Origin of the sequence: Alkalicoccus saliphilus (assembly GCF_003044065.1) — a bacterium.
Taxonomy (GTDB): Bacteria; Bacillota; Bacilli; order Bacillales; family Salisediminibacteriaceae; genus Alkalicoccus; species Alkalicoccus saliphilus.
The window spans coordinates 1-55252 of the sequence record NZ_PZJJ01000015.1; the positions used below are offsets into that span (position 1 = coordinate 1).

Consider the following 55252-nt stretch of genomic DNA (forward strand, 5'->3'; position numbering starts at 1 on the left):
CTCTGTGAATGTTTTTTTCGTCATGATCTTCTCCCCGATCTTTACTCATTATCTATTTCTCATTATACAAAAAAGTACCCTATAGGTAGACTTTTTAATGTGTCTACTCTATAGGGTACACTTTAATTTACCTTCAGAGGTTTTTTAGGCTGTTGGTAAAGTATTTTTAATGTATAGATAGACGCTGCCCTGCTTTCGCCTTTCGGGACGCTTTCCGGGCGGGCCGGGCTCAGCTAATTTCTTCCTAAACGGATCTTCGCCTCGTCCTGGATCGCCCAGGAGTCGTCCCTGCGGCTGCTGCAGGGAAATGAAAAAAAGTTTTCTACTCTGAAAAATCTCTCTTTTAAAAGCCATTCTCTTCAATAAAGAGATGGTTTTCCCTCCGGAACGGTGGAGACGCAGCGCAGTCAGGCCACGGCGCAGGCCAAACAGCTGAAGACCTGCCCCACGGCAAGAGAAGAAGCTTATACAACGACAGGAAGACATATTCTGCATCGATCATTCAATCACCAAACTAAAAAAAACCTCTGAAGGAGTTTCCCTTCAGAGGTTTTGTCAATTAACCGGTCACGCCGTACCCGAATACAAACACGAGTACGAGTGCCACTGCAAACTGGATCCACATGGATGTTTTCATCGAACCTGTGAGCGTGCCTTTGCCCATCCGAGTACCGATCATTTCCATTGCGAAAATGAGCCATATAGCAAGAAGCCCTTTAACTACTGTTGCCCAGTAAGGGTTCATAATAATCATGGCAACGCCTGTAGCAATCAGCAGTATGTAAAGCAGACGCAGAACCATATGCAGAATCTTTGCCGGCTTCGCTTTTCCTTTATTGTGGAACACTACAACAAGAATAAAGGAGATCAGCGCAAGCGCAAAAAACAGTGAATGTGAATGAACAAAAATATCATAAATTCCCATTCTTCCCCCTCCTTTCCTAAAAAAATCTCACTGCCATCAAGTATAGCGGATATGGCACGGTGACGCAAAAGGAGAATCTGTGAACAAATAGAGAAGGGGCTTCCCCAGTAAACGAATAATTAATCGTCCAGAAAAATCCCCTGCGGCCTGTCGTTTCTTACCTGGGTTTTCCCTATCAGATCATGAATCCCTTTTTTATCTTTCCGGAGGGATCTTACGAATTTAACTAAGAGAAGTTTGTCTTATAAACTAAAATCTATAAGTTTGGTGGACGAATAAAACCTTCATTACAGACGAATGCTTTCCCGAGGGCTTGTCTTCAGCTAACTTTTGCGAAGAACACCTTCGCAAAAGTGGATCTTCAGACTACGCTTACTCCTCTGGGAGGCATCGTCTTTCACTCCGGTCTTTTTATTGGAAACCTCAATACAAAGTCGTTTGTTTATCTGTTTACAAACGGTATATCCAAAATTGATTCAACTCATAAAGGAACTGATCCAGTAAAGTAAGTTTATGTACAGGCTTCCCGGAAAATAAAAATGAACATCCACTTTCGTTTCCATGGAGAGGCTTTCTGAGCGGACCGCCCTCAGCTGATTCCATCTTTTTCCTGTCGGATGGAGTGGGGGTCGGCCTTCACCGCTCTGGAGTCCCTCTATGTCCACTACAGCTTACTGTAAAAGATCAGATCCTTTAAAATGGAGCTGTAAAACTGACGATAGAAAAGACTGTTTTCACCTATTTTGGTTCAATGATTTTGCATAAATGTCTCTGTTAAAGCTCCGTTTTTTTGAAAGTCGCCTGCGGCTTTTTACACCTGTTGCAGAGAAAACATGCGACTGTACTTCTATCGGGAGGATCTTCGTACCTTCCGCAGGCGTCTCTGCCCTGACTCAGGTTTTATTAAATAAAGAACAAAGAAATGGCTGCAGTTAAAAACGGCATCATGAAAAATGAAACTATTCTACGCTGTGTAACGAAAGCGGGGACACCCGGAGGATCAGCACAGGTCGAGAATCCATTTTGGCGGACGGTTCTTCCGTCAAAATTAGTCGAGACCAAGCCCTCGGGTAAGCCCCGCTGAGAGTGAAGCAGCGTTATTCCCTTCACTTAAACGAGCTGTTTTTTAAGGTAGTACATGCATAGCAGAAGCACTTCTTTTTTCATAAAGAAAAAACGAAGAAGACACCGTCCTGTGGAATAAATATGGGGAGTTGCTTCAAGTATTACGGAGGAATGTTGGCAGTATCACCTCTCTATCTCCGCAGAAAGAAAGCGTAAAAAACCGTCCCGGAAACTTCCCAGGACGGCCTTGCTCTTTTTTTAATTCAAATCAAACCGGCTTCCGTTCACTTCGTAAATGATCCATTCGGCGATGTTCGTGCAGTAGTCACCGATGCGTTCCATGAAACGGCTGATAAAAGCAAGCTGGGCAGCGTCTTCTGTCGACTCTCTGGACTGAAGCAGCTCTTTAACGAGCACTCCGTAAGCCCGGTCAATATCGTCGTCCATGCCGGCAATGTCCTGCGCCTGAAGTACGTCGAGGGTGTCGTAGGCTTTCATTACCCGGCCGATCATAAGGCGCACTTTATCTGCGATGGAAAGCAGTTCTTCCCGCTTTCGGTGGAACATTCCCGGGGAAGCCATATGCAGATAGGCTTTGGCCATATCGACACTTAAGTCCCCCATACGCTCCAGGTCACTGCTTATTTTCAGACAGACGATAATATGACGCAGATCTCCGGCCACCGGCTGCTGTCTGGCGATAACAAGTACCGCCTGCTCGTTAATCGCAAGCTCCGCTTTGTTCACTTCTTCATCGGCATCAATTAAATCTTCGAGTTCCGCTCTATTATCCGTATCCATCGCCTTAACAACAGCCCGGAACGTGTTTTCCACTTTTTTACCGAGTTCTTTGACTTCCTGCTTCAGCGTGTCGAGTTCTGATACAAACGTATTTCTTGTCATCATATGCTCCTATCCGAACCTTCCGGTAATATAGTCTTCTGTCCGCTTGTCGGCGGGCGTGGAGAAAATTTTATCCGTATTATCACATTCCACGACCTCCCCATTTAAAAAGAACGCCGTGCGGTCGGAAATACGGGCCGCCTGCTGCATGTTGTGGGTAACGATCATGATCGAATATTTATCCTTCAGCTCCCGCACGAGGTCCTCCACTTTCAGCGTCGATTTCGGGTCAAGCGCGGACGTCGGCTCGTCCATTAAAATAACGTCCGGTTCCACAGCGAGACAGCGGGCAATGCAGAGCCGCTGCTGCTGGCCGCCGGAAAGTCCAAAGGCGTTTTCCTGCAGCCGGTCTTTTACTTCATCCCAGATCGCTGCCCCGCGGAGGCTTTCCTCCACAATTTCCTCCAGCAGCTTTTTGTCCCGGATGCCGTGGATTTTCGGGCCGTAGGCGACATTTTCAAAGACGGACTTTGGAAACGGATTCGGCTTCTGAAAAACCATCCCGACGCGTGTCCGGAGCTCCTCCACCGGAAAACGCCGGCTGTGAATATCTTCTCCACGGTAGGAAATTCTCCCGGTGATTTTCACTTCCGGATTCATTTCCACCATCCGGTTCAACGCTTTAATGTACGTGGACTTGCCGCAGCCGGACGGGCCGATAACTGCTGTTACTTCTTTTTCTTTCTGCTCCAGATCCACGGAAAAAAGTGCCTGCTTTTTTCCGTACCATAAATTCAGTCCCTCGGTACGGAATACTGCTTCTTTTGCCGGCTCGTGTTCTTCTTCCGGCCGGTTCTTCGGCTGTGCTTCTTTTTTCAATAAGCTGGTCATAAACTATCTCCCCTTTGTCGGCAGCTTTTCGCCTGCTGGCTGCGAATACTAAAAACGCTGCTGAAATTTATTGCGTATGAAAATGGCGGTCGCGTTCAACAAAAACATAATAACGAGCAGGACGACAATCGTTGCTGCGGCCATGTAGGCATACTCTGCTGTCAGTGCGGCGTCAATCGTCCAGTAGTAAATCTGCACCGGGAGCACGGTGAAACTGTCGAACAGGCTGCCCGGAAGCGGAATAAGCAGCGCCGGGATACCAATGGCAATAAGCGGCGCCGTCTCCCCGATGGCCCGGGACATCGCAAGAATCATTCCCGTCAGGATATTTGGAAGGGCTGCCGGAAGGACAACCGTACGTATCGCCTGCCAGCGGGTCGCTCCCATGCCGAACGATGCTTCCCTGAGATACGACGGGACGGCACGCAGCGCTTCCTGCGAAGCGACAATCACGATCGGCAGGACGAGAAGAGACATTGTCAGTCCGCCGGCGAGTACGACAGACCCCATACCGAGCATACGGACGAAAACCGTAAGACCAAGGAGTCCGAAAACAATGGACGGCACCCCGGCAAGATTGGAAATGTTTGTTTCAAAAAACGTCCGTACGCGACCTTCTTTCACGTATTCTTCTAGGTAAACGGCTGTAGCAACACCGAGTATCATCGTCAGCGGACCGACGATCATCATGAGCCAGAGCGTTCCTGAGATGGCTCCGATAATCCCTGCCTGTTCCGGGCTGAAGGACGTGACGCTCGTTAAAAACTGCCAGTCGAGCCAGCCCCAGCTGTCGCGGATCACATCAAAAAGAAGCACCGCAAGAACGATCAGTCCGGAAAGCGTCGACGCGAGAAAAAGTCCGCGCACTGTTTTATTTAAGGCAATCCGCCGCGGGAGCCGTTTATGAACAAGTTCGTGATCAATATATTCTGCCAATTAATACACCTCCCGGTAGCGCTTTGAAATATATTTGGCAAGCATATTCATGGCCAGCGTAAACAGGAACAGGGTGAGTGCCACCGCATACAGACTGTAGTAAGCTGTTGTACCGGCCCCGGCGTCACCGCTTGTTACTTCGACAATGTAGGCGGTCATCGTCTGCATCGACTGGGTCACATCAAACGTAAGGTTTTTGTTGCTGCCGCTCGCAATAGTCACAATCATTGTCTCCCCGATCGCCCGGGAAATTCCGAGCACAAAGGAAGCGACAATACCGGAAAGGGCCGCCGGAATGACAACTCTTATTGTCGCCTCCAGCTTCGTAGCACCAAACGCCATCGCACCTTCCCTCATGGAATTCGGCACCGAACTCAAGGCATCTTCCGACAGTGAAGCAACCATCGGAATAATCATGATGCCCATAACAATTCCCGGGCTGAGTATATTCGTCCGGTCGAGAATCGGAATAATTTCCCGGAGAACCGGGGTGACGAACGTAAAAGCAAAAAATCCGTAGACGATCGTCGGAATACCGGCGAGTACTTCCACCATCGGCTTCAGCACGCGGCGTGCTTTATCGGTCGCATACTCACTTAAATAAACAGCCGTTGTCAGTCCGATCGGAACAGCAACAAGCATAGCGATTCCGGTGGAAAGCAGTGTTGCGGACAAAAGCGGCAGAATACTGAAGGATGGATCGCTCCGGTTCAGCGGCTGCATCGCTGTTGACAGGAAAAATTCCCGGAAGGAGACGTCCGTAAAGAACATCACTGTTTCGACGATCAGTGTCAGAAGAATTCCGACGGTTGTCAGAACCGATACGGATGCTGCAAGAAAAAGCAGCACCGGCACCCCCTTTTCCAGCTTCATCCGTCTGCTCTTATTTCTTTTTTGTTTAATGAGTTCACTGACACTCGTTGTCTGCGCCATACGCTGTTTCCTCCCTGCATCCCCTTTTTCGTGTTACACAGGAAAATAGAGGCGGACTGCCGCCCCTTCTCCTTTAATTTTCGATCGCTTCGATTTCTTCTTTGTACTGCTCCAACTCTTCGTCCGGAAGCGGAGCAAAGCCTGTCTCCGGTGCCATGTCACCTGCTGCTTCAAAAATATAGCGCGCGAAATCTTTTACTGCCGGGTTTTCTCTTGCCGCATCCATGTTCAGGTTCGTAAATACCTGGCGTGTGTATGGAGCGTAGTCGCCTTCCAGGTCAATATTATCGAGGGACGGCGTAACATGGCCTTCACCGAAGTCGATAGAGACGACACCAAGATGATCCGTGTTATTTTCATAGTATCCGAATCCGAAGAAGCCGATCGCGTTTTCGTCGTCATTTACAAGCTCAACGAGTGTCGGATATTCCTGCTGAAGGTTTGTTCCTTCTTTCAGATCCTGCTCATCAATCAGTTCATCGACGAAAAATTCGTACGTTCCGTGGTTTTCATTCGGTCCGTATGTGTTGATTTCTTCTTCCGGCCACTCCGGGTTAATGTCGGACCAGAGCACGTTGTCGTCATCCTTTACCGCACCGGATACAAAAATAGATTCTACTTCTTCGACTGTCATTTCTGTTGCCCAGTCGTTATCCGGGTGGAGCACGATCGTCATGCCGTCTAGTGCCACCGGGAACTCCTGGGATTCGATGCCGTTTGCTTCCATTTCTTCTATTTCTTCGTCACGGACTTCCCGGGACGCGTTTGCAAAATCTGTTTCTCCCTGTACGTAGCGCTGCATGCCGGCACTTGTTCCGGCCCGGCTGACTTCCACGCTCACTTCCTGATTTTCGTTGACCATATATTCTTCGGCAATACGCGACATCAGCGGATACACTGTGCCGGACCCGTCGATGGATACCGCTCCAGAAACTGCTTCTTCCCCGCTGTTCGCATTGTTTTGCCCATTTTCTCCTGCGTTCGTACCTGATGCTTCTTCATTTCCCCCACATGCAGCGAGTACTGCTGCTGATCCAATTGCAAATACGCTGAGCCCCACTTTTTTCACAGTATAACTCCTCCTTGGTTATTACCGATTATGTTTCTCTCACAACTCTTACTATAGTCCTGAATTATTAACCTTATATAAATGCTGTGTGAAGGTTTGTAAATCATTTGTAAACACGTGCTTAACATAAACGACGGCTCTACTCTCCAATGCGCCGGCCGGCTGATTAATAACCGTCCGCTGCTGATTAATCCTCCTATTATGGAAATCTATAATGACAATAAAATTTTTATAATGATTAATTATGCTTATAATGACAAATAACCCGCCTGTAATGATTAATCGACCCCCGCTAAAGTTAAAACGGGCTTCTATAATGATTAATGACCGCCGTCTGGAAGCTGCCGGCATCGCCTGTAAAAACAAAATAAGACTGGCCCATCACTTTCGCGATGGGCCAGTCTCTTTGTCATATCTGTCTTTAGTCGAGTCCGGGGAGCGGGGCGTGACTGGAAACAAGCTGTTCGCTGCGCAGCTCTTTCCAGAAGTCCGCCGGAATTTTTTCGTTTAAGGCCATCAGGTTGTCCTGAATCCGCTGCGGGCGGGTCGCGCCGGGGATAACGGCAGCAACGGCCGGATGAGCTGCGGAAAACTGAATAGCCGCTGCATTGAGATTCACCTGGTGATTCTCTGCAATCTGTTTCATTTTATCGACGCGGTCCACGATTTCCTGAGGAGCTTCCTGATAATCGTAATGGGCTCCGCCGACAAGTACGCCGGATCCGAATGGAGCTCCGACGACGACGTCCATGCCCTGAGCTTCTGCATTCGGCATGAGACGCTGCAGTGCGTGCTCATGGTTAAGCAGATTATAACGCGTTGCCTGAAGTGAAATACCCGGCTGCATTTCCTCCAGTTCCATCGCAATTTCGATCGGCTCTGTCCGGTTGACACCGAGTCCCCAGTCCTGAATGACACCTTCTTTTTTCAGGCGCTCCAGTTCACGGAAAGCACCTGTGCGTGCTTCGTCAAATCGTGCGAGCCATTCATCCCCCTGAAAATCCGGGGAAATGTCGTGGACATACACATAGTCGAGCCGGTCAGTCTGCAGGCGTGCCATGCTTTCTTCAAGAGAGCGGAGCGTGGCGTCACCGCTGTAGTCGTCAATCACTTTGTTTTTGCGTCCGTACCCGAACAAGCCTTCTTTTTCTTCCTTTTCCTCAAGGACAAGGCGCCCTACTTTGGTGCTTAGGACAAAATCATCCCGGTTGTACTGGGAAAGTACTTCACCAAGACGGATTTCACTCAGTCCAGCTCCGTAAAATGGCGCTGTATCAAAATAGCGGATGCCGTGTTTCCATGCGGCTTCCACCGTCTGTTTTGCTTCATCGTCGGGAATGTCCCGGAACATATTTCCGAGCGGTGCTGTACCGAATCCGAGTTTATGTGCTTGTTTTAATTGTGCCATACGATCTCTCCTTTCTTCACGTAAATCAAATTGCCGTTTCTGTTACTTATTAAACATCCTCTTTTTTCGCAGCACTTCCGAAAAGAGCTCAGGTTTTACACTTTTTAAAATACTTTTGTATCCTGCTCTATCTTTTTACGTTCAGGAACTTTTTCCTTTTTCGATGTCCTCAGCAATTTTTCTGCCGAATTGGCCGAGATTTCCGTCCGCATAGGCCCTCACGACTTCCGGAAAGAGGGACCGCATCGCCTCGTTGATATAAACCTTGTCCCATCCTTCTTCTTTCATTTCCAGTTCCATCTTTTTTGCCGCCCGGACAGCGTGGGAAGTGGCCAGCTTATTTACCTGCTCGGCTATTTTTTCCGGTGCGGATTCGATATGTCCGATACTGGAAAATCTGCTTCGTATCTGCTCATCCACTTCCTCCGTAATAAACAGTCCTCTGCCGTCCCGCTTCAGACTTTCCGCATGACCGACAAACTTCACGGAAACCCAGTTCAGCTCCGGAAAAGCTGCCCGGAGCCCGGCTGTCTCCAGTTTCGTTGCCATATTAATCAGTGTAGTTTTTTCAAGCGGGATATTATCCTTCTGAAGACTTTTTATAAAAGGAATCATTTGATCGGCAGGCAGTGCAAGTACGAGGTAATCCAGTTCTCCGAGAGCTTTTCTGCTTAAAACATCCGCCGATAATGCGTTCGCTGCTCTTTCGGCTTTTTCGGCATCCGGATGGTACAGGCCCGTTTTTAACTTTTGGCCAGCCCACTGCGTGAGCAGCGCGGTCCCGAGTTTACCGATCCCGGCTGTTCCCCACATCACTTTTTCAGTCATGCTGCATCCTCCTTTTTATTATCCTCCTCCGAGTACTGCTTTCTTTATTTTATGGCAGCGGCGGCATTGATATATTCTCATCGATCTGTTTTCTTCATCATACCCGGTATGATCGTAGCGGTGGAACCCGAGACGGCACGGTACAGGCCGGTCTTTTTTTGTTTTCATCGCCACTGCAGCTTCCATGAGAGCGCCGGTTACGATCATTCCGATGGAAACGGGAGCCATTGTATCGAAAAATAAAATAAGTGAAATTACCCCGGCCATAATGAGAATCAGGCCCGCTGTTGTCAATTTTTTCATCGTCCCCTCCTGCAAAAAAAAGTCTTAAGATATTAAACAGGCCGTCATCAGCCTTTCACCTTCCACAGAACGTTCAAAAATAACATGATTGTTCCTATTGTTTTTTCCTGTGAAATGTCATATTTTTATATAAGGAATTTACTATTAATGCTTTTAAAATAGAAAGGAAGAAAACCGTATGAATGGAAAAATCATCTCTGTCATCGGCTTTGCTGCTCTTGCAGCCGCTCTTCTCGTGTTTGCCTTCGGTGTAGACGGCGGTGCCGAGGATGTCCGGGAGCTCGTGGAATCGTACAGCGCCGGCACGGCAGAAGCAGAAGCCGCTTCTATCTCCTCACACGATCTGACAGTAACTGCTGCAGACGGATCGGAGACGAGCTATGACACATCGGAAGAAGAATTTTTCGTGTCCATCGCTCCTTACCTTAACGAAACACATCCATGAAGCATTCATAACCTGACAGGTTGTCAGGGAGAGCTTGCGGGTGAAGAGTTCGACGTTCTGATTAAGGACTCGGACGGAAACATCGTCATCGATGAAACAATGACAGCTCCGGACCATGGATTTCTTGACCTGTGGCTGCCGCGCAACGACACGTATCACGTAGCGATCGGCCACGACGGAAAAACAACGGGCGGAGAAATCTCCACGTTTGAGGGGGACGACACGTGCATTACAACGATGCAGCTGTCGTAATCGAAAAGAGCTTTCTGGTCTGACACAGGCCGGAAAGCTCTTTTTTTATCCTTCCCAGGACAGCCCTTCTGCGGCCAGGTGGATTTTTCCTGAAAAATATTTTTCTGCTTCATTTTTTAACTGCTCATGCTCCCCAAAGTGAGGCAGGTGGGAAAGCCACAGCTCCTTCACCCCAGCTGCTTCAGCCATTTCTGCTGCTTCCCGGCTGTTCATATGGCCGAAAGCGGAGGCGTCCTGATTTTCATAAAAGCTGCACTCCGCAATCAGGAGGTCCGCCTTTTCACAGAAAGAAACCAAAGCTTCATCGTAAACGGTATCTGCTGTATATACGACCGTTTTCCCGTCTTTTTCGAGGCGGGCCGCCCAGCACGGAGCAGGATGGGTGGTTTTCTGGAAAGTCACGCGCACTCCCCCGATTAACAAGCGGTCTTCTGTTTCGTACAGCTTCAGCTCAGAAATATTTTCTTTTTCAAACTGCTGAAAAAACGCTTTTTCTCCGGCAGGAGCATGGATAGTGAGCGGACGGTCCGTCTCCTTCAGTCCCATCGCCGTTGCCCGGCTGTACACGAAGGCACCGATATCTGCCGTATGATCGAAATGCCGGTGGCTGATTATCATCTGATCGATATCGTTACGGTCCGCAATCCGTGGGAGCACAGCCATCGCTCCGCTTCCACAGTCGAGCAGAAACGTCTCTCCTTCTGACTTCACGACGTAGCAGCTCGTGGCACTGTTTTCTTCCGGAAACGCCCCCCAGAAACCTGCTGTTGTTAGTTTCATCGCAGTCCCTCCTCTTCCTGTACGTTTCCTTTTAGTTTACCCTTTGAAGGAGAAAACTATTTACGATCTTCCGGATCCTTTTTACTCATTTCCTTTGTCTTTTGATAAAATACGACAAGCAGCGCGAGTACCCCGGCACTCATAAATGAACGGCCAAAGTCAACAGACCCTCCTAAATAATACTGCTGCCCAAGACTGATGATCAGAAACAGGAGCGGCAGAGTAATACGCCAGAACCACTTTTTATTCATTTAATTTCTCCTTTTATCAGCTTCTTTATTTTACACTCTATTGAACATAATTTTACACTCTATTGAACATACGGCTTTTTCAGCCTCCCCCGCCGCCTAAGAAAGCTTTATGTTTTTTCCCGCACCGGGTGCATTCATATATTCTCATTGAGCGGATTTCTTCGTCATAACCGGCAATTTTATAGCGGTGATAACCCGCCCGGCATAAAAGCGGAAGTGATTTTTTTGTTTTCAGCGATACTGCAGTATGTAAGGCAGCCCCTGCTAAAATCATGACTGAAGCATAAGGCCACATCGTTTCAAAGTACATAATAAGTACGATCACACCGGCTGTGATGAGAAACCAGGCGGCGGTTTTCAATTTTTCCATCGGATCTCCTCCACAAACGCCCTGGACTGAGTTGACAGTCTTCCTGTCCGGCTTTCGATCAACCGGTATTCTGCTGCGGTTTATTTCCTGAAAAATATTATTCTAAAAAGGGCCTCCGCCGGCTCTTCCCTGGCCTTTTTGATACTCATTCAGTTTCTTGGCATGTTTAAGCTCTGCATCCGGCTTCGTCCTACTATCGGTTGGAGATTTTCTTTTTTGTCTGGATAATTTACGTTTATCATTAATCATGAAAGCTGCTGCTCCACCTATCATTAATATACCGGTTAAAATCTGCAGCATTTTTTCTCTCCTCCCACTCGTCCGTATTATTTAACATTTCCAGCGTATCACAGAGCTCTTATATTGGAAATGAATCCCTGTTAACTAAATCATCTTCTTGATTAAAGCAGATTTTTTAAGGAATGCAGGCTCCACTCCCGGAAGACGCTTTCTGGACGGCTTGTTCTCAGCTAACCGCTGTCTCCTTACGTCGACAAGCGGTGGATCTTCGAACGTCGCTGATCGTCCCAGAGTCGCTTCCTCCGTTCCGCCGCGGAAGAAAATTAGATATAATTCAATAGAGTAAATGCTTCTCATATTGCTGTTTATGTATTTATCCAGCTGAATTGTGCTTGTAATGTAAAAGCAGTTATTTGAGGAGGAGACCTTATGCTTAAGTCTGAGGAAGGGAACCACCGACCATCTTCCCTTCCTTTTAAAATCGCCGGCTGGCTTCGCTCCTGTCCATTTCGGCTTCCTTGTGGAGGAAATCCTTTTCTCGTTGTCCCTCCTGCCGAAGAAAAAGCAGGTTATAAAAAGCAGTAAGACGTCACTTTCGTGGATACCAGCCTTTCGAATACAGTATTATGCTGTGACAATTGAAGAAAATTCATTACTAATAGAAGAAACCTATGATACACTAATGTTGTCAAAATTTTCAAGTTGGTGATTAGAAATGAAATATTGGTGGCTTATTTTTTTAATTGTATTCATAGCATTTCTCAACAACAATCAATCGTTGTTTTATTGGTACAGAATGGAAGGTGCAGGGATGGGTTCTCCTAGCACAGCACTCCTAGTTTCTTGGTGGGTATATGTTGGCTTACTACTGACTTTGCTGCTCGTTAAATTTTTACATGAAATAAGAGAAAAAAGCAGATTAGGGCTTAATAAAAGAGACTCTTAATTATTACGTCATTTAAATACTACGAAGGGACTTTCTTGATATGAGAGTCCTTTCTCTTTGTCATTAATCAGCATTAACTTTAACAGAGCCTATTGATTAAAGCAGATTTTTTAAGGAATGCAGGCTCCACTCCCGGAAGACGCTTTCTGGACGGCTTGTTCTCAGCTAACCGCTGTCTCCTTACGTCGACAAGCGGTGGATCTTCGAACGTCGCTGATCGTTCCAGAGTCGCTTCCTCCGTTCCGCCGCGGAAGAAAATCAGATATAATTCAATAGAGTAAATGCTTCTCATATTGCTGTTTATGTATTTATCCAGCTGAATTGTGCTTTTAATGTAAAAGCAGTTATTTGAGGAGGAGACCTTATGCTTAAGTCTGAGGAAGATATAATAAAGATAATTGAAAATGACACTGAAATGATGAAAATACTTGAAGCTGCAAGCAGAATGAAGCTTCCGGACTGGTGGATCTGTGCCGGGTTTGTACGAGCTAAAATATGGGATTCATTACACGGATTCGAGTATAAAACTTCTGTACCAGATATAGACGTTATTTATTTTGATAATAAAAACCTTGAAAAAACTGTGGAGAAAAAATTAGAAACAGAATTGAGAAGGATCCTTCCAGCTGTCCCCTGGTCTGTTAAAAATGAAGCGAGAATGCATCTCATAAACGACATTCCTCCCTACTATTCTGCAGAAGATGCTATTTCGAAATTTCCTGAAACAGCAACGGCCCTTGGAGTGAAATTAGATAAAAACAATCATGTTATTCTTACTGCTCCCCATGGCGTAATTGACTTGTTAAATTTAGAAGTAAAGCCTACACCTTATTTTAAAGAAACAATAGAACGAGCTGCAGTTTATGAAGAACGCATAACTAATAAAAATTGGAAAGCAGTCTGGCCTCGTATTAAGATTTATCATGCTTAAATTTTCTTCAACCAGCCTTTTAATAAAATCCTCTGATAAAGCTTTCTTTTTCCGCAGGCGTCTTGAAAAATTGCCTTAATGTTCGTTTTCCAGCATAAAACTTCATTCCTGTAAGCAGAAGCTCCTTCTCTTACCTAGCCGCCGCGGACTGGTCTTCAGTTGTTTGGCCTCGCCTTCGTCTGACTGTGCTGCGCCTCCGACTTTACGGAAAGAAAACCATCTATTTATCGAAGAAAATGGCTTCAATAAGGGGATTTTTCATGGTAGAAAACTTTTCCTATTTTCCTGCTGCAGCCGCAGGGACGACTCCTGGACGATTAAGGACGAGGCGAAGATCCGTTCAGAAAGGAATTAGCTGAGCCCGGCCCGCCCGGAAAGCGTCCCGGAAGGTGAAAGCAGGGCAGCGTCTATCTATATACGCAAAACACACTTTATCGACAATCTGAACTGTTTCCAACATCCCACGGTTATCCACAACCGAAGCCTGTGGACAGTTTTTCTATGCACTTTCTCTATCCACCGCCTGCTTTCTCGTAAAATAAAAGCCGAAAGCGGCTACCATCACAGCACTCGACAGGGAACGGAGAAAATTGACGGACGAACCGAATAAAAACTGCAGTCCGAGACTGATCACAAGGACCATAAAGGGAAGAACAAAACGGTAAAATACTTTTCGATTCATGAAGTTATCCTTTCTGTTTTATACCGTCAATGGTTAAAAGACGCGTATTTATTTTTGTCCAGGCGCCGGAGTAAAGAGAAAACCGGTTTATGGAGAAGTGTGACGATCCAGTAAATCAGCGCCAGATTCAGGAAAAAACCGATCAGGTTATAATTTACACGTACTCCGTCGTAATAGGCCCACGAAGCGGGAAATCCGATTTCATACATGCCGGACCCGGCAGCAGAAGGAAAAAGGAGCCCAAGAAAAAAAGTGTATAAAAAAGCGGTCCACAATTTTTCCACCGTATACGTCTTCGTTTGATACATGCAGCGCCCTCCTCCTGCCGAAGATTTTCAAGTAGTTTCCAGTGTATCATTTCTGTTTTTGATTTCAACTGCTGCCGGAAACATAAAAAAAAATCCCGAAGGCCTGGGCCTCCGGGATATTTACTTATGCTTCCTGTGCTTCCGGATATACGCTTACACGTTTGCGGTCACGTCCGACGCGCTCGAATTTCACTACGCCGTCCACTTTTGCAAATAGTGTGTCGTCTCCGCCGATTCCAACGTTAACACCCGGGTAAACGCGTGTCCCACGCTGACGTACGAGGATAGAACCGCCTGTTACAGCTTGTCCGTCCGAACGCTTGGCTCCAAGACGCTTGGAAATGGAGTCACGGCCGTTCTTCGTACTACCTACACCTTTTTTCTGTGCGAAAAATTGAAGATCCAGCTTCAAGAACATAGTCTTCACCTCCTGAATCATGTGGATTTTACTTGAATAAACTCTCCGTACTGCTCTTCCATCGTAAGGAAGGAAACGAGCAGTCCTTCAAGCAGCAGCTGTACTTGATCGTACACTGCTTCAGCAGTCCCCTCGGGAACCCTGGCAGCGAGCCAGCCGCCTTCACCTTCCATGTCGAGTTCCAGCTTCGTGCCGGTCAATTCATACACAGCGTTCACTGTGCCGAAAGACACGGCAGAAGCACCCGCACAGACGAGATCAAATCCGTAAGGACCTGATTCAGCGTGGCCGCTCATTTCAAACGATGCGATTTCTCCATTATCATTCCGGTCAAAACGGATATGAATCATAGATTAACCTTACGCGTCGATCTTGTCGATCGTTACTTTTGTATAAGGCTGACGATGACCCTGTTTGCGGCGATAGTTCTTCTTCGCCTTGTACTTGAATACCGTCAGTTTCTTGCCGCGGCCGTTCTTTTCGACTTTACCAGTTACTACAGCTCCGTCGATGATAGGAGAACCTACCTTTGTTTCGTCTCCGCCGACAAGCAGAACACGGTCAAACGTTACTGTATCTCCAGCTTCTACGTCCAGCTTTTCTACGTAAACTTCCTGACCTTCTGTTACTTTAACTTGTTTTCCACCAGTTTCAATAATTGCGTACACGTTGCGCACCTCCTCTTTGACTCAGACTCGCCATTGCAGGTGCGTAAAACGCTTAAAACCTGCTCCGTGCGGTTACAGTATTTGGGCGCAGCCAAATAACTAACACAGGAAATCATACCATACGGCTCCTGCACCGGTCAATTGTTTTCTAAAATCCGCTTTCCCTTGTCCTGCAGCTCTTTTTCGGTGCCGGTCTGCGCTATCTGAAAGGAAGATGTCTCTGTCGTTTCCCGGATGAAAATGTGCGGCAGGTCTTGTTTTTGTTCTGCAAGAACGGGCAGTTTTCGGTACAGCTGTGGAGCACAGTCGACCAGCACAGCTTCCACGTTTAATGCTGACAGCGTTTTTGTCATGTCCCGGATCAGCTCTTCTTCCCGTATAACACGTCCGGAGCCGCTGCAGACAGGGCAGGGCCGTGTCATCATTTCCTGAAGCGTGCGGCGGGACTGCTTTCTCGTCATTTCCACGCATCCGAGAGATGTAAACCCGGCAACGTTAGTAATCGTGCGGTCCTTTTTGACCGACTCCTTCAGCACGTGCAGCACTTCTTCCCGCTGCCTGTCTGTTTTCATATCAATGAAATCGATCATGACAATACCGCCGATGTTACGGAGACGGAGCTGCCTGGCAATTTCTGCTGCGGCATTTTTGTTTACTTCAAGCGCCGTACCGGAAAGCTCTCCCCCGCCTCTGCCGGTGAATTTGCCGGAGTTGACGTCAATTACCGTCATTGCCTCCGTCTGTTCAATCAAAAGCGATGACCCGCTTTTTGTCCACACAAACGGCCGGAGGGACTTTTCCATTTCCTTATCGAGGTTTTCCTGTGCAAACAAATCCGGCGTATGGTGCCAGATAACACGCTCCTCGTCTGGAACAATCTTTTTCCACATCCGGGCGAGCCCGGCATCGTTTGTTTCCAGACTCGTTTCCTCCTCAAGCATAAAATCCCTTTCCACCCGGGCATTGATGGAGGACTGGTCAAGATAAATTTTCCCGGGAGCGGAAGGAAAGGCTTGTTGAATGTACTGAAACTTTTCTTTCAGAGCGTCAAATTCCGCTTCAAGTGTTTCCCTTTCCACACCGGCGGCATTCGTCCGCACAATGACGCCTTCTTTGCCTGTCAGCCAGCTTTTCGCTGATGCTCTCAGTTCCGCTCGTGTATCGTCATCCAGCTTTTTGGAAATTGCTGTGTAGCCTCCGTACGGCAGATAAATCAAAAAGCTTCCCGGAAGCGAGAGAAGTCTTGTGAGTGTCGGACCTTTAGATCCGGCTGCTTCTTTTTTAACCTGGACGAGTACGTTCTGGCCCTGCTGCAGCATGGAAGTGACGGCAGGTTCCGTCCCTTCCTGATCAAGCTTCCACTGCTGATGTTCCGGAAGCTCTTTTTTGTGAATGTATCCGTGCTTACCCGTGCCGACATCAATAAAGGCGGCATCCATCGCTTTCATTACCCGGTCGACCTTTCCACTCACAATCATGCCTTCCCGGAGAGGAGCTTCCGGATCGTCGAGGAGCCATTCCTGGACTTTCCCCTCTTCCAGGACGGCGCCGCGGCGGCCGTCCGGTGTCTGTTCTACAATAATTCGGCGCTTCATGCGTATGCCTCCTGCTTCCCTGATTTGTTGTTCCTGCGGTCCCCTGGAGTAAAACCACTGGACAAAAGTTTATTTGAATTTCAGAAAATTGAGCTCTATTCAATAAAACAGCTGTTTCCATATTATATAGTATTTACGAAAAAGAGCACACAGCCCGGCCATTTTCTCTTATGCCGGGTAAGCTCCGGCAGGAAAAAAGGCACAAAAAAACACCGCAGCTCTGAAGTCACGGTGTTTCATCGACTCCTTCGTCGATATCTTTCCGGAACAGCGGCAGCTGTTCGACTCTTTCAACAATGACAGCGCCATTCGTATTTTGAAAAGCTGCTTCAAACATGCCTCCCCACGGGGTCTCTTCGATTTCCTCTTCGGAAAATGTTTTAACGGCCCCGGCAATGTCCAGCTCCTCCGGGTCCATAAACCCGGCACAGATGACCGAACGGCTGTTTCCGCCCGTTCCGGCATAGGCGCTGCCCATCAGGCTGCCCAGGATGTAAATACTGCCGGATGCCCGGAGGACGGCCCCGGGATCCACGTCTCCGAGAAGCAGAACGTCCCCGTCGATTTCGACTGTATCCCCCATCCGGAGAACGCGGTTTAATTTTACAATCCGGACCGCCCGCAACTGCTCGTCCGCTTCCTTTTTCGTGATAAGATTCGACGTAATATCATCCACTTCCAGGTGGAAGGTGTCCAGCAGGAAATCCTTCAGCCGTTTTTCCTGATCTTCCGACAAAAACCGGTTTTTTGTATCCACAATCACGTGAATCGAGGCCGGCTTTCTGCTGGCAAACAGTTCTTCGTTATCCCGGAGCACCTGTTCCATACCGTCAAGCAGCTGCTGAAAAGAGCAGCTGTCATTCAGCACAAGCTTCATGCCCCGCTTTGTTCCAATCAGGCTCACATAGCGGTTCAGTTCCTGTTTCATACCCTTTCACCTCCAGCTATCGTCCATCGTCTCTTCCGTCCACCGTATAAAACCAGTACCGGACAGGACTTACAATCAGCGCCGCTACTATTCCGTTAATAATAAAAGTTGGAAGAAAACGGGTAAGAAAAAGTCCCCCGTGGCCCTCGCCGGTCATACCAAGCAGAGACATCATTCCGTACAAATAATATTCCAGAGCAATTACTGCCCCGAGAATAACGACGGTGAGCATCCGCAGACTCCGTTTAACGGAAGCGGCTGAAATAGAGAATATATAGGCAGTGAGCCCCATTCCGAACGTATAAATACCAAGCACCGATCCGTACACGATATCATACAGCAGCCCGAAAAAAATTCCATAAAACAATCCGTGGCTCCGTCCCCGGAATATTCCGGTCAGGATAACGAGCATCAGCATAAAGTAAGGAATAAAATACCAGGTGTCCTGATGGCTGCTTCCGGAAAAAATCTGGAAAACGGTACCTTCAATAATAAACAGAATAAAAATCGTCAGTGGAAGGAGAAGCCGGCTCATTCCTCCTCCTCCTCTTCCTCCGAATTATCGTCCCCGCCCGGTGCTTCCCGGTCGAGTACTGTCACGTAATCCAGCTGGTGGGAGGCTGCCGCAGGCTCTACTAACGCCGTCTGGCTCAAGCCGTATTCATCCGACTGGACGCTTACTATTTCCCCGATCGTAATTCCTGAAGGAAAAATCCCCCCAAGCCCGGAAGTGGAGACGATGTCCCCTTCTTCGACTTCCAGTTCCATATCGATTTTTGTAAAACGGAGATACCCGCTTTCTTCGTCAATTCCTTCCATAAAACCGAAGGCGGTATCTTCTCCGTCTGACCTGGCAGAAATACGGTTGGCGGCATCCTGATCGCTGAGAAGCTGCACGGTCGAGGTGAACTGTGACACTTCCCGGATTTTACCGACTAGACCGGCGGAGGTGACCACTGCCATGTCTTCGGAGATACCATCCTGGGCTCCGACGTTCAGTCCGATCCGCTCGTTCCACCGGTCCGGCGACCGCTGAATAACCATCGCGTGATGGCTCGTATAGTCCGATAAATCGGATTCCAGCTCCAGAGCTTCTTCAAGCTCTGCATTTCGTTCTTCCAGCTGGTTTCTTTCCACCAGAACGGACGCATGTTCTTCAAGCTGGGCTTTGAGCACCTGGTTTTCCCGGTAAACATCCCGGATATCCCCCACAGCATCCAAAGAACTGGACACCCAGTAAGCCGGGCGTGAAAAGGCCGACTGAACGACTCCCACAGAATCCTGGACAAATTGTTCCGGCCAGGAAAGGGTGCGCTGCTCACTCAATGAATAACCGATAAGACCAACGAGAAAAATGAGGCAGACAAGCAGCACAATCAGCCGTCTGTTTGAAAAAAATGGATTCATTTCATGCACCTTCCTACCTTTTTCGATTCGCCCGGGAAGTTACTCCCGACTTTGACTGAAACATCCGGATGTTGGCGAGTGCTTCTCCTGTTCCGTGCACCACACTGTCGAGCGGATGCTCGGAAACAGTTACCGGGATATTCGTTTCCCGACTGATGACAAGATCGAGGTTTCTTAACAGGGAGCCGCCGCCGGTGATAACGATACCGCGGTCCATAATATCCGACGCGAGTTCCGGCGGTGCTTCTTCCAGCGTGTTTCTGACTGTATCTATAATTGCCCGCACAGTTTCATCGAGTGCCTCCACCATTTCTTCGGAAGAGACAGGGATCGTTTTAGGAAGGCCGCTGACGAGATCCCGTCCGCGTACGTCCATCGTTTCTTCGTCATTTCCTTCTCCGGCGGTGCCGATCGTCCATTTCATTTCTTCTGCGGTCCGCTCTCCGATGAGAAGGTTGTATTTCTTTTTTATGTAGCTGATGATCGCTTCATCCATTTCATCCCCCGCAGTCCGGAGAGAGCGGCTTGTCACGATACCGCCGAGTGAAACGATCGCCACTTCCGTCGTGCCTCCGCCGATATCGACGATCATACTTCCTGTTGCTTCCCAGACAGGCAGACCGGAACCGATCGCTGCAGCAAATGGTTCTTCAATCGTATAAGCTTCTTTTGCTCCTGCCTGCTTCGTCGCGTCTTCCACCGCCCGTTTTTCCACCGGGGTGATCCCGGAAGGAATACAGACCATAACGTTCGGTCTGCCGGTAAAGATGGACCGTTTGCGGAGTGACTGGCGGATAAAATGATTCATCATCGCCGCTGTCGTATCAAAATCGGCGATCACACCGTCTTTCATCGGACGGATAACGGAAATATTGGAAGGAGCTCTTCCGATCATATCTCTTGCGCGGCTCCCGACTGCTTCCACTTCTCCACTGTCCCGATGTACTGCCACTACTGAAGGCTCCCGGAGAATCACTCCCCGGCCTTTTACATATACAAGTGTATTGGCCGTTCCGAGGTCAATACCTACATTCTTCGAAAACCCTGCAAACATCTATGTATCTCCCTTCAACCTTGCATTAACTGCTCTTTTTTTAACCGGTACTATTCATTATACGCAATGTTTTTCCTATTGAGTAGCGTTTTTCCAAGAACAACGTAAAATGCTCTAATTATCCTAACATACCGCTTCCCCGATGTACATTTGCCATAGCCAGGAACGGCGGGGCAGAAAGGCGGGAAACAGAATAATTATTCCAGCAGGATGCTCTCCTCCACAAGCTGAAAAGACACCGGCGGGATTAACCTGCCGGTGTCTTTTGTTGCATCCTCACAGCCAGGGGCACGGCAATGCTGATTTCATACAAATCCTTTTTCTTTCATCGAACAGAAACGACGGTCCCCGATAATAACGTGATCGAGCATTTCAATACCCAGCATTTTCCCGGTTTCCGTAAGCCGTTTTGTCACATCAATATCTTCCTGGCTCGGCTCCGGGTTTCCGCTTGGATGATTATGCAGGCATATAAAAGAAGCGGCCGAATAGCGTAGCGCTTCTTTGTATAGCTCACGCGGGTGGACGATGCTTGCATTCAGACTTCCGATAAACAGCGTTTTTTTGTGCAGCACCGCATTTTTCGTATTCAGGTAAAGCGCGATGAAATGTTCCTGTTTCAAGTGGCGCATTTCTTCCATCATATAATCAGCCACATCCTGCGGGGAGCGCACGATGTGCGTTTCCTCCACGGGAAACTGTTTGATTCTGCGGCCGATTTCCAGCGCTGCGCAGAGCTGGACAGCTTTCGCTTCGCCGATGCCCCGTATTTCCATCAGTTCGACAGCGGTGGCCTCTTTCAGAAGCCGGAGCCCGTCAAAATGCCGGATGACCCGCCCGGAAAGCTCCAGTACCGATTCGGACTTCGTCCCGGAGCCGAGCATCAGGGCAATAAGCTCCTGATTCGACAGGACAGAGGCCCCAGCTCTCAGCAGTCGTTCCCGCGGGCGTTCACTTTTTGGCACATCCCTTATCATCATTGCTTTTGACATGCAGGCCTCCTTGCGGCCCGGCTGCTTTTATCAGCCGGATCCGTGCTTTTTTAATACACGAACCACTCTTGCCACCGGCAGTCCCACGATCGAAAAATAATCTCCTTCGATCCGTTCCACGAGGACAGCACCAAGACCCTGTATCCCGTAGGCACCCGCCTTATCTTCGGGCTCCTTCGATTGTATGTATGTATCAATTTCGCTTTCTGTGAGCGGATAAAACGTCACATGTACCGTTTCGGCAAAAACTGTTTCACCTTGTTCGGAAATGATGGCCGTGCCGGTGTGAACCTGATGGGTTTTTCCGGACAGCTTATGAAGCATCTCCGCTGCCTCCTCTTCACTGCGCGGTTTCCCGAGCACTTCCCCGTCCACGGCGACGAGCGTGTCGGCTCCAAGGACGATGTCCTCCGGATAGTGCGAATAGACATCGGCTGCTTTCTGCCGTGCCAGCTCCTGGACGAGCGCTTCCGGGGTCATTTCTTCCTCCACCTGTTCTTCAATAGTGCTTGGATGAACAGTAAACCGGAGTCCGACCTGTTCCAGCAGTTCACGACGGCGCGGGGACTGCGAGGCAAGTATGAGTGATTTCATGCTTCCATCTCCTTTTCTTCTGCATTCGTGCAGGAAAATATAAAAAGAAGTGGTATGGAAAATCATACCACATAAATTATGTTCAGGGAAGAAAAATACGAAAGTACGTTCCTATTTTGCATTGTTTTTTCTCCCGCCACTTCGCAAAAACGCTATAAGCTGTCTCAGGCAAGGACGAAGCCGATAACCGCTTCGACCATACCGGTGTAAAGATCCACGAGGACCGGACCTGCAAAATACACTACTGCCGCTCCGGCTGCAATAAACGGGCCGAATGGAATTTCTGTGCGCTTTCCAAGTCCTTTATACAAAATCCAGGGAACAGCTGTAAGAAGCCCTGCCGCTGCAGCAAGGAACAGAGATAAAAACATTCCCTGAAGTCCGAGCACCACACCGACTACCCCGTAAAGTTTTATATCTCCTCCTCCGACGCCTCCTTTCGAAAGAACAGCTGCGCCGAATAAAAGCAGGAATCCGCCAGCACCTCCAAGGAGGGCATCCCACCAGGGAGCGAGAGGAGCTTCGGTAAGACGGAGAAAGAAAAGCGGAATAAAAAAGAGCAGGAGCACCCGGTCCGGAATAATTTTCGCTTCGAGATCACTTACAGTAATGATATGTAAAAGCGACATAAACAACAGCGCTGCCAAAAGCTCCCACGTCCACCCAAAAAAGTGCCAGCTGACCGCAAACAGCAGCCCGGTCATTAATTCAAACAGTGGATACACCGGAGAAATCCCGTTCCTGCAGCAAGAGCACTTTCCCTTGAGTAAAACATAGGAAAGCACCGGGATCAATTCCCCGGCGCCGAGTACGTGACCACACCGCGGGCAGTGGGAGCGGGGAACAAGGACGGACTTACCCGCAGGAAGACGCATTCCGGCCACGTTATAAAAAGAGCCGAGGACAAGCCCGGCTGTAAAAAAGTAAATATACAGGATCACGTCCACACTTCCGGCTCCAGACTGCCCCTCACGGCGTTTTTTCTGCTGGCTTTGCTGATAAAATGAATTACATTTATTTCCTATTATACACGTCTGGAAGCATAATGGAACAATTATCCAAAGAAAGTTCTTCCCGCCCCGGACGTTAAGTACGGAGTTATTTCTTTCTCAATTCCATCCTCCGGCAGTTTACCGGCTTTTTCTTCGATATCAGATGCCAGTTCGTCAAAATCGACCGTTTCGTCCTGGAAAGAAAACTGCTGGACGGCATCCCGCAGCTCTGTATCATCAACCGAAACAAGCAGATCTGCTTCTGTCAGTTCCGGATTTCCGAGCGTCTGATCCACCGTCGGTTCCACGAGAATCTGCACCGCTTCTGCCGGCAGCTCCACCATTTCATCTGACCATATCAGTTTATGTGCTGTTTCCTGTTCCCAGTTTTCCACGCTTTCGTTCAGCGCATTGACGGCCTCCACCCGGTTTTTATCCGACACATCCACGCCGGCGATGTGTGTTCCTTCCGCAAACTGATCCTGCTGGAAAGAAATTTGATACATCAGCAGGCCTGTGTACGCAAAAACGAGCATAAACGCCATACTGCCGCCAATGACGAGAAATGACGCTCCAAACCATTGATTTTTTGTCAAACCTGTCTCCTCCTATCCTTCCGACTCGGTTCCTTTGAGTATCTGCTCTGCATCTTCTCCTTCCGGCAGCCTCCCTGCGGTAATCCAGGCCGTCACGAGCGCCAGGGCGAGCAGGGAAAGAACGGCAGCCGCCCAGTGAAGATACGTAAAGGAAAAAACACCGATAAGTGCATACACGTAGGAAAGCGTCACGAGAAGGATCGTCAATTTATAATTAAATACAGATGGTACGAGCAGCATAATGACGAGCAGGAGCAGAAACGCTCCTGTAATAAGCATATAGATCAACTTATCACCGCCTTTCGTTTTTTATTATGTAAGGTGAAGCGGATGCGCCCGTTTCACAGTTTTTTATAAGACTATCCTGAAAATAAAAATGGAAAAGAGGATTCCCTTCCACGGGGAAGCCTTCCAGCAGAAGGGAGTCTTTTCCTGAACAACAACAATAAACTTCATCACAGCTTTCATTTTAGCTCAGGGCTCATCGGAAGAAAAGCATTATTGCGGGTTCTTGATAAAACGGATAAACGCATGCGATCCGGTGACGATGAGGAGCTCCTGGTATTTCAGCTTCCGCTGTTTTTCCCGGATCCAGGCGTGCGGGTCTCCAGTAAAGGGCAGTCCGGGGAATTCTTTTTCCCATTCTTCCTGCGTCATGCCCCGCTCATCCGGCATGGCGGCGGCGGTTACTTCCCCAAGCTGCTGCATCGTTTCCACCATTTGGTGAACCGGTTTATCCCTCATGACAGCGGTAAGAAACGATACGCGTGGATATCTGGCAGCCGTGTCACACAGAGCTTCCACTGCTTCTTTATTATGGGCTGTATCGAGAATAATTCCCGGGCCGAAAGCTTCCCACCGTCCGGGCTGCTCTGCTTTTTCCAGGGAGGAAAGTTTCGGCTTTACGAAAATTTCGGAAGCGGCAAGCGCTGCCCGGGCATTACGCGCCTGATGCTTCCCAGGGATAGGAAGCCAGGCTGTTTCCTCCCGGCACGTAAAAAGATCAGGCTCTGTAAATGTCCAGTCGTCGGGAAGGGGGGTCCATACCGCTCCTATCCGTTCCGCTTCCTGCCGGAGCCATTCGTCCGCTTCTTCATCACACGCAGAGATGCATGGAACTTCGGGGCGCATAATACCCGCTTTTTCCCGGGCGACAGCTTCCCGTGTATGTCCGAGAAATTCGGCATGATCCGTTCCGACAGAAGTTATAATCGTCGCTTCCGGCTTCCGGACAACGTTTGTTGCATCGAGCCGCCCGCCCATTCCGGCCTCTATAATCAGGACGTCCGGCTTAATAAGTTCTGCAGCCGCTGTAAAAACAACTGCTGTAAGCAGTTCAAACGAGCTGATTGTTTCCCCGCGTGTCTCCTCCACTTTTTCCACTGCCGGAAGCACAAGGTTTACGGCCTCCTCGAACAAGCCGGAAGAAACCGGTCTGCCTCCGCTCGTCAGCTGTTCATGACGCTCCCCCGGGGACGGAGTCATAAACGCCGCTGTTTTTCTGCCTTCTTCATGGATAAGCCGGTCGATAAATGTGACGACTGTGCCTTTGCCGTTCGTTCCGGCGACGTGAATGACCGGACAGCGGTTCTGCGGCTGTCCGAGTTCCTCCATCAGCGCTTCCATGCGGTCGAGCGAATACATAATCCCGGCCCCTTCTCTTTTCTCAAACGCCTTATCCGATGCCCCCATTTAAAAGCCCTCCCTTTGCTGGATTGATTTTCTGGACGAAGAATGAAAAAATCATAGTATCTGTATATTATACATAAGGGAGTCTTTACATGACCAGTCACGTTTCCTGGCTCGTTTACAACGGCGGGCTCTACACTGAAAAATTTAAGGATTACCAGCAGCTGATGACCAAAGCGGCGGCACGGCACGGGGTGGAAATGCATCCTGTGGCCAATGATCAGCTGCTTGCAGCCGTGGGGATGGATTCCCCGCTTGTTCTGCCGGACCATCTTCCCGCGCCGGATTTCATTCATTTTGCCGATAAGGATATTCCACTCGCCGACACGCTTGAAGAAAACGGGTTCCGCCTGTTCAACAAGGCAGAAGCGGTCGCTGTATGCGATGATAAACGGCTCATGCACCGTGCTTTTGCCGCTTCCGGTGTCAGGCAGCCGGCAACGATTCTTGCGCCGATGGCATACCCGAATGTCGGCAGAAAAGATATCAGCTACATTGACCGGGTGGAAAAAGCACTCGGCCTTCCGATGGTAGTTAAAGAAGCTTTCGGGTCTTTCGGCGAGCAGGTATACTGGGTGGAAACAAAAGAGGCGCTTTACGATACAGCCGCGCGCCTTCAAGGGGTCCCCCACCTGTACCAGGAAGCCGTAATGGAAAGTTTCGGCCGGGACGTGCGTCTGAATGTGATCGGAGGCAAAGTGGCGGCGTCGATGAAGCGGACGTCGGAGCATGATTTCCGTGCCAACGTGACCGCCGGAGGCAGAACCGTGCCCTACGAACCGACCCGGGAGCAGAAGGAAGCAGCCCTTCACGCCGCGCGGGCTGTCGGAGCCGACTTTGCCGGAGTCGATTTGTTTTTGAATGAAGGATCACCGATCGTCTGTGAAATTAATTCCAACCCCCACGTCCGCAGCATTATTGAATGCACCGGCGTACACGTGGAAGACACTATGATCAGGCATATGATCAGCGAAGGAGGCAGGGTATGAAAGGGTGGCTGATTTATAAAGAAGAAGACAGAAAAAGAAACAAAACCTTTATTTCCTGGCTTCAGGAAGCCGGCTTCCGCCGTGGTATGCAGCTTGATGTAGTGACGTACGAAACGCTCGCTGTCAACCTTTCAGGAGACGGCCCGATGTTCACCGGAAGAACGAAACCGGATTTCCTTATCGTCCGCTCCTCTACACCGTGGCTGAATGAAGCGGCTGAAATGCACGGCCTCCGGGTGTTCAACCCGTCGTGCGTCAGCCGTACAGCCAACGATAAGCGTCTGAGTCATGCGCTTATGAGCAGTATCGGCGTCCCGATGCTGACGAGCACAGCTGTTCACCGCAATAATCTCCAGGATATCGTGCCGGTTTACCCGTTTATTTTAAAAGACCCGAGAGGACGCGGCGGCACCGGTGTGGAGTGGATCTCCCGCCCGCAGCAGATCGGTCCCGCCCTGAAAGAAGAACTGCTCATGCAGCCGGTCGGCGGTCAGCGCGGCAAAGACCTGCGGGTGTACATTGTCGGCGGACGGATCGTCGGCAGCGTCCTCCGGGAGTCGGAAACAAATTTCAAAGCGAATATTTCCATCGGAGGCACCGCCTCCCTGTATGACCTGACGGATACGGAACGGGACGTGGTGGAAAAGATCACTTCCTCCCTCTCCCTCGACTTTGCCGGGATCGACTTTTTGATACACGAAGACGGCACCCTCCTTTTCAATGAAATAGAGGATGCCGTCGGATGCCGCAGTCTGTATATGAACAGCTCCATTGATATTGCGGATGTATTTATCGGTTACGTGGCGGAACAGATGGCTTAAAACAATTTCTGCTTCAGCGCGTAGATCACGGCCTGGGTCCGGTCGTGTACGTCCAGTTTCATTAAAATGCTGCTTACGTGCACTTTCACTGTTTTTAAAGCAATAAAAAGCTCGTCGGCAATTTCCTGATTTGCTTTCCCTTCTGCCATGAGACGGAGGACTTCCAGCTCCCTTGCAGTCAGGGAATCATGTGCCGGCGCTTCTTTCGGGCGGCGCATGCGGTGCATGACTTTTTCTGCGACGGCAGGCTCAAGAACCGTTTTGCCGGCGTATGTATCCCTCACCGCCTGGGCAATATCCGCCGCCCTGGACGTTTTGAGCATATAGCTGAACGCCCCGGCTTCGAGCGCCGGGTACACTTTTTCGTCGTCGAGAAAGCTTGTCATAATGAGTACCCGCGCTTCCGGCCGGGCTTCCATGATCCGGCGCGTCGCTTCGATGCCGTCCATCGGCTCCATTACAAGATCCATAAGCACTACGTCCGGTTCGTGCTCCCTGTCCAGGCGCACTGCCTCTTCCCCGTTTTCCGCCTCTGCTACAACGTCGATGTCCGGCTGGGCTTTTAAATACGCCCCCACTCCAATCCGGACCATTTCATGATCGTCTGCAAAAATTACCCGGATCATTTCTGTCTTCCCCCTCTCTGCTACACAGGAATCTGCACTTCCACCCGTGTTCCTTCACCGGGGACGCTCACGATTTTAAACGTCCCGCCGACTTCCTCCGCCCGTTCTTTCATCGTTGTCATGCCATAGGATCCGTGGGCTTCTTCTTCTACGATAAAACCTCTGCCGTTATCCGACACCTGCAGAATCACTTTGCCGTCCCGGCTGAGAAGCACCACTTTCATTTCTTCTGCTTCGGCGTGGCGGAGACTGTTGGATACAGCTTCCTGCAATATACGGAAAAGATGATCCTCCACTCCTTTATCGAGCTCCACCTCCTCAAGTCTGCTTTCGACGTTTACCGGTACTTTCTGCTGTAATTCGCCGAGCAGCTCCTCCATTCCTTCTTTAAGCGACTTTCCTTTTAGTGCCGCCGGCCTAAGGTGCAGCAGAAGTGCCCGCATTTCCAGCTGGGACTGGTTAATCATTTTTTCCACGAGCTGAAATTGTTCCCTCGCCCGGTTGTCCGTTTCCGTTTCGTTAATCGCTGCTGTAAGCATGGATGCTGCAAACAGCTGCTGACTGACAGAGTCGTGCAGCTCCCGCGCCAGTCTCGTCCGTTCCTGAAGCACGACTTCGTGAAGACTTTTTTCCCGTTCCGCTGCTTTTTCGGTCGTAATCTGCCGGAGCCGCTGTGTCTGCCGGATTGTTTTTTCCTGCAGTTCGTACAGTTTTCTTAAATGTTCCTCGTCTTTATCGGAAGGAGGCTCCAGCTGCATCTGCAGTGCCTGCTCTGTTTTTTCGTCCAAAAAGGTGCGGTAGTGCTTCCACTGGGAATGAATAAGAAGACCGGAGAGCAGGATGACGGAAATTAAAATTCCTGCGGTCAGCAGTACGTACGGCACTCCGAAGAAGCTTTCCTCCAGCAGCACAGCACGCCATACCGGCGGAAAGAGGACGAGTGCAGCAGCTGCTCCGGAGGCTGTCAGAAGACTGACATACAGTGCGGTTCTGCCTGGTACTGTCATACGCGCTTCACCTCCACGTCCCCGGAAAGCATGGAAATGATAATTTTGACGCGTGCTTTCGCTGCTTCGTAGCCTTCTGTTTCGTAACTGATCGTTTCATTCATTAATTTTTCTTTTTCCTCGAAGATCGACGCCGTGCCGTAAAACGTACTGTGATGAAACTGCACTTCCAGATCGTATGGGACGAGAACGGTAATTTTCCCGAAAAGATGTCGTATCGAAACAACCGCTGTATCGTGAATGACCGTATTGCTTAAATCGATTGTCTTGCTTCCGAAGCCTGACTGGACGTGAATATCACGCCACTGGTACGGTCCCTGGGGTGTGACCTGCCGGCCGGCGAACCGGTGTTTAAAAAGCGTGTCTTTTTTCTGGAGACTGCTTTCTTCTGCCATCCGGTCATCCGGACGGATCCACTCCTCCTCTTTATCCTGCTTCCGGTACTCAAGAAAAAGGAGTACAAGCACTGCCACAACAAAAAACTGGAAAGCAAACAGGCTCAGCGTCTGGGCAAGCAAGCCGACGATCCCAATCCAGCAGATAATTTTACCGAATGTTGTATCGTACTGTTTCCAGCCGATATAGGCCATGAGGCCGAGAATGACAATACCGGGAAGCATTTCCCCGCCGCGGCCGAGCAGTTCCAGTACAAAAAAGAGGAAAGTAAGAAAGATGACGGTGTTCAGCCGCTTCGTTGATATATTCCGCATCATTTCACCCTCCCCCTTCCCGCTCGTTTTTTTCAGTGTACCATTTCTTTCCTGTGGAAAGAACGTGCACTTTCCTTATTTTATGTAAGAGATGCCGCCGAAGAATCGCTCTCTGGCGGCCGTGTCTTTTTGTATTCGCTGCCTTGAAAAAAATGAATGTCCGCTGCAGCTTCCGGTAAAACGACCACGTTCGATCATCTTTCGAAACAAAGCAGAAGATGTAAAACGAACGATAGAGAAGGCGGGTTTCATCTACCCTGGTGCAACAATTTTGCATGAGTGTCTCTGTTGAAGCTCTACGTTATTTTTGAAAGCCGGCTGCAGCTCTTTACAACTGCCGTGTAAAAAACATGCGACTGTCCCTGCGTCCGGGAGGATCTGCACGCTTCCGCAGGCGTTTCTGCCCTGACACCGGTTTTATGGTATGAAGAACAGTGCTCATGAAAAGCAGAAACCGGCTCGTGGAAGAAGGAGGTGGGGAGATATCGCAGGGCGTAAGCTGGAGATCTCCTGCGCGGCAGGCCGATTGAAAACGAAATTTTTTTGCCAGAAGCAGCGAAGGCTTTAACAGAGACATGGATGCAGCTGAAAAATTGCCCCAAAACCATTTACGATGTGTAACGAAGGCGGGGACACCCGGAGGATCAGCGCCGTTCGACAATCCATTTTGGCGGACGGTTCTTCCGTCAAAATTAGTCGAGACCAAGCCCTCGGGTAAGCCCCGCTGAGAGTGAAGCGCTATTTACACCTCATAAACGAACGGTTTTCAAGGCAGCCTATTTTTCAAGAAAATCGGCTGGATCTTTTTTCGGTGCATGACGTTTCTCAAGCAGAATCAGCTGGCGTTCCATGTCGTTCATATCTCCCTTTTCTTCCGGTACCTGTTCTGAAGGTTTTTCTTCCGGCCGGGCTTTCATCGCACTCATTTCTCTCCGGAGAGCAGCTGCTTCCTCCCGTCGTTCTGCTTCCAGCTGGTCGAGTTCCATGTCGCGGAGGTCGTGCTTCAGTTCCTGAAAGGAATCCTCCAGTTCCCGCTGCTGTTCTTCCGCGTCCTTAATCATTTTCGCGAGCCGTTCACCGCGCATTTCATACGCTGCAATTTCTTTTTCTGCGTAGCCGGCAAGCACGTCCTCCCCTTCTTCCCGGGCAAGATGAAGCTGCCGGCGGCGGGAGGCAAGCGTGACATCCACCTCATCTTTTTCTTTTTCAAGTGTGCGGATCAGCTGCTTCTGGCCGTGAAGTTTTTTCTCCAGTTTCTCGGTTCTGCTTTTTTTAGCTGTGAACGTATCCGCCACGGCTTTCGATACGGAATTGTCTCCGGTCAGTTTCTCCCAGTCCTGCTTCATCGTTTCTTTCATTCGTTCCCATACGCTGTTCATAATAATTCTGCTCCTTTCGTCTGGTCATCCTGCCAGCTGCGGTACAGTACGTACAAAAAGTACAGGGCAAGCACACCGATAATAGCTGTGACGTTCGAGATCGTCATACTGAGGACAATCAGGCCGGCAAGTACCCAGCCCACTTTTGCGGCGGTCGATTCTGCTTTGGCAAACTGTCTGTAAATCACATACAGCAGCCACGCGCCGACTGCAAACAAAATCATTGGTCCGAGGTTCGCAAGTACAATGATAACCGCGATGATGATACCGAGAAATAATAGAAATTTCATTTCGTTTCCTCCTTCGCTTTTCTATATCTTTATTCTACGTCGTACCGTGTTTCTGCGTAATGAGCCGCCGCCGTATTTTCTAATAGGGCTGGAGGCGTAGCCGCTGTCGGGCGTTTGACCGGGCCGGTGATAAGGTAAAGAATAGGCAAGGCAGGTGATCGCTCATGGAACTGATTTTCCTTCTCCTGCTCGCTTTCGCTACGGCCGCATTCTGGGTGATCGGCCTGATTGTTCCTTACCGCCACGCAGAAGACGGATATGCTCCGGAGAAGAAGCTTTACTTATACGGCGCGGCAGGACTTGGCATTCTGCTCGGTGCCTATGCACTCGTGCAGATTTTCATTTAAGTTAAACGCATAATTGTTATAAGATGAGGAATTCTCTCCATCCTCCTGATACCTTTCTCCAGCACCAGTTTCATACAAAAGAAGGTTCAGGACATCCGGTCCTGAACCTTCTTTATTCATATTAATAATTCTCCTGCCGTATACCCTATCCCCGGAAGACGCCGGCTGCACCGGTGTCGACCGGCATTCTTTCTTCCGGAAGTACGACAAGCGGGACGTTACGTTTAAAAGCTATTTCCGTCAGATCACCCAGGATGTCTCCAGCCTGACGGTCTTCTGCCCGGCCGCCATTTACTTCTCCCGTATTTTCATCAACTTCCCCGGGTACTACTTTCCCATCTTCAATAATCAAATGGGCCAGGCGGTTTTCAATGAGGGCAGAGGCGATTTCCTCCAGATGCTGGGAGCCTTTTTCTTTTGCACGGGCCGTTTCAAATGTATCTACGACTTTTTTCGTTTTTTCAAGATACACCGGTTCGACGATTTCCCACGCGCGCTTCGTCAGTTCTTCAGGTTCAAGGGCACTGTACGCGCTCTTCACTCCGTTTTCCATTAGATGAGGGTTGCCGCTTAATTTGTGAAAGTGGCCGTGATGCTCCTTCACTGCTGCAAGAATAAGAGGCAGCTGTGTTTTTTTTGAATAATTTTCTGCTACGAACCGGTCCACATAGCGGAAAAACTTTTCCGTATCTTTATCCACTTCATCTTTTCTGCCGCCCTGTCCGAAATAGGCAGTACTTCCACCGCCGACTGATCCGTGGGCAAGGTGGGATTCTGTTTTTTGGTCGCCTATGACTTCTTCTTTAGTTTTCGGAATATCATTTGGAAGTTCCACTTTTTTTAATCCGTAACGGTTGCCTTCAAAAAGGCAGAAGGAATTTTTATCGAGTCCGAGCAGCTGGTAATCATCTGCAGATTGAAATACACGGATGAGCGGACTGATAAACGGCCGGTCCGAGACTGCTGCTGCCTGCTTCACCGGCCGTGCCAGCCGGTAAACAACGCACTGACCGCCTGCAGCAAAAACAGCAATTCCTTCCGGTACTTTCCTCCAGAAATCCCGGTCGCCGGCAAGTTCGTGAAACGGTTTTAATAAATTACCTGGGTCTTTATCCGGGTATTTTTCTTTAATCGTCTGCTCCAGGTCCTTCAGCATGTGGCGGAAAACAACTTCGTTCTGCTGCTTTTCCCTGCCCGCACGCTCCGTTGGCTGGTACAGGGATAAAAAAGGGGCAGCTTCTTCATAGAAAATATCATGGGGAAAGCGTTCTGTCAGTTCATACATACTTTTCTCCTCCATTCCGGTTCCATGGTTAATCCGCGGCTGTTCATCTGTTCTTTAAGGACGAAAAAACACCTTTCAAAAGTTCTTAAAAACGAACCCCCTCGTATCCCATTATACAATATCCCCGGCTGTCCGTCAGGAAAAAAATTACTTTAAATTCCTGGAGTTTTTCTATATCTTTTCCGCTGCTTTATCCAGCTCGTCAAGCATGGCAGTTCTTTTCGGATAATGTTCTTTGAGCACATGGATAAGCTCCAGACTCTCTTCCCGTCCGCCGGCTTCTGCCAAATCCCTCAGCTTGTATCCGACCTTTTTATATTTTTTCCGGTTCGTGGCATGTACTGCTATATCCATAATATATTCCTTATACGCCTGCTTTGCTTTTCCCGGAAATTCCTTTTCCAGAAGCGGATAATATATTTCAATCAGCTGACGCTCCTTGAAACAGCAGGCAAGCAGCCTGTCCAGGAGCTGCTCTTCTTCGCATATAGTAAGATATACGGCACCGCACATCCGGACTTCATCCAGCAGAGAGTCTCTTGCTTTTGGCCAGGATTCCGGATCATACAGCTCTTTCAGCCGGGTGTGGAATGTTTCGTCATAAAACATCCTATCTTCTTTAAGCAGTTCGATCAGCAGCTTTTTTTCTTTTTCCGTTTCGCCGAGCCCCCGGTAAATTCGTGCCTTATATTTTTCCAGCTGATGGATCACACCCGGATAAGATGTTTTTTTCGTGGAATTCTCCACAAGCTCCATTGCTTTTTTCCATTCCTTCTGTTCGATCATTTCCTCCACTACTTCGTAGAGAAAATCGGCGTTATCCTCCAAGTATTTCATTTTAAAAGCAAGGGCCGTTTCTTTTCCGTCATGCAGCTCAATCAAAAGACTTTCTGTTTCCAGCAGCTTCTTTACATTAAAATCCTGCGTCCGATTTTCTGCCAGTGTCAGCCTTGCTCTGTGCAGATAGTCCTCCAGCACCGGGCGCAGCTGGGGCTTACGGCGCGTAGTTACCGCGGCCGCCTCCCAGAAAGTATACAGCGGGTCGCTCCACCCCTGGTAGCGGGGATGTTCTGCTTCCTTTAACAATTCGTGAAACAGCTTTTCCGCTTCTTCCCCGTCTGTTTTTTTCGCTACTTCCAATACGGTATCCATGCTGTAAAAAAGGATTTCGCCTGCCTGACCGGTCGAATCGTCCATAAACTGCAGGCTGTCCACCACTTCTCCTATCACAAGAACTGCCAGTCTGGCCGCATGCAGTCCCTCTCCTTTTTCGAGGTGCCTGTCGACCTGAGCGAGAACTTCGCCGGCCCCGGTCAAAGCTTTACCGCTCTTGTAAGCCGGGATAAATCCTATCTGATCGGCTGCCTGCCTCATCGACGCGCGGATAAGACTTTTTGCAGCCTTCAGTTCATCCGGTCCAGCCGACTGCAGCCGGAGTCTCTGCCCTATTTTCTTGTCTTCCTCTGCCAGATTAAGTATGAAATATTCCAGCTCTTCCCTGCTCATTTCTTTTACGATCTTTTGTACAGCTTTCGACGCCATGTTTCTGCCCTCCGTTCTTTTTTATACAGGATTCCCGTCTTTCCGATTTTATATAGATTCGCTCTCTTCTCGTTTTCTACCTGCTTCTTTCCGCCCGTTATGTAAGTTTTTTCTGTTTCCGCCGTTCCATGCTGAACAAAATAACTCCAGCTAAAAACAGGAGTGTCGAGGCAGCAAGAGCGAATCCATCCCATTCGCTGTTAAAAATCGTAATGTTAACGAGGGTGACAAAATGCATAATGACAATGATGGCAAACAAACTGTAATAAGCTTTCATGGACACTCTCCTCTATCATTCATATTCAGAACCTTTTCTTCCTGAACACTAATTTTACCAGAAATAAGGGATGTTTTGGTTTTCCTCCCGGCACCGGCTGTAGAATTCTATTCAATAAATACTGTCTCTCCGGAAGGCCGGGATCCATCTTCAGTTACAGCGGCGAAAGCCGGCCGTGCTGTCTGCTTTTTCCTGAGATCAAATTAGATTATGTCAGAGACTGGACGGCTCAATAACCGGCACTGAACAAAAAAGTCCAGGACGGAAATATCCCGCCCTGGACCCTTTCAGTCATTTTCATGAACTGTCTTTATTTCTTTTTATGCTGGAACGCCTGGAACAGCTTCTCTGTGACCGGGCGCTCATCCGGCAGGTTCCGGCCGTCGATGCTGCTGATACTTAGAATCTCCATCGTTGTAGAGGTAATAAACGCTTCATCCGCTTCCAGCAGTTCATCGAGTGAAAATGCTTCCTCCTTGAGGGGAATATCATTTTCCCGGGCGCAGTCGATCGCTATCCTGCGCGTAATTCCATGTAGGATGCTGTTTGTCGCCGGGTACGTTTTCACCGTGCCGTCTTTCACTAAAAAGACGTTGCTGCTTGATCCTTCTTTAACGATACCATCATCCACAAACAACGCTTCATGGGCTCCGGCTTCCAACGCTTCCTGCTTGGCCATGACATTCGGCAGCAGGTTGAGCGATTTAATGTGGCAGAGCTTCCAGCGGACATCGTCCGTAGTAATGACCGGCACTCCGCTTTCACGCTTTTCCTCCGGTACAACACGGGCATTTTTTACGACGATCGAGAGAGCGGAAGCCCCCGGCACCGGGAACTGGTGCTGGCGTTTATAAATACCGCGGGTTACCTGCAGATAAATTTCCGCCTCTGTGATTCCGGAGCGGTTCAGTGCTTCCAGTGAAAGACGCTCGATTTCTTCCGGGGAATAAGGCAGCTCCATCCGGATAGCCGCTGCGCTTTTTTCGAGACGCTCCATATGCTCCGCCATCGTGAAAGGACGGCCTTCATAGACGCGGATCACTTCATAAATACCATCGCCGAACTGATGGCCCCGCTCCTGAATAGGGATTACCGGCTCATCGATTTCGACGAACCGGTCCTGGTAATAAGCAATTTCCGGCATAATACTATCTCCTTAATGTTTCAGTTCTTCGAGGCGTGCCTGTACTTTCTCACGCTGCTCCATGTAATCTTTTTCTTTCATGCGTTCTTCTTCGACGACTTTTTCCGGTGCTTTGGCGATAAAGCCTTCGTTCGAAAGTTTTTTCTGAAGGCGTGCTACTTCCCCGTCGAGACGTTTCACTTCTTTGCCGAGGCGGTCGATCTCCGCATCGAGATCCAGAAGTCCTGCAAGCGGCATGTAAAGCTCCACACCGGAAAGGACGGAACTCATCGATTTTTCCGGCGCCTGGAAGTCGGTGCCGACGGTCAGTTCTGTCGGGTTGCAGAATTTTTCGATATACGCTTTGCCGCGCTCCAGCTGACCGAGTACTTCCTCATTGTCCGCTTTTACATACAGCGTAATGCCCCGGGACATCGGCACGTTCAGCTCGGAGCGCGTGTTTCGTACCGAACGGATAATTTCCTGAAGCAGCTGCATGTCCTTCACTGCCTGACGGTTGGAAAATTCATTTTCCACCGGCCACGAAGCAACGGTTATCGAATCTCCTTCATGCGGAAGGTGCTGCCATACTTCTTCTGTCAGGAACGGCATAAACGGGTGCAGCAGACGCATCGTCTGGTCCAGCACATACGCGAGAACAGAACGGGTCGTATGCTTCGCCTCTTCGTCCTCTCCGCTCAGCGGCAGCTTGGCCATTTCGATATACCAGTCGCAGAAGTCATCCCAGATGAAATTATAGAGCGACCGGCCGACTTCTCCAAACTCGTAATGATCGATATACTTTGTGACGTGGGCGATCGTTTCGTTCAGCCGGGTGAGAATCCATTCGTCGGCAATCGACTTCGGTCCCGTCAAATCCATTTCCTCATACTTCAGCCCGTTCATGTTCATAAGGGCGAAGCGGGAGGCATTCCAGATTTTGTTGCCGAAGTTCCAGTTGGCTTCGACCTTCTCCCAGTAGAAGCGCAGGTCCTGTCCAGGGGAGCTTCCTGTGCTCAGGAAAAAGCGCAGCGCATCGGCACCGTAGCGGTCGATAACGTCCATCGGATCGACCCCGTTTCCGAGGGATTTACTCATTTTGCGTCCTTCGGAATCGCGCACAAGTCCGTGTATGAGCACGTCTTTAAACGGACGCTCTTCCGTAAAGTGCTGCCCCTGGAAAATCATCCGTGCCACCCAGAAGTAAATAATGTCGTAGCCGGTCACAAGAGCATCGGTCGGATAGTAGCGCTTAAAGTCCTCGGCGTTTTCATCCGGCCAGCCCATCGTGGAAAACGGCCAGAGAGCGGAAGAAAACCACGTGTCGAGTACGTCTTCATCCTGTTCCCAGTTTTCCGGGTCTTCCGGAGCGGTACGGCCGACGTAAATTTCACCCGTTTCCTTATGGTGCCACGCAGGGATACGGTGACCCCACCATAACTGGCGGGAAATACACCAGTCACGGATATTTTCAATCCAGTGCAGGTATGTTTTTTCAAACCGGTCCGGCACGAAGTTGACTTTGTCTTCCTGTTTCTGCAGCTCAATCGCCTGGTCGGCAAGCGGCCCCATTTTTACGAACCACTGCGTCGAAAGATACGGTTCCACAACAGCACCGCTCCGCTCGGAGTGACCGACGCTGTGTTCATGATCTTCAATATCAAACAGAATGCCTTCTTCCTGCAGGTCTTTTACGATCTGCTTCCGGCACTCGAAACGGTCCATGCCTTCATATTTTCCGGCATTTTCGTTCATCTGTCCGGATTCATCCATCACAAGTACACGCTCCAGGTCATGGCGGTTGCCGATTTCAAAATCGTTCGGGTCGTGAGCCGGCGTAATTTTGACTGCCCCGGATCCGAATTCCATGTCCACGTAATCATCGGCGACAATCGTCATTTCGCGCCCGACGATCGGCAGCTTCACTTTTTTGCCGATCAGATGGCTGTACCGCTCGTCTTTCGGATGAACAGCGACAGCCGTGTCCCCGAGCATCGTCTCCGGACGCGTCGTCGCGACTTCAATGTGCCCGGAACCATCTGCGAGCGGATAGCGCATATGGTAAAAGGCCCCTTTTACATCATGGTAAATGACTTCAATATCGGAAAGCGCGGTCTGCGTGGATGGATCCCAGTTGATAATATATTCGCCGCGGTAGATGAGTCCTTCCTCATACAGACGGACGAATACTTCCCGCACCGCATCCGAAAGACCTTCATCGAGCGTGAACCGCTCGCGGGAATAATCAAGGGAAAGCCCCATCTTGGCCCACTGCTCACGAATAAAGGAAGCATATTCCTCTTTCCATTCCCAGCTTTTTTCGAGAAATTTCTCCCGTCCGAGATCGTAGCGGGAAATTCCTTCTTCTTTCAGCTTTCCTTCCACTTTCGCCTGCGTCGCAATACCGGCATGATCCATCCCCGGAAGCCAGAGTGTATCATAGCCCTGCATCCGTTTTGTCCGGATAAGAATATCCTGGAGCGTCGTATCCCACGCGTGACCAAGGTGGAGTCTTCCAGTGACGTTCGGAGGCGGGATAACAACCGTATAAGAATCTCTGCTTCTGTCTCCGGACGCTTCAAAAAACTTTCCTTCCTTCCAGTACTCGTACCATTTTGCCTCCGTTGCCTGCGGATCATATTTCGGCGGCATGGAAATGTCGTGCTGCTGTTCTGCCATCGGCTTTTCCTCCTGTATATTGTATATTTGCGCATACAAAAAGCCCTCCTGCGTCAAAGGACGAAGAGGGCTGTTTTCCCCGCGGTACCACCTTTGTTTACCGGAAACGATACTTTTGGAAAGATATCTGCACACCTTTCCGGTTTGTTTTTCCGGCACACTCCCGGCCTTAACGCGGCTGAAACGTCCCCGGCTGCTGAATCGGTCACCGGGGCTGCTCCGGGGCGACTTCCTGCATTCCATGACAGACGGCCTTACAGCGGCACAATGCCGGCCGTCCTCTCTGAGAAATGTGCATGCAGTACTACTCCCCATCAGGGCATGTTCTATACACGTATTTTACAACGGCATGCCCGAAGAATCAATACTACTTGTCGATAACGCCTTTCTGCACACCGTTTTCCTTATATAATTTCAAAAAGTGTTTATGCGACCTGCGGAGATTATCCGGCAGAGCTGTTAGAGGAAACCACCGCAGCTCCACCGTTTCTTCATCTGAATCCGACAATTCTCCAGCGGGGGCTTCGCACGTATATAGACCGGTCACTGCATAATACGGGTCCCCGTTCGGCGCTTCCACGTAGTAATCTTTCCCCGAAAACATTCCGAAAGCGTGCATGTCCTCTTCCGGAAGAGCCAGGCCCGTTTCTTCCTTCACTTCCCGTACCGCTGTTTCTTCAAAGCTTTCACCAGGCTCCATTAATCCCCCCGGCAGCCCCCATTCGCCTTCTTCTCTTTTCTGCAGCAGTATATCATCTTCTATCGTATGTATAATCACTGCTGCCCCAGGGAGAAGGAGCGTTTCCTTCCCTAAGGATTCTCGTAATTTCTTAAAGTAGCTCATCCGCTTTTCCCCTCTCTTTGTTCAATCCGGCCGATTATCTGTAAGCCTGTCCAGTTTTTCTTCAATTGCGCGAAGACGTTTATTTCTTTCCCGCGAGGAGCGGACAAAAAAGACAGCCAGGTAAATTCCACCGCCTAAAAAAAGGAGCGGAAGAACGAGGGCAATCAGCTGATATACAGCTGCAGCTATTTCCATAGTTAAACGATCCCTCCTTTGTACTCACTGTATGAAGGCACTATTTATCAAAAATATGCAGTCGGTATTTGCTGGAGATATCCTCGAGGATTTTCAGGCCGGCTACGCTGTTTCCTTTTCCGTTAATTGCCGGACCGATAATACCGATACCCATTTCATGCGGCGGGGCAGCGAGAATGCCGCCGCTCACTCCGCTTTTTGCAGGAATTCCTGAGCGTAGAAGCGTTTCCCCGGATTCATTATACATCCCGGCCGTCAGCATAATCGAGAGGGAAATTTTCACGGCTCTCGGCAGGTTTTTATGTACAACCTGGCCCTGGGACCGCCCTCCTGTTGACAAAAACAGCCCGATCTTCGCCAGATCGGAACACGTAACTTTAATAGAACAGAGCCGGAAGTAAAGCTCGAGTGCTTTCTCGACATTTGTATCGATCACACCGGTACTTTTCATAAAGTATGCTAAGGAGCGGTTCCGGTCGCCGGTCAGTATTTCTGATTGAAATACTTTTTCATCGTATTCGAGGTTATCCCGGCCGATAATGCCGCTGATAAACTGGCAGACCCGTTCGTACTGCTCTTCCACATTATTTCCGTGGATCATGGAGGAGACCGCGATGGCCCCGGCGTTAATGAGCGGATTCAGCGGACGGTTTTCCGGCTTTGATTCCAGCTCTGATACGGAATTAAAAGGCTCCCCGCTTGACTCCATGCCGACTTTGGAAAACACCTGGTCCGGCCCGTTGTCGAGTACGGCGACGAGCAGATTTATCACTTTGGAAATACTCTGCAGCGTAAAAGGAGTTTCACAGTCCCCGACGCTCGTTATTTTCCCATCCGGTGAAGCAATCGTCAGTCCGATCTGATCCGGATCCGCATAAGCGAGCTCCGGAATGTAATCTGCCGTATTTCCCAACTTTGCAAAGGGCCGGTTCCGGTCCAATATTTCCTGCAGTTCTCCTCTATCCATGTTCGTCACTCTCCTTCAGCGTCACTACCTATGTAAACACAGTTACTTCTTCTCTTCCCTACCTTCTATAGAAAGAAACACTTCTTCAGCGGCCGGCTGTTCCTGGAAGAGAAAAAGTTCTTCCAACCGGAGCTGATCCTGTTTAATTAAAAGCTATAGAGATAATAAATAGCCGTTTTCGTTTCCACGGGAAGACTTCAGCTAATTTCTTGCGCGCGGCTTTTATCGTCTCAGAGTCTTCCATCTCCACTACAGCTGGTAAAAAAGACAGGGCATAAACAGGCTCCGTTCCTATGTTTAAATAAAGAAGTTACCTTACTGGAAGGCTGCCTTGAAAATAAAAAAATGAACGTCCGCCTTCGTTTCCATGGAGAGGCTTTCCGAGCGGACCGGCCTCAGCTAATTCTGTCCTCCTTTTGTCGGTCAGAATGGATCTTCGGCTCTGTCTTCATCGCTCTGGAGTCCCTCCATGTCCACTACAGCTTCCGATAAAATGATCACGTTCTGATAGAGAAAGCATGCGGCTGTCCTTCCGTCCGGGATGATCTGCGTGGTTTCAAGCGTCAGATAGAATCCAACATCAGCGAAGTGAAATTATAATAAATGATATGATAATAAAAGAGAATTTAATTCCAGATATAGAAACTTATGATACACCTGGATTATCTGAGGTTTGCTGTATAAAGGCTATTTCTTTATTTAACTAACTGGGAGAGGTCTTATTTTAGAATGGAGATAAAAATGAACATTAAAGAGATAATTAAAGAACTGATTCACCATAATATAATTCAATCGAGAACCATAGAATATGAGAAATTAAATGGAGGTACTGTCAGTGAATTGTACCTTCTTCATAACTATGATGGTACTAAGTTTGTTGTTAAGTTAAATGAAAAACAAATTTTAAAATCAGAGATGTATTTTCTTGATTTCTACAAGAAATTGAACCTGTTACCTAATCTTCTCTTTGTTGAGCAATCATATAATTATATAGTCTATTCATTCATTTCTGGAAAAACAAACTTCAGAGTAAAAAATAAGCAGGAAATGCTTACAACACTTGTGGATGAAGCTATAAATAATTATAAAACCGTTCCGAATGTTATTGGGTTTGGCTACACAGATGAATTAACAGATTCCTGGGAAGCTTTTCTTTTGAATGAGATTATTGAAGTAAATAAGCTATTAAAACCACATTTACCAGGCGATGAATATAACTTTGTACTTAATGTTTTAGAAAACCTAAAGAACCAGGACACAGAAAGAGAAAAATATCTATTACACGGTGATTGTGGAGTTCATAATTTCATTTATAACGATGGAGAATTAAGAGGCGTAATTGACCCAACTCCTGTTATCGGATATCCCCTATATGATTTAATCTATGCTTTTTGTTCTTCACCAAATGATTTAACAATAGAAACTATAGACTCAGCAGTTAGTCATTTGGTGATTAAAGGGGAAAAAAATACTTCAACTTTATACGACGAAGTAATTATTGGTTTGTACCTTCGTTTAGGGGCTTGTATTAAACATCATCCATATGATTTTGAGAAATACCTTAATGCCTGGTACTTCTGGAAAAAGTTAAGCAAAACCGTGCAATTATAAGTTTACCCTTCTTCAAGTAACAGGTGCGTTAGTTGAAGAAGACAATAAAACCAAACATAAATTTCAGTTTTATGGAGGTTATGTTTTTTTATATGAATATCAACATTGCTTTAACAGAGCCATTCAAATAAAGAAAAAGGTGTTTAAAAATCATTTTTTATTGCCCTGTTCCAGCCGCAGGGAATGCTCCGAGGCGAGATAGGACGAGGCGAAGATCCGTTCAGGAGGGAATTAGCTGCCCGCTCGGAAAGCGTTCCGTCAGGCGGAAGCAGGGAAGCCTCTGCCTATACATAAACAATACTTTTTCAGACGTTTAAAAGCTGCCCCACATATATGGGACAGCTTTCTTTAGTCCGTCTTTATCGCCGGAGCTTAAAGACATGAAACAATTTTATATCGATTTTGGCAGCTGTACTTTACTTGCGCTCTTCTGAAATAACGGAAAAAGCTTTTTCCGCTGCAGCGATCGTCTTTTCAATATCCTCTTCCGTGTGCTTCGTAGAGAGGAACAGCCCTTCAAACTGGGACGGCGGTACAGAAACTCCGTTTTCCAGCATGAGGTTAAAGTAACGGCTGAACATGTCCAGATCTGATGTTTTCGCTGTTTCGAAGTTTCTTACCTCTTCATTGGTGAAGAAGAAACCGACCATCGATCCGGCACGTGTCGTCCAGTGTGGAATGCCGTGCTTCTCTGCAGCTTCGGCCATGCCTTTTTCCAGCCGGTCCCCGATTTTATCGAAGTAGTCATAGCTTTCCGGTGTGAGCTGACTGATCGTTTCAAAGCCTGCTCCCATCGCAAGCGGATTGCCGGAAAGAGTCCCTGCCTGATAAATGTCCCCTGCAGGAGCAATTCTCTCCATAATGTCACGGCGTCCGCCGAAGGCTCCAGCCGGAAGACCGCCGCCGATCACTTTTCCGAGGCACGTAAGATCCGGTGTTACACCGAGCTCTCCCTGCGCACAGTTATAGCCGACGCGGAACCCGGTCATCACTTCATCGAATATTAACAGCGAGCCGTATTGTTCCGTAATTTCACGGATGCCTTCAAGAAAGCCTTCCTCCGGGCGGACAACGCCCATGTTGCCGGTTACCGGTTCAAGAATGACGCCGGCAATATCGTCCCCGAAGTTTTCAAATGCCACTTTCAGGCTTTCCAGATCATTGTAAGGTACCGTCAGCGTGTTGGAAGCAACGGATTCCGGTACTCCCGGGCTGTCCGGAAGGCCGAGTGTCGCCACGCCGGATCCTGCTTTAATCAGCAGGGAATCTCCGTGCCCGTGGTAGCAGCCTTCGAATTTCAGAATCTTATTTCTGCCGGTATAGCCGCGTGCAAGACGAAGAGCGCTCATCGTTGCTTCGGTCCCGGAGCTGACCATACGTACCATTTCAATGGACGGGACACGGTCGATTACGAGTTCTGCCAGCTTTGTTTCCATTTCGTGCGGTGCACCAAAACTTGTCCCTTTCGCTGTGAGATCCTGCACGGTTTCCACGACTTTGTCATCCGCGTGTCCGTGGATGAGCGGTCCCCAGGAAAGCACATAATCAATGTACTCATTCCCGTCCAGATCCCATAGGCGGGAGCCTTTTCCTTTGTCAAAATAGACCGGGTCGCGCCCGACGGAATTAAACGCCCGCACCGGACTGTTTACTCCGCCCGGCATAAGTGGTTTTGCCTGTTCAAATGCTTTCGAAGATTGATTCCAGTTCATCTGTATCACCTCGTCAACGATTTTGTTCTTACGATTCTTTCAGCCAGTCGGCTGCGTCTTTCGCGTAGTAGGTTAAGATCAAGTCTGCTCCGGCACGCTTCATACTCGTCAGTTTTTCCAGCACGACAGCTTTTTCATCAATCCAGCCGTTCTGTGCCGCTGCTTTGATCATGGAGTATTCCCCGCTGACGTTGTACGCGACAATCGGCACGTCCTCCCGGTTCCTTATGTCGCGGATAATATCAAGGTAGGAGAGGGCGGGTTTCACAATCAGAAAATCCGCTCCTTCTTCCACATCGGAAGCGGCTTCGCGGAATGCTTCCCGGCGGTTGGCCGGATCCATCTGATACGTTTTCCGGTCTCCGGACTGCGGCGAGGAATGGGCAGCGTCCCGAAACGGTCCGTAAAACGCCGAAGCGTATTTTACGGCGTAGCTCATGATCGGGATGTTTTTATAGCCCGCTTCATCAAGGCCCTGACGGATGGCTGCAGTAAAGCCGTCCATCATGTTGGAAGGCGCGATGATGTCCGCCCCCGCCTCCGCCTGGGAAACAGCGGTCTGCACAAGCAGATCCAGCGATTCATCGTTCAGGATTTCCCCATCCTTTACGACACCGCAGTGCCCATGATCGGTAAACTGGCAGAGGCACGTATCTGCTATAATCGTAAGATGCGGATGAGCCGCTCTGATCTGTCTTGTCGCACGCTGTACAATGCCTTCTGTATCATAGGCGCTTGACCCAACCGCATCTTTTTCTGCCGGTACACCGAAAAGAATAATTGTTTCAATCCCTTTTTCCACCGCTTCCGCCACTTCTGCATCCACACGGTCCAGGGACCACTGATACACTCCCGGCATCGAAGCTACCGGATTTTTAATATCGTTCCCGTCCATAACGAAAATCGGATAAATAAAATCTTCCGGACGTACGTGTGTTTCGCGCACCATGCTGCGGATACCGGATGTCCGGCGCAGCCGGCGGTGCCGGTCAAAAGTTACATTCATACGGTCACCTTCTTTTTTATTATCGTCGTAACGAGCGCTTCTATCGTATAGGTCTCCGGTGTTATCACTTCCCGGTCCGTATACTTTCGAATCGCTTTTTCAGTAATACTTCCTATACTTCCGAAGAAAAGATTTTCCGGGAGATCAGCCGGAGCTGCTTCAAAAAAAGCATGTACGGCCGAAGGACTGAGAAAAAGCACCCCATCCACCTGCTCCAGCAGCGGTACGAGCCGCTCTTGAGCGTCCGGATCGGGTACTGTATCGTAAAGTACGATGTCCTCCACTATGCGGCCGTCTTCCTCCAGCAGATGCTTCAATGCCGGACGGGCCCGGCGGCTGCGGGGATAAACGATCCGGTCTTCCCGGTGGGCCGTTTTTATCAGCGCCTCTGCAAGAGCCTCTGCATCGAACCTTTTTGGCACGAGATCGACCGTATAGCCTTTACTTTCAGCACAGGCCGCTGTTTTCGGACCGACGCAGGCAATGCGTGCTTTCGGTTTATCCACTGACAGCCGGTGCCAGAACTCCACCGTATTCACACTCGTAAAGACGAGCCAGTCGCTCTCTTTCAATTCAGGGAGATGTACTTCTTCCGCTTCTATACGGATAAGCGGAAGGTCCACACTCTCTGCCCCCGACTCTTCCAGGACCGTGCGGAGCGGAGCCGCCTGGTGGGCAGCTCTTGTATTCAGCAGCTTCAGTCGTCTCCGTTCCATCCTATCCCTCTATTCGTCGAGTTCCGCTTTTACTTTGTCGAGTACTTCCTTTGCACCTTCATCGAGCATTTTCTGTGCAGCCTGCCGTCCGATGGCCGCACCGTCAGCGCCGACAACGTGCTCTTTAAATACCTGCTTTCCGTCCGGAGAAGCGACAAGTGCGGTCAGTTCCACCTCGTCATTCTCCGTCAGTTCGGCATAGCCGCCGATCGGCACCTGGCATCCACCTTCCACGGTATGAAGAAAAGCACGTTCCGCTTCTACTGTGCGGGCCGTCAGCGGATCGTGGATTTTCTTGAGAAGATCGAGAATTTCCTGGTCGTCCTCGCGGCACTCGATGCCGAGGGCACCCTGGCCGACTGCGGGAATGCATGAAGCCGGATCAAGAAACTCCGAAACGATCGAAGGATCCCAGCCGACCCGTTTTAAACCGGCTGCGGCGAGAATAATCGCATCGTACCCTTCTTCCCGGCACTTACGGAGCCGCGTTTCAATATTGCCGCGGATCCACTGGATTTTCAGATCCGGCCGCTGAATAAGTACCTGTGAGCCCCGGCGGAGACTGCTCGTACCGACGACTGCTCCTTCCGGAAGCTCCGCGAGTTTTACCCCGCTGTTGGAAATAAAGGCATCGCGCGGGTCTTCTCTTTCCGGCACGGCACCGATTGTCAGTCCTTCCGCAATGACAGACGGAAGATCCTTCATACTGTGCACCGCCATATCGATTTCCCCGTCATACATCGCCTGCTCGATTTCTTTAACGAACAAACCTTTTCCTCCGACCTTGGAAAGTGTCACATCGAGAATTTTATCCCCTTTTGTTACGATTTCCTTAATTTCAAACTCATATGGCACGCCGAGATCCTTCAGCTTGTCTATCACCCAGCGGGTCTGGGTCATCGCAAGGTTACTCCGGCGGGAACCTATTACTATTTTACGCATAATGCGCCTCCTTCAGCTTATACTACGGGTTTTATTGTAACATGGAGAATTTCTCTCCGCATTTTACCAGAGGTGAAAATCGGAGAAAGATCCTGAAAGAAAATAATTGATGAGAAGCAGCAGAAAAGCTGCCGTATTCAAAAGGGCCAGGTTGTAGCCTCTCATGCCCGCGACACGGTACTGTACGAGAAAAGCCCCGTAAACAAGCAGTACCACAACTGAGCCGAGCACTTTCACGTCCAGCCACGGTATCGCTCCAACAGCGACCGATGCCCAGACAATACCGAGAACGAGCCCTGTAAAAAGCAGCGGCAGCCCGATCAGAGCGGCATAGTAGGAGTTTCGTTCCAGTGTGGACAGATTGCCGAGCTTTCCCATCCATGCCCCCCAGCGCTTTTTTTTCAGCAGTTTATGCTGGATGACATACATAACAGAAAAAGCGAATGAAACGGTAAAAGCCCCGTAGGAAAGCATCAGCAGCCCCACGTGGACGATAAGAAACTCTGTAATCAGTACGCTTGCAAGCTCTGACGAAACGTTATCCCCCGGTGCACTGAGACTCACAGAAAGCATAATAAAGCCGATCGCATTCAGAAGAAGCACGAAAGCATTCATTTTCACCCGCTGGTTTAAAAACAGGGAAACGGTCACAAGAATCCATGCGTAGACAAACATGCCTTCAAACGCCGTCATGATCGGCGGTCTCTCGAGTGTCACATAGCGCCAGATGAAAAGGGCAAGCTGCAGCCCCCAGACAATAGAAAGCAACCAGAAGGCCAATCGGTTGACCTTCTGGTTGTTCTGCATAAAATCGATAAAATAGCCGAGAACACTGATGGAATAGAGTATCAGGATCAGCAGGTAGAGCGTACTCATCGGATCAGCGTCCGTACCAGTTTTTCCTGTCTGGCAGCAAGCTCTGTTCTGCGCCGTTCTATACTCCATTCCCGCTCTGCTTTATTGATTTGAATATCGTGTGTAAGCGGGGAATCCGCCTCGTCCATGTAGGGATCGAGCCCGAACACTTTTGTCATGTACCCGAGAAGCTCTTCCGGATTCTCCTCTTCCGGAATTTCCTTAAGAGCTGTCACCGGATCACGGAGCATTTGGTTTATGATGCTTTTCATATGCTTGCGGATGAGTTTTTTCTCACGATCCGTCATACTGGAAAGCTTTCTTTCGAGGCTTTCCATCGTCTGTTCCTGCACCGCCGCCGCTTTTGAACGAAGTGCCGTAATGACCGGAACCACACCGAGCGTATCCAGCCACTGGCTGAACGATACAAGGGCTTCTTCAATCATCAGTTCGATGTTTTCTGCTTCCCGGCGTCTTTCTTCCAGGTTTGCATTCACGATGCCCTGAAGATCATCAATATCATATAAATACACGTTATCAAGCTCTGCCAGTTCCGGATCGAGGTCACGCGGCACGGCAATATCCACAAGGAAAAGTGGACGGCCTTTCCGTTTTTTCAGCTGCCGCCGGACGTCCTCTTTTCGCAGAACATAATCTTTGGATCCAGTGGAGCTGATAAGAATATCCGACGTTTCAAGAGACGTGTTGAGACGCTGTATATCCTCTGATTTCCCGGAAAACTTCGCGGCCAGTTCCTCTGCTTTTTCTTTCGTCCGGTTCATTACAGTAATATCGGACACACCGCTTGACGTAAGATGCTTTGCCGTCAGTTCACTCATTTTCCCGGCGCCCATGACGAGTACTTTTTTATCCTGAAAGCCTCCGAAAATCTGTTTTCCGAGTTCTACAGCAGCGTAGCTGACAGAAACGGCATTTTCACCGATCGCTGTTTCAGAATGGGCTCTTTTAGCGAGCGTCACTGCTTCTTTGAATAAGTGGTTGAATATTGTTCCTGTCGTTCCCTGTTCGCGGGCCATATCAAAACTCTGGCGTACCTGCCCGAGAATCTGCGTTTCGCCGAGCACCATGGAATCAAGACCGCAAGCGACACGGAAAAGATGCTCAATCGCATGCTCATCCTCACGCACCTGCAGGTAGTGGCTAAAGTCTTCTTTCGGCACGTCAAACCACTCCTGCAGAAACAGCTTCGTATAGTAGCGGCCGGTATGAAGCTGGTCGGCTACGATATAAAGCTCTGTCCTGTTGCAGGTGGACACCATGACACATTCCAGGATACTTTTTGACTGCCGCAGCCTGGAAAGCGCCTGCTCCATATCCTCCTGAAACGTAAATTTCTCTCGTATTTCAACAGGAGTTGATTTATAATTCAAACTGGTTACTAAAATATGCATGCTGCGGACACACCCCCTGAATTAAAGCCGTTATCTATTTTACACGATGGAGGAACATATGACAATCTCACATGTTCCTCCACTATTCTTTAAAAATCTTTCTACATTATAACATTTTTAATCTGAGAACGTCACATTTTCTGATTTTCTTTTTTTGAAGGATTTGTGACGGCCTGCTGCCGCTTCCGGCAGGGAAAGGAGTCATCGTTTATGAATGCAAATCAAGCTGTGGCCGGTATCAGTCTGCTCGCTGCCGGAGTATACATAATCATCAGCCTCACCGGCTTTGATGTTCCTTATGCACATATTATACTTCAATGGCCGACGATTCTGCTGGGGATAGGACTTGTCATGATGTGGCAGGCATTTACACGCCGGGATGACAGCAGCATGTTTTCCGGAGTTCTTCTGACGGGGCTCGGCCTGCTCTTCCACGGAGGCCACACGTTCCAGCTGTGGAGCTATGACTGGCCGTATTTTACACTGATAATCGGACTCGCTTTTCTTTTAAAACACAGTATCCAGAAGCGCGGCGGACTGGCAGCCGGTCTTATTCTGCTTATCATAACGGCTGCAGGAGTTTTCTCGTCCGTTCTTACTCCCATTTTTGAAGACCGGGCCTCCGGTCTTCAGTGGATTCTCCCGGTAGTGCTCGTTTTTGCCGGACTTTATTTTCTGCTTTCCGGCCGGACCGGAAAGCGGACAAAATGGAAAAAATCATTATGAACGCGCAAAGAGGCTGTCCCGGTGTGCCGGGACAGCCTCTTTGCTATTGATCAGGTCTTTTCTGTTAAAGCTCCGTGTAATTTTTGAAAGACGCCTGCGGAAGCGAAGTTTTTCTCCAGCCGTCAGCGAACATAGCTTAAGAAAAATGATTCCGGCTCACAAGAGTAAAGAATTGCCTGTCTATACGCAAATAAGTACGTTTTTACGTCAGTATTCTCTTTAGAAAAGCTTTAGTCGGCTCTTCCTGTGGATTTGCGAAAAGTTCTCTGGAAGGTCCCTGTTCCACAATACGTCCTTCGTGGATAAACATCGTGTAGTCCGCTACTTCCCGCGCAAAATTCATTTCGTGGGTGACGATAATCATCGTCATGCCCTCTTTCGCGAGCTGCTTCATCGTATCAAGTACTTCCCCGACAAGCTCAGGATCCAAGGCAGATGTCGGCTCATCAAACAGCATAACTTCCGGCTTCATTGCGAGAGCCCTGGCGATAGCCACTCTCTGCTGCTGACCGCCGGATAGACTCGATGGATACGCCCCTGCCTTATCGGCAAGCCCGACTTTCGCGAGCAGTTTCCGGCCTTCGTCTTCTGCTTCTTTTTTGTTCATACCGAGTACATACACAGGGGCTTCCGTCACATTCTCCAGCACCGTTTTATGCGGGAACAGATGAAAATGCTGGAACACCATCCCTACCCGGCGGCGCAGTTTGTTAATGCTGTGTGTTTTTGGCTCGATAGCTTCACCGCTGATTTCAATCGTTCCGCTGTCTTTTTCCTCCAGGAAGTTAAGACAGCGGAGCAGCGTGCTTTTTCCGGAACCGCTCGCTCCAATCAGGCAGACAACGTCTCCTTCCTGGACGGTAAGATCAATTCCTTTAAGTACCGGGACACCGTCGAACGATTTAAAAAGATTTTCCACACGGATTTTTTCCATCGGCATAAAATCCTTTCTCATTGGCTCTGTAAGAATGTGTGCCGGCACTTCTGACCGGCTGCTTCATTGCACGGCGTGCGCTAAAAACATTGTTAGTTAAATAATGCTTTCGTTACCGCGTTCCATGCCTTATCTTTTCCCTGTCCGGTTTCTGCGGAAAACATAATCAGCTTGTCGTCTTCGTGCATCTGCAGCTCTTTTCGGATAATGGCGGCGTGCTTATCCCATTTCCCTTTAGCTACTTTATCTGCTTTTGTGCCGATAACGATGACTTCCCGTTCATGGTGCTTCAGCCATTCATACATCATGACATCTTCCTTGCTCGGCTTGTGGCGCATATCGACGAGCTGTACGACAGCCTTCAGCTGCTCACGGTTCTGAAAATAGGATTCCAGAACGCGCCCCCATGCTTCCCGTTCTTTTTTGGACACTTTCGCATATCCGTAGCCTGGAACGTCCACGAAGTGGAACCGGTTGTTAATCCAGTAATAGTTGAGCGTCTGGGTTTTACCCGGCCGCTGGGACGTACGTGCCAGTCCTTTACGGGCGAGCAGGGTATTAATAAATGATGATTTGCCGACGTTTGAGCGCCCGGAAAGAGCAACTTCGGGGAACATCCCCGGAGGAAACTGCTCTTCCTTTGCGGCGCTGATCGTCAGCTCTGCACTCGTTATTTTCATTTCTCGTTCCTCACAATCGCATGCTTTAATACTTCATCCAGATGGGATACAGGAATAAACGTCAGGTCGCTCCGAACGCTTTCCGGAATATCCTCCAGGTCTTTTTCATTGTCTTTCGGCATAATAATGTGTGTCAGTCCGGCACGGTGTGCACTCATCGCTTTTTCTTTCAGACCCCCGATCGGAAGCACGCGGCCGCGGAGCGTAATTTCTCCGGTCATGCCTACTTCCTTTCGTACCGGCTGGTTCGTCAACGCTGAGATCAGCGCTGTCGCCATTGTAATACCGGCAGATGGTCCGTCTTTAGGTATAGCTCCTTCCGGAACATGGATGTGAATGTCATTTTTCCGGTTGAATTCCGCATCGATATTCAACTCTTTCGCTTTCGTGCGGATATAGCTGAAAGCAGCCTGTGCCGATTCTTTCATCACATCCCCGAGCTTCCCGGTAAGGGTGAGCTTGCCTTCTCCAGGAGAGAGGGCTACTTCGATTGTCAGTGTGTCTCCGCCGGCTTCCGTATAGGCAAGACCCGTTGCGGCACCGATCTGATTTTCAAGCTCTGCTTTTCCGTAGCGGAACCGCTTTTTACCGAGCATATCTTCCAGAGTTTTTTCGGTCAGAACGACCCGTTTTTTCTCGCCGGAAACGAGAAGCTTCGCCGCTTTCCGGCAGACGGTCGCCATCTGACGCTCCAGGTTACGAACTCCTGCTTCGCGCGTATAATGGCGGATAATGCTGAGAAGGGCTTCATCTCTTACCTGCAGCTCATTTTTTGTCAGGCCGTGCTCCTGAATTTGTTTTGGCAGGAGGTACCCTTTGGCAATCTCCATTTTTTCCACTTCGGTGTAGCCGGAAATATGAATCACTTCCATCCGGTCTTTTAAAGCAGGCGGAATAGCGGCAATATTATTGGCTGTCGTCACAAACATGACCTTGGATAAATCGTACGGCTCTTCAATGAAATGGTCACTGAATGTGTTGTTCTGCTCCGGATCAAGCACTTCCAGCAGTGCCGAAGAAGGATCCCCACGGAAATCATTAGCCATTTTGTCGATTTCATCAAGAAGGAAAACAGGATTGACCGTGCCTGCTTTTTTCATTCCTTGAATGACCCGTCCTGGCATGGCACCGACATACGTACGGCGATGACCGCGGATTTCTGCTTCATCACGTACGCCGCCGAGCGACATACGAACGAAGTTGCGTCCGAGCGAGCGGGCAATCGACCGGGCAAGTGAGGTTTTCCCGACACCCGGCGGTCCGGAAAGACAGAGAATCGGTCCTTTCAGCTTACGCGTCCGCTGCTGGACTGCAAGGTATTCAAGCACACGCTCTTTGACTTTTTCCAGTCCGTAATGATCTTCGTTTAAAATTTCCTCGGACCGGTGAATGTCGAGCATGTCTTCTGTTTCTTCTTTCCACGGCACCTGGGTAAGCCATTCGATATAGTTACGGATGACAGAGCTTTCCGCTGCATTCGGAGGCATTTTTTCGTAGCGTCCGAGTTCTTTGAATGCTTTTTCCTCTATCGCTTCCGGCATGTCCGCATCTTCGATTTTCTCCCGCAGTTCCTCGGCTTCGCCTTCCTTGCCGTCACGGTCGCCGAGTTCGCGCTGGATAGCTTTCATCTGCTCCCGCAGATAATATTCCTTCTGCGTACGTTCCATGGATTTTTTCACACGCTGGCCGATTTTTTTCTCCAGGCCGAGTACTTCCCGTTCATTGGAAATAATGCGGAGCATCAGCTTCAGTCTCTCTGAGAGATCCCGGGTTTCCAGTATTTCCTGTTTCTGTACTACTTTGAGTGGAAGATGGGAAGCTACAATATCTGCGAGTCTTCCCGGTTCACTGATATCCGCTACGGATGCAAACGTTTCCTGCGTAATTTTTTTCGATATTTTTGTGTATTCCTCGAACTGTTCCAGTACGCTCCGCATCATTGCCTGCTCTTCCACTGTGGCTTCCTGGCGCTCCTGGATCAGCTTGATATCGGCGGAGGCATAGTTGTCCCCGTCCTGCATACCCGTTACTTCCGCCCGCTCCAGTCCTTCGACCAGTACGCGGATGGTGCCGTTCGGAAGTTTGAGCATTTGTTTCACATTGGCAATTGTTCCAATTGTATAAAGGTCTTCTTCTTCCGGATCTTCTGTTCCTACTTCCTTTTGGGTGAGAAGAAAAATCCGGTTGTTATCGACCATCGCCTGCTCCAGCGCACTGACTGATTTTTTGCGTCCGACGTCCAGGTGCAGGACCATCGTCGGGTACACAAGCAGTCCGCGCAGCGGAAGCAGCGGAAGTTTTTCGGTTGTGCTGCTCATAATCTGGTACACCTCCATGTATTCACTTTCTTATGCTGTATATGTATTTATCCTTCTCTGACCAAAAGGAAACGCTTCTTTTTTCGTAAAAGAATAAATAACAAAAAGTCCTGATTTTGTTAAAACAAATTAAACGGTAAACGCCGGGATCCGGCAGTGACTTCATAAAAAAGGTGTGCTCCGCCAGGCGTCAGGCCGGAGAAAGGAACCCCTTTCTCCGGACCCGTCTCGCAGCGCCGGCTTAGCACACCTCATTTTATTGCAGTTTTACGCACTTTCTCTCGGCTCTTCAATTTCTCCGCCGTCTTTGTCGATAAGCGTCGGAGCTTTACTGTCACGGACCGTTTCATCCGTAATGATACATTTGGCAATATCATCGCGGGAAGGAAGGTCATACATAACATCAAGCATGAGTGATTCAATAATCGACCGGAGACCACGTGCTCCTGTTTTACGTTCAATGGCAAGCCGTGCTACTTCGCGCAGCGCATCATCTGTGAATTCAAGCTCAACCTCATCAAGCTCCAGCAGTTTTTTGTACTGCTTCACAAGCGCATTTTTAGGCGCCGTAAGAATTTCAATGAGCGCATCTTCGTCCAGATATTCAAGACTTGCGATTACAGGCATACGTCCGATAAATTCCGGGATCAGACCGTAACGCAGAAGATCTTCCGGGAGAATCTTGGAAAGATACTGGTGTTCCTCCAGGTGGGAAGTTTCCGTTTCCGAACCGAAACCGATCACCTTTTTACCAAGCCGGCGCTTAATGATCTGATCGATGCCGTCGAAGGCTCCACCGATAATAAACAGGACATTCGTAGTATCAATCTGGATAAACTCCTGATGCGGATGCTTTCTTCCACCCTGCGGCGGCACACTCGCTGTAGTTCCTTCAAGAATTTTAAGGAGTGCCTGCTGCACACCTTCCCCGGAAACATCACGGGTGATGGACGGGTTTTCGGATTTACGGGCTACTTTATCGATTTCATCGATATAAATAATGCCGCGTTCTGCTTTTTCCACGTCGTAGTCCGCTGCCTGAATCAGTTTGAGGAGAATATTTTCAACATCTTCCCCTACGTAACCGGCTTCCGTCAGTGACGTTGCGTCTGCGATAGCAAACGGGACGTTTAAAATACGTGCAAGTGTCTGCGCAAGAAGGGTTTTACCGCTTCCTGTAGGACCAATAAGACAAATGTTACTCTTTGCAAGCTCCACTTCGTCATTTTTGCTGCTTGCATTGATACGTTTATAGTGGTTGTAAACGGCCACGGAAAGCGTTTTTTTCGCTTTGTCCTGTCCGATAACGTACTCATTTAATATACCTCTGATTTCGTGTGGTGTCGGAATATCCTCAAGTTCCACTTCTTCTTCTGAACCGAGCTCCTCCTCCACAATCTCTGTGCAGAGTTCAATACACTCATCACATATATAGACACCTGGACCAGCCACCAGCTTACGAACCTGATCTTGTGTTTTACCGCAGAAAGAACATTTAAGCTGTCCTTTCTCCTCATTAAATTTAAACATCTGCTTTCACCCCTCTATTAAGTATTGAAACATAGGACCGGCGATTACTCAAAACATTTCACTTTTTATACGAAGGAAGGCTTCCCAGCCACTGCTCAACCCTTACTAAGGAGTGCAGCAAATATCCGGCCTGTCACGGAATATACATCAAGTAAAGTGTACCATAGTTTTATAAATCTTCCTATTATAAGAGACAGCCGTTCCTTCAGACTTTTCTAAGAATATTAAAGCGTACGGCCTTTGTCAAATGATTGCTTTATATGTACAAAACAAGGCACGAGAAGCTCGTGCCTTGCTGCTGTTTATTTTCATTATTTACTGGTCGGATGCTTCTGAGCTGGAAGCTTCTACTTCCTTGCTGTTCTCTACAAGGAAATCGATCGCTTTACG

The 55252-nt window shown here is 49.0% G+C and carries 64 protein-coding genes and 2 other annotated features (1 of these 66 cut by a window edge); of the genes, 8 read left to right on the forward strand and 56 right to left on the reverse strand.

Translation table 11 applies throughout. The annotated features are described in order from the left end of the window. Positions 1-144: 144 nt before the first annotated feature. The 10 genes from C6Y45_RS17515 to C6Y45_RS09875 form a co-directional block, all read right to left on the reverse strand. Positions 145-495 carry a hypothetical protein gene (locus C6Y45_RS17515; RefSeq protein WP_160058285.1) on the reverse strand — a complete coding sequence of 117 codons (351 nt, stop codon included), beginning with the start codon at positions 493-495 and terminating at the stop codon, positions 145-147. A 64-nt stretch (positions 496-559) separates the two neighbouring features. Then, on the reverse strand, positions 560-925 hold the full coding sequence (locus C6Y45_RS09835; RefSeq protein ID WP_107585056.1) for a YisL family protein: 366 nt from the start codon (positions 923-925) through the stop codon (positions 560-562). A gap of 1323 nt (positions 926-2248) precedes the next feature. Further along, complete coding sequence (phoU, locus tag C6Y45_RS09840; protein ID WP_160058287.1) at positions 2249-2893, reverse strand: phosphate signaling complex protein PhoU; 645 nt, start codon at positions 2891-2893, stop codon at positions 2249-2251. A gap of 9 nt (positions 2894-2902) precedes the next feature. Beyond that, the gene (gene pstB, locus C6Y45_RS09845) at positions 2903-3724 is read right to left on the reverse strand and encodes a phosphate ABC transporter ATP-binding protein PstB (protein ID WP_107585058.1); all 822 of its coding nucleotides are present in this window, start codon (positions 3722-3724) and stop codon (positions 2903-2905) included. A gap of 48 nt (positions 3725-3772) precedes the next feature. Then, positions 3773-4660 carry a phosphate ABC transporter permease PstA gene (gene pstA, locus C6Y45_RS09850; protein WP_107585059.1) on the reverse strand — a complete coding sequence of 296 codons (888 nt, stop codon included), beginning with the start codon at positions 4658-4660 and terminating at the stop codon, positions 3773-3775. Next, a complete protein-coding gene (gene pstC, locus C6Y45_RS09855) occupies positions 4661-5593 on the reverse strand; it encodes a phosphate ABC transporter permease subunit PstC (protein WP_107585060.1) in 933 nt (310 codons plus the stop codon). Positions 5594-5666: 73 nt separating this feature from the next. Then, complete coding sequence (locus C6Y45_RS09860) at positions 5667-6662, reverse strand: PstS family phosphate ABC transporter substrate-binding protein (RefSeq protein ID WP_107585061.1); 996 nt, start codon at positions 6660-6662, stop codon at positions 5667-5669. A gap of 421 nt (positions 6663-7083) precedes the next feature. After that, entirely contained in the window at positions 7084-8070 is a 987-nt protein-coding gene (locus C6Y45_RS09865; RefSeq protein ID WP_107585062.1) for an aldo/keto reductase, read from the reverse strand. A gap of 141 nt (positions 8071-8211) precedes the next feature. Continuing rightward, positions 8212-8898 (reverse strand): hypothetical protein, encoded by a 687-nt coding sequence (locus C6Y45_RS09870; protein ID WP_107585063.1) that lies wholly within the window; start codon positions 8896-8898, stop codon positions 8212-8214. A gap of 18 nt (positions 8899-8916) precedes the next feature. Then, complete coding sequence (locus tag C6Y45_RS09875; protein WP_107585064.1) at positions 8917-9201, reverse strand: hypothetical protein; 285 nt, start codon at positions 9199-9201, stop codon at positions 8917-8919. 178 nt (positions 9202-9379) lie between these two features. Here C6Y45_RS09875 and C6Y45_RS18195 point away from each other — a divergent pair, with 178 nt between their 5' ends. Next, positions 9380-9898: a CueP family metal-binding protein gene (locus C6Y45_RS18195; protein WP_174703880.1), complete on the forward strand. Its 519-nt coding sequence runs from the start codon at positions 9380-9382 to the stop codon at positions 9896-9898. Positions 9899-9943: 45 nt separating this feature from the next. On the opposite strand, the gene C6Y45_RS09890 is transcribed toward C6Y45_RS18195, so the two are convergent. From C6Y45_RS09890 to C6Y45_RS17520, 5 genes are all read right to left on the reverse strand, one after another. Beyond that, positions 9944-10678: an MBL fold metallo-hydrolase gene (locus C6Y45_RS09890; RefSeq protein ID WP_107585067.1), complete on the reverse strand. Its 735-nt coding sequence runs from the start codon at positions 10676-10678 to the stop codon at positions 9944-9946. A 56-nt stretch (positions 10679-10734) separates the two neighbouring features. Next, the gene (locus C6Y45_RS09895; RefSeq protein WP_107585068.1) at positions 10735-10929 is read right to left on the reverse strand and encodes a hypothetical protein; all 195 of its coding nucleotides are present in this window, start codon (positions 10927-10929) and stop codon (positions 10735-10737) included. A gap of 79 nt (positions 10930-11008) precedes the next feature. Continuing rightward, positions 11009-11299: a hypothetical protein gene (locus tag C6Y45_RS09900; protein ID WP_107585069.1), complete on the reverse strand. Its 291-nt coding sequence runs from the start codon at positions 11297-11299 to the stop codon at positions 11009-11011. Positions 11300-11401: 102 nt separating this feature from the next. After that, positions 11402-11599, reverse strand: coding sequence for a hypothetical protein (locus C6Y45_RS09905; RefSeq protein ID WP_107585070.1), 198 nt, complete (start codon positions 11597-11599; stop codon positions 11402-11404). 84 nt (positions 11600-11683) lie between these two features. Continuing rightward, positions 11684-11896 carry a hypothetical protein gene (locus C6Y45_RS17520; protein ID WP_160058289.1) on the reverse strand — a complete coding sequence of 71 codons (213 nt, stop codon included), beginning with the start codon at positions 11894-11896 and terminating at the stop codon, positions 11684-11686. Positions 11897-11968: 72 nt separating this feature from the next. Here C6Y45_RS17520 and C6Y45_RS17525 point away from each other — a divergent pair, with 72 nt between their 5' ends. Further along, positions 11969-12124 (forward strand): hypothetical protein, encoded by a 156-nt coding sequence (locus tag C6Y45_RS17525; protein ID WP_160058291.1) that lies wholly within the window; start codon positions 11969-11971, stop codon positions 12122-12124. Positions 12125-12564: 440 nt separating this feature from the next. Here C6Y45_RS17525 and C6Y45_RS17530 read toward each other — a convergent pair whose 3' ends face one another. Beyond that, the gene (locus C6Y45_RS17530) at positions 12565-12777 is read right to left on the reverse strand and encodes a hypothetical protein (RefSeq protein WP_160058293.1); all 213 of its coding nucleotides are present in this window, start codon (positions 12775-12777) and stop codon (positions 12565-12567) included. 72 nt (positions 12778-12849) lie between these two features. Between C6Y45_RS17530 and C6Y45_RS09915 the strand changes: the two genes are divergently transcribed. Further along, a complete protein-coding gene (locus C6Y45_RS09915; RefSeq protein ID WP_107585072.1) occupies positions 12850-13416 on the forward strand; it encodes a nucleotidyltransferase family protein in 567 nt (188 codons plus the stop codon). A gap of 499 nt (positions 13417-13915) precedes the next feature. Here the strand turns inward: C6Y45_RS09915 and C6Y45_RS09920 are convergent, their stop codons facing one another. The 16 genes from C6Y45_RS09920 to C6Y45_RS09995 all read right to left on the reverse strand — a co-directional run bounded on the left by C6Y45_RS09920 (position 13916) and on the right by C6Y45_RS09995 (position 25342). Continuing rightward, positions 13916-14098: a hypothetical protein gene (locus C6Y45_RS09920; protein ID WP_107585073.1), complete on the reverse strand. Its 183-nt coding sequence runs from the start codon at positions 14096-14098 to the stop codon at positions 13916-13918. A gap of 26 nt (positions 14099-14124) precedes the next feature. Further along, entirely contained in the window at positions 14125-14406 is a 282-nt protein-coding gene (locus C6Y45_RS09925; protein ID WP_107585074.1) for a hypothetical protein, read from the reverse strand. A 124-nt stretch (positions 14407-14530) separates the two neighbouring features. Next, complete coding sequence (rpmA, locus tag C6Y45_RS09930; protein WP_107585075.1) at positions 14531-14824, reverse strand: 50S ribosomal protein L27; 294 nt, start codon at positions 14822-14824, stop codon at positions 14531-14533. 17 nt (positions 14825-14841) lie between these two features. Further along, positions 14842-15174, reverse strand: a complete 333-nt coding sequence (locus C6Y45_RS09935) for a ribosomal-processing cysteine protease Prp (protein ID WP_107585076.1) — start codon at positions 15172-15174, stop codon at positions 14842-14844. Positions 15175-15183: 9 nt separating this feature from the next. Continuing rightward, on the reverse strand, positions 15184-15492 hold the full coding sequence (gene rplU / locus C6Y45_RS09940; RefSeq protein ID WP_107585077.1) for a 50S ribosomal protein L21: 309 nt from the start codon (positions 15490-15492) through the stop codon (positions 15184-15186). A gap of 13 nt (positions 15493-15505) precedes the next feature. Next, positions 15506-15576: a sequence feature (ribosomal protein L21 leader region), on the reverse strand. Positions 15577-15629: 53 nt separating this feature from the next. Continuing rightward, positions 15630-17087 carry an Rne/Rng family ribonuclease gene (locus tag C6Y45_RS09945; RefSeq protein WP_107585078.1) on the reverse strand — a complete coding sequence of 486 codons (1458 nt, stop codon included), beginning with the start codon at positions 17085-17087 and terminating at the stop codon, positions 15630-15632. Positions 17088-17313: 226 nt separating this feature from the next. Further along, entirely contained in the window at positions 17314-18015 is a 702-nt protein-coding gene (locus C6Y45_RS09950) for a septum site-determining protein MinC (protein ID WP_107585079.1), read from the reverse strand. A 16-nt stretch (positions 18016-18031) separates the two neighbouring features. Further along, on the reverse strand, positions 18032-18550 hold the full coding sequence (gene mreD / locus C6Y45_RS09955) for a rod shape-determining protein MreD (protein WP_107585080.1): 519 nt from the start codon (positions 18548-18550) through the stop codon (positions 18032-18034). Then, complete coding sequence (gene mreC / locus C6Y45_RS09960; RefSeq protein WP_107585081.1) at positions 18547-19422, reverse strand: rod shape-determining protein MreC; 876 nt, start codon at positions 19420-19422, stop codon at positions 18547-18549. Before mreC ends, mreD begins: the two co-directional genes overlap by 4 nt. 13 nt (positions 19423-19435) lie before the next feature. Beyond that, positions 19436-20476 carry a rod shape-determining protein gene (locus C6Y45_RS09965; protein WP_107585082.1) on the reverse strand — a complete coding sequence of 347 codons (1041 nt, stop codon included), beginning with the start codon at positions 20474-20476 and terminating at the stop codon, positions 19436-19438. Between the two features lie 305 nt (positions 20477-20781). Further along, on the reverse strand, positions 20782-21468 hold the full coding sequence (gene radC, locus C6Y45_RS09970; RefSeq protein WP_107585083.1) for a RadC family protein: 687 nt from the start codon (positions 21466-21468) through the stop codon (positions 20782-20784). A gap of 30 nt (positions 21469-21498) precedes the next feature. After that, on the reverse strand, positions 21499-22062 hold the full coding sequence (locus C6Y45_RS09975) for a Maf family protein (protein ID WP_107585084.1): 564 nt from the start codon (positions 22060-22062) through the stop codon (positions 21499-21501). Positions 22063-22226: 164 nt separating this feature from the next. Continuing rightward, positions 22227-23009, reverse strand: coding sequence for a prepilin peptidase (locus tag C6Y45_RS09980; RefSeq protein WP_107585085.1), 783 nt, complete (start codon positions 23007-23009; stop codon positions 22227-22229). Positions 23010-23116: 107 nt separating this feature from the next. Further along, entirely contained in the window at positions 23117-23650 is a 534-nt protein-coding gene (locus C6Y45_RS09985; protein ID WP_107585086.1) for a hypothetical protein, read from the reverse strand. A 12-nt stretch (positions 23651-23662) separates the two neighbouring features. Beyond that, positions 23663-23938 carry a hypothetical protein gene (locus tag C6Y45_RS09990; protein ID WP_107585087.1) on the reverse strand — a complete coding sequence of 92 codons (276 nt, stop codon included), beginning with the start codon at positions 23936-23938 and terminating at the stop codon, positions 23663-23665. Positions 23939-24148: 210 nt separating this feature from the next. Further along, positions 24149-25342 (reverse strand): bifunctional folylpolyglutamate synthase/dihydrofolate synthase, encoded by a 1194-nt coding sequence (locus C6Y45_RS09995; protein WP_107585088.1) that lies wholly within the window; start codon positions 25340-25342, stop codon positions 24149-24151. A gap of 89 nt (positions 25343-25431) precedes the next feature. Here C6Y45_RS09995 and C6Y45_RS10000 point away from each other — a divergent pair, with 89 nt between their 5' ends. Further along, on the forward strand, positions 25432-26328 hold the full coding sequence (locus tag C6Y45_RS10000; RefSeq protein WP_107585089.1) for an ATP-grasp domain-containing protein: 897 nt from the start codon (positions 25432-25434) through the stop codon (positions 26326-26328). Further along, positions 26325-27149: an ATP-grasp domain-containing protein gene (locus tag C6Y45_RS10005; protein ID WP_160058295.1), complete on the forward strand. Its 825-nt coding sequence runs from the start codon at positions 26325-26327 to the stop codon at positions 27147-27149. The genes C6Y45_RS10000 and C6Y45_RS10005 overlap by 4 nt, the downstream gene beginning before the upstream one ends. On the opposite strand, the gene C6Y45_RS10010 is transcribed toward C6Y45_RS10005, so the two are convergent. The 5 genes from C6Y45_RS10010 to C6Y45_RS10030 form a co-directional block, all read right to left on the reverse strand. After that, complete coding sequence (locus tag C6Y45_RS10010) at positions 27146-27775, reverse strand: response regulator (RefSeq protein ID WP_107585090.1); 630 nt, start codon at positions 27773-27775, stop codon at positions 27146-27148. The genes C6Y45_RS10005 and C6Y45_RS10010 overlap by 4 nt on opposite strands. 20 nt (positions 27776-27795) lie before the next feature. Then, positions 27796-28782 (reverse strand): sensor histidine kinase, encoded by a 987-nt coding sequence (locus tag C6Y45_RS10015; RefSeq protein ID WP_107585091.1) that lies wholly within the window; start codon positions 28780-28782, stop codon positions 27796-27798. Further along, positions 28779-29495 carry a cell wall-active antibiotics response protein LiaF gene (gene liaF, locus C6Y45_RS10020; RefSeq protein WP_107585092.1) on the reverse strand — a complete coding sequence of 239 codons (717 nt, stop codon included), beginning with the start codon at positions 29493-29495 and terminating at the stop codon, positions 28779-28781. The genes C6Y45_RS10015 and liaF overlap by 4 nt, the downstream gene beginning before the upstream one ends. Positions 29496-30268: 773 nt before the next feature. Continuing rightward, on the reverse strand, positions 30269-30871 hold the full coding sequence (locus C6Y45_RS10025; protein ID WP_107585093.1) for a hypothetical protein: 603 nt from the start codon (positions 30869-30871) through the stop codon (positions 30269-30271). Next, a complete protein-coding gene (locus tag C6Y45_RS10030) occupies positions 30868-31161 on the reverse strand; it encodes a lmo0954 family membrane protein (protein WP_107585094.1) in 294 nt (97 codons plus the stop codon). The genes C6Y45_RS10025 and C6Y45_RS10030 overlap by 4 nt, the downstream gene beginning before the upstream one ends. Before the next feature lie 164 nt (positions 31162-31325). Between C6Y45_RS10030 and C6Y45_RS10035 the strand changes: the two genes are divergently transcribed. After that, the gene (locus tag C6Y45_RS10035; protein ID WP_107585095.1) at positions 31326-31508 is read left to right on the forward strand and encodes a hypothetical protein; all 183 of its coding nucleotides are present in this window, start codon (positions 31326-31328) and stop codon (positions 31506-31508) included. 145 nt (positions 31509-31653) lie between these two features. Here the strand turns inward: C6Y45_RS10035 and C6Y45_RS10040 are convergent, their stop codons facing one another. The 8 genes from C6Y45_RS10040 to glsA all read right to left on the reverse strand — a co-directional run bounded on the left by C6Y45_RS10040 (position 31654) and on the right by glsA (position 40420). After that, complete coding sequence (locus C6Y45_RS10040; RefSeq protein WP_107585096.1) at positions 31654-32793, reverse strand: baeRF3 domain-containing protein; 1140 nt, start codon at positions 32791-32793, stop codon at positions 31654-31656. 171 nt (positions 32794-32964) lie between these two features. Further along, positions 32965-34335 (reverse strand): hypothetical protein, encoded by a 1371-nt coding sequence (locus tag C6Y45_RS10045; protein ID WP_107585097.1) that lies wholly within the window; start codon positions 34333-34335, stop codon positions 32965-32967. A 97-nt stretch (positions 34336-34432) separates the two neighbouring features. Beyond that, positions 34433-34612: a hypothetical protein gene (locus C6Y45_RS10050; protein WP_107585098.1), complete on the reverse strand. Its 180-nt coding sequence runs from the start codon at positions 34610-34612 to the stop codon at positions 34433-34435. A 310-nt stretch (positions 34613-34922) separates the two neighbouring features. Beyond that, positions 34923-35756 (reverse strand): D-amino-acid transaminase, encoded by an 834-nt coding sequence (dat, locus tag C6Y45_RS10055; RefSeq protein WP_107585099.1) that lies wholly within the window; start codon positions 35754-35756, stop codon positions 34923-34925. A gap of 12 nt (positions 35757-35768) precedes the next feature. Then, positions 35769-38414 carry a valine--tRNA ligase gene (locus C6Y45_RS10060; protein ID WP_107585100.1) on the reverse strand — a complete coding sequence of 882 codons (2646 nt, stop codon included), beginning with the start codon at positions 38412-38414 and terminating at the stop codon, positions 35769-35771. Positions 38415-38467: 53 nt separating this feature from the next. Then, positions 38468-38741: a binding site (T-box leader), on the reverse strand. Positions 38742-38781: 40 nt separating this feature from the next. Continuing rightward, positions 38782-39258 carry an NUDIX hydrolase gene (locus C6Y45_RS10065; protein WP_107585101.1) on the reverse strand — a complete coding sequence of 159 codons (477 nt, stop codon included), beginning with the start codon at positions 39256-39258 and terminating at the stop codon, positions 38782-38784. Positions 39259-39279: 21 nt separating this feature from the next. Then, entirely contained in the window at positions 39280-39453 is a 174-nt protein-coding gene (locus tag C6Y45_RS17535) for a hypothetical protein (protein WP_160058297.1), read from the reverse strand. Positions 39454-39493: 40 nt separating this feature from the next. Further along, positions 39494-40420 carry a glutaminase A gene (gene glsA / locus C6Y45_RS10070; RefSeq protein WP_174703881.1) on the reverse strand — a complete coding sequence of 309 codons (927 nt, stop codon included), beginning with the start codon at positions 40418-40420 and terminating at the stop codon, positions 39494-39496. A 729-nt stretch (positions 40421-41149) separates the two neighbouring features. Here glsA and C6Y45_RS10075 point away from each other — a divergent pair. Continuing rightward, a complete protein-coding gene (locus C6Y45_RS10075) occupies positions 41150-42031 on the forward strand; it encodes a phosphotransferase (protein ID WP_107585102.1) in 882 nt (293 codons plus the stop codon). 416 nt (positions 42032-42447) lie between these two features. On the opposite strand, the gene hemL is transcribed toward C6Y45_RS10075, so the two are convergent. From hemL to hemA, 6 genes are all read right to left on the reverse strand, one after another. Further along, entirely contained in the window at positions 42448-43743 is a 1296-nt protein-coding gene (gene hemL, locus C6Y45_RS10080) for a glutamate-1-semialdehyde 2,1-aminomutase (protein WP_107585103.1), read from the reverse strand. A 28-nt stretch (positions 43744-43771) separates the two neighbouring features. Further along, positions 43772-44749 (reverse strand): porphobilinogen synthase, encoded by a 978-nt coding sequence (hemB, locus tag C6Y45_RS10085; RefSeq protein WP_107585104.1) that lies wholly within the window; start codon positions 44747-44749, stop codon positions 43772-43774. Then, the gene (locus C6Y45_RS10090; protein ID WP_107585105.1) at positions 44746-45465 is read right to left on the reverse strand and encodes a uroporphyrinogen-III synthase; all 720 of its coding nucleotides are present in this window, start codon (positions 45463-45465) and stop codon (positions 44746-44748) included. The genes hemB and C6Y45_RS10090 overlap by 4 nt, the downstream gene beginning before the upstream one ends. A gap of 9 nt (positions 45466-45474) precedes the next feature. Beyond that, on the reverse strand, positions 45475-46407 hold the full coding sequence (gene hemC, locus C6Y45_RS10095) for a hydroxymethylbilane synthase (RefSeq protein WP_107585106.1): 933 nt from the start codon (positions 46405-46407) through the stop codon (positions 45475-45477). Between the two features lie 63 nt (positions 46408-46470). Next, on the reverse strand, positions 46471-47283 hold the full coding sequence (gene ccsA, locus C6Y45_RS10100; RefSeq protein ID WP_107585107.1) for a cytochrome c biogenesis protein CcsA: 813 nt from the start codon (positions 47281-47283) through the stop codon (positions 46471-46473). Next, the gene (hemA, locus tag C6Y45_RS10105) at positions 47280-48674 is read right to left on the reverse strand and encodes a glutamyl-tRNA reductase (protein WP_107585108.1); all 1395 of its coding nucleotides are present in this window, start codon (positions 48672-48674) and stop codon (positions 47280-47282) included. Before hemA ends, ccsA begins: the two co-directional genes overlap by 4 nt. Positions 48675-48884: 210 nt before the next feature. Here hemA and C6Y45_RS10110 point away from each other — a divergent pair, with 210 nt between their 5' ends. Further along, positions 48885-49400: a LiaF transmembrane domain-containing protein gene (locus C6Y45_RS10110; RefSeq protein WP_107585109.1), complete on the forward strand. Its 516-nt coding sequence runs from the start codon at positions 48885-48887 to the stop codon at positions 49398-49400. A 202-nt stretch (positions 49401-49602) separates the two neighbouring features. Here the strand turns inward: C6Y45_RS10110 and C6Y45_RS10115 are convergent, their stop codons facing one another. From C6Y45_RS10115 to tig, 5 genes are all read right to left on the reverse strand, one after another. Then, positions 49603-50355 (reverse strand): amino acid ABC transporter ATP-binding protein, encoded by a 753-nt coding sequence (locus C6Y45_RS10115; protein ID WP_107585132.1) that lies wholly within the window; start codon positions 50353-50355, stop codon positions 49603-49605. Between the two features lie 71 nt (positions 50356-50426). After that, positions 50427-51014: a ribosome biogenesis GTP-binding protein YihA/YsxC gene (gene yihA, locus C6Y45_RS10120; protein WP_107585110.1), complete on the reverse strand. Its 588-nt coding sequence runs from the start codon at positions 51012-51014 to the stop codon at positions 50427-50429. Then, positions 51011-53332, reverse strand: a complete 2322-nt coding sequence (gene lon, locus C6Y45_RS10125; protein WP_107585111.1) for an endopeptidase La — start codon at positions 53330-53332, stop codon at positions 51011-51013. Before lon ends, yihA begins: the two co-directional genes overlap by 4 nt. A 267-nt stretch (positions 53333-53599) precedes the next feature. Continuing rightward, positions 53600-54862, reverse strand: coding sequence for an ATP-dependent protease ATP-binding subunit ClpX (gene clpX, locus C6Y45_RS10130; protein WP_107585112.1), 1263 nt, complete (start codon positions 54860-54862; stop codon positions 53600-53602). Positions 54863-55177: 315 nt separating this feature from the next. After that, on the reverse strand, positions 55178-55252 hold the 3' portion of the coding sequence (gene tig, locus C6Y45_RS10135) for a trigger factor (RefSeq protein ID WP_107585113.1). Its footprint extends 1248 nt past the window's final position; the window shows 75 of its 1323 coding nt (coding positions 1249-1323); its start codon lies beyond the right edge, outside the window; it ends in the stop codon at positions 55178-55180.

What these genes read in the sequence shown, in the direction of transcription:
- C6Y45_RS17515 (WP_160058285.1), bottom strand. Translation starts at nt 495, where the DNA reads ATGCAGAATATGTCTTCCTGTCGTTGTATAAGCTTCTTCTCTTGCCGT.
- C6Y45_RS09835 (WP_107585056.1), bottom strand. Translation starts at nt 925, where the DNA reads ATGGGAATTTATGATATTTTTGTTCATTCACATTCACTGTTTTTTGCG.
- phoU (WP_160058287.1), bottom strand. Translation starts at nt 2,893, where the DNA reads ATGACAAGAAATACGTTTGTATCAGAACTCGACACGCTGAAGCAGGAA.
- pstB (WP_107585058.1), bottom strand. Translation starts at nt 3,724, where the DNA reads ATGACCAGCTTATTGAAAAAAGAAGCACAGCCGAAGAACCGGCCGGAA.
- pstC (WP_107585060.1), bottom strand. Translation starts at nt 5,593, where the DNA reads ATGGCGCAGACAACGAGTGTCAGTGAACTCATTAAACAAAAAAGAAAT.
- C6Y45_RS09865 (WP_107585062.1), bottom strand. Translation starts at nt 8,070, where the DNA reads ATGGCACAATTAAAACAAGCACATAAACTCGGATTCGGTACAGCACCG.
- C6Y45_RS09870 (WP_107585063.1), bottom strand. Translation starts at nt 8,898, where the DNA reads ATGACTGAAAAAGTGATGTGGGGAACAGCCGGGATCGGTAAACTCGGG.
- C6Y45_RS09875 (WP_107585064.1), bottom strand. Translation starts at nt 9,201, where the DNA reads ATGAAAAAATTGACAACAGCGGGCCTGATTCTCATTATGGCCGGGGTA.
- C6Y45_RS09890 (WP_107585067.1), bottom strand. Translation starts at nt 10,678, where the DNA reads ATGAAACTAACAACAGCAGGTTTCTGGGGGGCGTTTCCGGAAGAAAAC.
- C6Y45_RS09895 (WP_107585068.1), bottom strand. Translation starts at nt 10,929, where the DNA reads ATGAATAAAAAGTGGTTCTGGCGTATTACTCTGCCGCTCCTGTTTCTG.
- C6Y45_RS09900 (WP_107585069.1), bottom strand. Translation starts at nt 11,299, where the DNA reads ATGGAAAAATTGAAAACCGCCGCCTGGTTTCTCATCACAGCCGGTGTG.
- C6Y45_RS09905 (WP_107585070.1), bottom strand. Translation starts at nt 11,599, where the DNA reads ATGCTGCAGATTTTAACCGGTATATTAATGATAGGTGGAGCAGCAGCT.
- C6Y45_RS17520 (WP_160058289.1), bottom strand. Translation starts at nt 11,896, where the DNA reads ATGAGAAGCATTTACTCTATTGAATTATATCTAATTTTCTTCCGCGGC.
- C6Y45_RS17525 (WP_160058291.1), top strand. Translation starts at nt 11,969, where the DNA reads ATGCTTAAGTCTGAGGAAGGGAACCACCGACCATCTTCCCTTCCTTTT.
- C6Y45_RS17530 (WP_160058293.1), bottom strand. Translation starts at nt 12,777, where the DNA reads ATGAGAAGCATTTACTCTATTGAATTATATCTGATTTTCTTCCGCGGC.
- C6Y45_RS09915 (WP_107585072.1), top strand. Translation starts at nt 12,850, where the DNA reads ATGCTTAAGTCTGAGGAAGATATAATAAAGATAATTGAAAATGACACT.
- C6Y45_RS09920 (WP_107585073.1), bottom strand. Translation starts at nt 14,098, where the DNA reads ATGAATCGAAAAGTATTTTACCGTTTTGTTCTTCCCTTTATGGTCCTT.
- C6Y45_RS09925 (WP_107585074.1), bottom strand. Translation starts at nt 14,406, where the DNA reads ATGTATCAAACGAAGACGTATACGGTGGAAAAATTGTGGACCGCTTTT.
- rpmA (WP_107585075.1), bottom strand. Translation starts at nt 14,824, where the DNA reads ATGTTCTTGAAGCTGGATCTTCAATTTTTCGCACAGAAAAAAGGTGTA.
- C6Y45_RS09935 (WP_107585076.1), bottom strand. Translation starts at nt 15,174, where the DNA reads ATGATTCATATCCGTTTTGACCGGAATGATAATGGAGAAATCGCATCG.
- C6Y45_RS09945 (WP_107585078.1), bottom strand. Translation starts at nt 17,087, where the DNA reads ATGAAGCGCCGAATTATTGTAGAACAGACACCGGACGGCCGCCGCGGC.
- C6Y45_RS09950 (WP_107585079.1), bottom strand. Translation starts at nt 18,015, where the DNA reads ATGAAACAGGAACTGAACCGCTATGTGAGCCTGATTGGAACAAAGCGG.
- mreD (WP_107585080.1), bottom strand. Translation starts at nt 18,550, where the DNA reads ATGAGCCGGCTTCTCCTTCCACTGACGATTTTTATTCTGTTTATTATT.
- mreC (WP_107585081.1), bottom strand. Translation starts at nt 19,422, where the DNA reads ATGAATCCATTTTTTTCAAACAGACGGCTGATTGTGCTGCTTGTCTGC.
- C6Y45_RS09965 (WP_107585082.1), bottom strand. Translation starts at nt 20,476, where the DNA reads ATGTTTGCAGGGTTTTCGAAGAATGTAGGTATTGACCTCGGAACGGCC.
- radC (WP_107585083.1), bottom strand. Translation starts at nt 21,468, where the DNA reads ATGTCAAAAGCAATGATGATAAGGGATGTGCCAAAAAGTGAACGCCCG.
- C6Y45_RS09975 (WP_107585084.1), bottom strand. Translation starts at nt 22,062, where the DNA reads ATGAAATCACTCATACTTGCCTCGCAGTCCCCGCGCCGTCGTGAACTG.
- C6Y45_RS09995 (WP_107585088.1), bottom strand. Translation starts at nt 25,342, where the DNA reads ATGGGGGCATCGGATAAGGCGTTTGAGAAAAGAGAAGGGGCCGGGATT.
- C6Y45_RS10000 (WP_107585089.1), top strand. Translation starts at nt 25,432, where the DNA reads ATGACCAGTCACGTTTCCTGGCTCGTTTACAACGGCGGGCTCTACACT.
- C6Y45_RS10005 (WP_160058295.1), top strand. Translation starts at nt 26,325, where the DNA reads ATGAAAGGGTGGCTGATTTATAAAGAAGAAGACAGAAAAAGAAACAAA.
- C6Y45_RS10010 (WP_107585090.1), bottom strand. Translation starts at nt 27,775, where the DNA reads ATGATCCGGGTAATTTTTGCAGACGATCATGAAATGGTCCGGATTGGA.
- C6Y45_RS10015 (WP_107585091.1), bottom strand. Translation starts at nt 28,782, where the DNA reads ATGACAGTACCAGGCAGAACCGCACTGTATGTCAGTCTTCTGACAGCC.
- liaF (WP_107585092.1), bottom strand. Translation starts at nt 29,495, where the DNA reads ATGATGCGGAATATATCAACGAAGCGGCTGAACACCGTCATCTTTCTT.
- C6Y45_RS10025 (WP_107585093.1), bottom strand. Translation starts at nt 30,871, where the DNA reads ATGAACAGCGTATGGGAACGAATGAAAGAAACGATGAAGCAGGACTGG.
- C6Y45_RS10030 (WP_107585094.1), bottom strand. Translation starts at nt 31,161, where the DNA reads ATGAAATTTCTATTATTTCTCGGTATCATCATCGCGGTTATCATTGTA.
- C6Y45_RS10035 (WP_107585095.1), top strand. Translation starts at nt 31,326, where the DNA reads ATGGAACTGATTTTCCTTCTCCTGCTCGCTTTCGCTACGGCCGCATTC.
- C6Y45_RS10040 (WP_107585096.1), bottom strand. Translation starts at nt 32,793, where the DNA reads ATGTATGAACTGACAGAACGCTTTCCCCATGATATTTTCTATGAAGAA.
- C6Y45_RS10045 (WP_107585097.1), bottom strand. Translation starts at nt 34,335, where the DNA reads ATGGCGTCGAAAGCTGTACAAAAGATCGTAAAAGAAATGAGCAGGGAA.
- C6Y45_RS10050 (WP_107585098.1), bottom strand. Translation starts at nt 34,612, where the DNA reads ATGAAAGCTTATTACAGTTTGTTTGCCATCATTGTCATTATGCATTTT.
- dat (WP_107585099.1), bottom strand. Translation starts at nt 35,756, where the DNA reads ATGCCGGAAATTGCTTATTACCAGGACCGGTTCGTCGAAATCGATGAG.
- C6Y45_RS10060 (WP_107585100.1), bottom strand. Translation starts at nt 38,414, where the DNA reads ATGGCAGAACAGCAGCACGACATTTCCATGCCGCCGAAATATGATCCG.
- C6Y45_RS10065 (WP_107585101.1), bottom strand. Translation starts at nt 39,258, where the DNA reads ATGAGCTACTTTAAGAAATTACGAGAATCCTTAGGGAAGGAAACGCTC.
- C6Y45_RS17535 (WP_160058297.1), bottom strand. Translation starts at nt 39,453, where the DNA reads ATGGAAATAGCTGCAGCTGTATATCAGCTGATTGCCCTCGTTCTTCCG.
- glsA (WP_174703881.1), bottom strand. Translation starts at nt 40,420, where the DNA reads ATGGATAGAGGAGAACTGCAGGAAATATTGGACCGGAACCGGCCCTTT.
- C6Y45_RS10075 (WP_107585102.1), top strand. Translation starts at nt 41,150, where the DNA reads ATGGAGATAAAAATGAACATTAAAGAGATAATTAAAGAACTGATTCAC.
- hemL (WP_107585103.1), bottom strand. Translation starts at nt 43,743, where the DNA reads ATGAACTGGAATCAATCTTCGAAAGCATTTGAACAGGCAAAACCACTT.
- hemB (WP_107585104.1), bottom strand. Translation starts at nt 44,749, where the DNA reads ATGAATGTAACTTTTGACCGGCACCGCCGGCTGCGCCGGACATCCGGT.
- C6Y45_RS10090 (WP_107585105.1), bottom strand. Translation starts at nt 45,465, where the DNA reads ATGGAACGGAGACGACTGAAGCTGCTGAATACAAGAGCTGCCCACCAG.
- hemC (WP_107585106.1), bottom strand. Translation starts at nt 46,407, where the DNA reads ATGCGTAAAATAGTAATAGGTTCCCGCCGGAGTAACCTTGCGATGACC.
- ccsA (WP_107585107.1), bottom strand. Translation starts at nt 47,283, where the DNA reads ATGAGTACGCTCTACCTGCTGATCCTGATACTCTATTCCATCAGTGTT.
- hemA (WP_107585108.1), bottom strand. Translation starts at nt 48,674, where the DNA reads ATGCATATTTTAGTAACCAGTTTGAATTATAAATCAACTCCTGTTGAA.
- C6Y45_RS10110 (WP_107585109.1), top strand. Translation starts at nt 48,885, where the DNA reads ATGAATGCAAATCAAGCTGTGGCCGGTATCAGTCTGCTCGCTGCCGGA.
- C6Y45_RS10115 (WP_107585132.1), bottom strand. Translation starts at nt 50,355, where the DNA reads ATGAGAAAGGATTTTATGCCGATGGAAAAAATCCGTGTGGAAAATCTT.
- yihA (WP_107585110.1), bottom strand. Translation starts at nt 51,014, where the DNA reads ATGAAAATAACGAGTGCAGAGCTGACGATCAGCGCCGCAAAGGAAGAG.
- lon (WP_107585111.1), bottom strand. Translation starts at nt 53,332, where the DNA reads ATGAGCAGCACAACCGAAAAACTTCCGCTGCTTCCGCTGCGCGGACTG.
- clpX (WP_107585112.1), bottom strand. Translation starts at nt 54,862, where the DNA reads ATGTTTAAATTTAATGAGGAGAAAGGACAGCTTAAATGTTCTTTCTGC.